Annotated in this window: 57 protein-coding genes and 1 tRNA gene (1 of these 58 cut by a window edge); 33 read left to right on the forward strand and 25 right to left on the reverse strand. The window is 72.7% G+C overall.

Annotated elements, in window-relative coordinates; genetic code table 11:
- Positions 1-39 precede the first annotated feature (39 nt).
- Positions 40-252: a dodecin gene (locus E1298_RS03955; protein WP_131889368.1), complete on the reverse strand. Its 213-nt coding sequence runs from the start codon at positions 250-252 to the stop codon at positions 40-42.
- 67 nt (positions 253-319) lie between these two features.
- Here E1298_RS03955 and E1298_RS03960 point away from each other — a divergent pair, with 67 nt between their 5' ends.
- The 3 genes from E1298_RS03960 to E1298_RS03970 all read left to right on the forward strand — a co-directional run bounded on the left by E1298_RS03960 (position 320) and on the right by E1298_RS03970 (position 3556).
- Entirely contained in the window at positions 320-652 is a 333-nt protein-coding gene (locus tag E1298_RS03960; RefSeq protein WP_131889369.1) for a DUF3099 domain-containing protein, read from the forward strand.
- 1004 nt (positions 653-1656) lie between these two features.
- Entirely contained in the window at positions 1657-2808 is a 1152-nt protein-coding gene (locus E1298_RS03965; RefSeq protein WP_131889370.1) for an acyl-CoA dehydrogenase family protein, read from the forward strand.
- 94 nt (positions 2809-2902) lie between these two features.
- The gene (locus E1298_RS03970) at positions 2903-3556 is read left to right on the forward strand and encodes a TetR/AcrR family transcriptional regulator (protein ID WP_165975287.1); all 654 of its coding nucleotides are present in this window, start codon (positions 2903-2905) and stop codon (positions 3554-3556) included.
- On the opposite strand, the gene E1298_RS03975 is transcribed toward E1298_RS03970, so the two are convergent.
- Positions 3553-4335, reverse strand: coding sequence for a helical backbone metal receptor (locus tag E1298_RS03975; RefSeq protein WP_131889372.1), 783 nt, complete (start codon positions 4333-4335; stop codon positions 3553-3555). The two genes, E1298_RS03970 and E1298_RS03975, sit on opposite strands and share 4 nt — an antisense overlap.
- An 11-nt stretch (positions 4336-4346) precedes the next feature.
- A complete protein-coding gene (gene icmF, locus E1298_RS03980; RefSeq protein ID WP_131889373.1) occupies positions 4347-7574 on the reverse strand; it encodes a fused isobutyryl-CoA mutase/GTPase IcmF in 3228 nt (1075 codons plus the stop codon).
- A gap of 99 nt (positions 7575-7673) precedes the next feature.
- Between icmF and E1298_RS03985 the strand changes: the two genes are divergently transcribed.
- The 3 genes from E1298_RS03985 (at position 7674) to E1298_RS03995 (ending at position 10606) form a co-directional block, all read left to right on the forward strand.
- Entirely contained in the window at positions 7674-8171 is a 498-nt protein-coding gene (locus E1298_RS03985) for a MarR family transcriptional regulator (protein ID WP_131889427.1), read from the forward strand.
- 319 nt (positions 8172-8490) lie between these two features.
- Positions 8491-9291, forward strand: coding sequence for a tryptophan 2,3-dioxygenase (locus E1298_RS03990; protein WP_131889374.1), 801 nt, complete (start codon positions 8491-8493; stop codon positions 9289-9291).
- On the forward strand, positions 9281-10606 hold the full coding sequence (locus E1298_RS03995; RefSeq protein ID WP_131889375.1) for an FAD-dependent oxidoreductase: 1326 nt from the start codon (positions 9281-9283) through the stop codon (positions 10604-10606). The genes E1298_RS03990 and E1298_RS03995 overlap by 11 nt, the downstream gene beginning before the upstream one ends.
- Before the next feature lie 13 nt (positions 10607-10619).
- Here the strand turns inward: E1298_RS03995 and E1298_RS04000 are convergent, their stop codons facing one another.
- The gene (locus E1298_RS04000; protein ID WP_131889376.1) at positions 10620-12032 is read right to left on the reverse strand and encodes a DHA2 family efflux MFS transporter permease subunit; all 1413 of its coding nucleotides are present in this window, start codon (positions 12030-12032) and stop codon (positions 10620-10622) included.
- 90 nt (positions 12033-12122) lie between these two features.
- On the opposite strand from E1298_RS04000, the gene E1298_RS04005 reads away from it, so the two are divergent.
- The gene (locus tag E1298_RS04005) at positions 12123-12359 is read left to right on the forward strand and encodes a hypothetical protein (RefSeq protein ID WP_131889377.1); all 237 of its coding nucleotides are present in this window, start codon (positions 12123-12125) and stop codon (positions 12357-12359) included.
- Positions 12360-12417: 58 nt separating this feature from the next.
- Here E1298_RS04005 and E1298_RS04010 read toward each other — a convergent pair whose 3' ends face one another.
- The 3 genes from E1298_RS04010 to moaA all read right to left on the reverse strand — a co-directional run bounded on the left by E1298_RS04010 (position 12418) and on the right by moaA (position 14345).
- Positions 12418-12693: a DUF6457 domain-containing protein gene (locus E1298_RS04010; RefSeq protein WP_131889378.1), complete on the reverse strand. Its 276-nt coding sequence runs from the start codon at positions 12691-12693 to the stop codon at positions 12418-12420.
- Between the two features lie 74 nt (positions 12694-12767).
- Positions 12768-13346, reverse strand: coding sequence for a molybdenum cofactor guanylyltransferase (mobA, locus tag E1298_RS04015; protein WP_243725371.1), 579 nt, complete (start codon positions 13344-13346; stop codon positions 12768-12770).
- Between the two features lie 9 nt (positions 13347-13355).
- Positions 13356-14345 (reverse strand): GTP 3',8-cyclase MoaA, encoded by a 990-nt coding sequence (gene moaA / locus E1298_RS04020; protein ID WP_243725372.1) that lies wholly within the window; start codon positions 14343-14345, stop codon positions 13356-13358.
- Between the two features lie 198 nt (positions 14346-14543).
- Between moaA and E1298_RS47710 the strand changes: the two genes are divergently transcribed.
- The 10 genes from E1298_RS47710 to E1298_RS04065 all read left to right on the forward strand — a co-directional run bounded on the left by E1298_RS47710 (position 14544) and on the right by E1298_RS04065 (position 24828).
- Positions 14544-14687 carry a hypothetical protein gene (locus E1298_RS47710; RefSeq protein WP_165975288.1) on the forward strand — a complete coding sequence of 48 codons (144 nt, stop codon included), beginning with the start codon at positions 14544-14546 and terminating at the stop codon, positions 14685-14687.
- A 26-nt stretch (positions 14688-14713) separates the two neighbouring features.
- The gene (locus tag E1298_RS04025) at positions 14714-16357 is read left to right on the forward strand and encodes a sensor histidine kinase (RefSeq protein WP_131889379.1); all 1644 of its coding nucleotides are present in this window, start codon (positions 14714-14716) and stop codon (positions 16355-16357) included.
- A gap of 176 nt (positions 16358-16533) precedes the next feature.
- Positions 16534-18696: an MMPL family transporter gene (locus E1298_RS04030; protein WP_207944425.1), complete on the forward strand. Its 2163-nt coding sequence runs from the start codon at positions 16534-16536 to the stop codon at positions 18694-18696.
- A gap of 11 nt (positions 18697-18707) precedes the next feature.
- Positions 18708-19403 (forward strand): response regulator transcription factor, encoded by a 696-nt coding sequence (locus E1298_RS04035; RefSeq protein WP_131889380.1) that lies wholly within the window; start codon positions 18708-18710, stop codon positions 19401-19403.
- Between the two features lie 423 nt (positions 19404-19826).
- Positions 19827-20108: a hypothetical protein gene (locus E1298_RS04040; RefSeq protein WP_131889381.1), complete on the forward strand. Its 282-nt coding sequence runs from the start codon at positions 19827-19829 to the stop codon at positions 20106-20108.
- Positions 20109-20298: 190 nt separating this feature from the next.
- A complete protein-coding gene (locus tag E1298_RS04045) occupies positions 20299-20664 on the forward strand; it encodes a peptidase inhibitor family I36 protein (RefSeq protein ID WP_131889382.1) in 366 nt (121 codons plus the stop codon).
- 362 nt (positions 20665-21026) lie between these two features.
- Entirely contained in the window at positions 21027-21281 is a 255-nt protein-coding gene (locus E1298_RS04050; protein WP_131889383.1) for a hypothetical protein, read from the forward strand.
- Positions 21282-21737: 456 nt separating this feature from the next.
- A complete protein-coding gene (locus E1298_RS04055; protein ID WP_131889384.1) occupies positions 21738-22322 on the forward strand; it encodes an RNA polymerase sigma factor in 585 nt (194 codons plus the stop codon).
- On the forward strand, positions 22322-23428 hold the full coding sequence (locus tag E1298_RS04060) for a CU044_5270 family protein (protein WP_131889385.1): 1107 nt from the start codon (positions 22322-22324) through the stop codon (positions 23426-23428). The genes E1298_RS04055 and E1298_RS04060 overlap by 1 nt, the downstream gene beginning before the upstream one ends.
- A 317-nt stretch (positions 23429-23745) precedes the next feature.
- On the forward strand, positions 23746-24828 hold the full coding sequence (locus E1298_RS04065) for an IS630 family transposase (RefSeq protein ID WP_131889431.1): 1083 nt from the start codon (positions 23746-23748) through the stop codon (positions 24826-24828).
- Between the two features lie 111 nt (positions 24829-24939).
- Here the strand turns inward: E1298_RS04065 and E1298_RS04070 are convergent, their stop codons facing one another.
- The 5 genes from E1298_RS04070 to E1298_RS04090 form a co-directional block, all read right to left on the reverse strand.
- Positions 24940-25383 carry a hypothetical protein gene (locus E1298_RS04070; RefSeq protein ID WP_131889386.1) on the reverse strand — a complete coding sequence of 148 codons (444 nt, stop codon included), beginning with the start codon at positions 25381-25383 and terminating at the stop codon, positions 24940-24942.
- An 81-nt stretch (positions 25384-25464) separates the two neighbouring features.
- Entirely contained in the window at positions 25465-25677 is a 213-nt protein-coding gene (locus E1298_RS04075; RefSeq protein WP_131889387.1) for a hypothetical protein, read from the reverse strand.
- Positions 25674-26096: a hypothetical protein gene (locus E1298_RS04080; protein WP_131889388.1), complete on the reverse strand. Its 423-nt coding sequence runs from the start codon at positions 26094-26096 to the stop codon at positions 25674-25676. Before E1298_RS04080 ends, E1298_RS04075 begins: the two co-directional genes overlap by 4 nt.
- Positions 26093-26350: a hypothetical protein gene (locus E1298_RS04085; protein WP_131889389.1), complete on the reverse strand. Its 258-nt coding sequence runs from the start codon at positions 26348-26350 to the stop codon at positions 26093-26095. The genes E1298_RS04080 and E1298_RS04085 overlap by 4 nt, the downstream gene beginning before the upstream one ends.
- A 156-nt stretch (positions 26351-26506) precedes the next feature.
- Positions 26507-27700, reverse strand: a complete 1194-nt coding sequence (locus E1298_RS04090) for a helix-turn-helix domain-containing protein (RefSeq protein ID WP_131889390.1) — start codon at positions 27698-27700, stop codon at positions 26507-26509.
- Between the two features lie 156 nt (positions 27701-27856).
- Here E1298_RS04090 and E1298_RS47715 point away from each other — a divergent pair, with 156 nt between their 5' ends.
- On the forward strand, positions 27857-28015 hold the full coding sequence (locus tag E1298_RS47715; RefSeq protein ID WP_165975289.1) for a hypothetical protein: 159 nt from the start codon (positions 27857-27859) through the stop codon (positions 28013-28015).
- On the opposite strand, the gene E1298_RS51695 is transcribed toward E1298_RS47715, so the two are convergent.
- A complete protein-coding gene (locus tag E1298_RS51695) occupies positions 28008-28283 on the reverse strand; it encodes a GNAT family N-acetyltransferase (protein ID WP_131889432.1) in 276 nt (91 codons plus the stop codon). The genes E1298_RS47715 and E1298_RS51695 overlap by 8 nt on opposite strands.
- 6 nt (positions 28284-28289) lie before the next feature.
- Complete coding sequence (locus E1298_RS04100) at positions 28290-28625, reverse strand: hypothetical protein (RefSeq protein ID WP_131889391.1); 336 nt, start codon at positions 28623-28625, stop codon at positions 28290-28292.
- A 58-nt stretch (positions 28626-28683) separates the two neighbouring features.
- On the opposite strand from E1298_RS04100, the gene E1298_RS04105 reads away from it, so the two are divergent.
- Positions 28684-29775 (forward strand): methyltransferase domain-containing protein, encoded by a 1092-nt coding sequence (locus E1298_RS04105; protein WP_165975291.1) that lies wholly within the window; start codon positions 28684-28686, stop codon positions 29773-29775.
- Positions 29776-30427: 652 nt separating this feature from the next.
- On the opposite strand, the gene E1298_RS04110 is transcribed toward E1298_RS04105, so the two are convergent.
- From E1298_RS04110 to E1298_RS04120, 3 genes are all read right to left on the reverse strand, one after another.
- The gene (locus E1298_RS04110; protein ID WP_131889393.1) at positions 30428-31618 is read right to left on the reverse strand and encodes an RtcB family protein; all 1191 of its coding nucleotides are present in this window, start codon (positions 31616-31618) and stop codon (positions 30428-30430) included.
- Positions 31619-31709: 91 nt separating this feature from the next.
- Entirely contained in the window at positions 31710-33392 is a 1683-nt protein-coding gene (locus E1298_RS04115; protein WP_131889394.1) for a SelB domain-containing protein, read from the reverse strand.
- A gap of 358 nt (positions 33393-33750) precedes the next feature.
- Positions 33751-34245, reverse strand: coding sequence for a MarR family winged helix-turn-helix transcriptional regulator (locus tag E1298_RS04120; protein WP_131889395.1), 495 nt, complete (start codon positions 34243-34245; stop codon positions 33751-33753).
- A gap of 108 nt (positions 34246-34353) precedes the next feature.
- Between E1298_RS04120 and E1298_RS04125 the strand changes: the two genes are divergently transcribed.
- Both E1298_RS04125 and E1298_RS04130 read left to right on the forward strand, forming a co-directional pair.
- On the forward strand, positions 34354-35793 hold the full coding sequence (locus E1298_RS04125; RefSeq protein ID WP_131889396.1) for an MFS transporter: 1440 nt from the start codon (positions 34354-34356) through the stop codon (positions 35791-35793).
- A gap of 109 nt (positions 35794-35902) precedes the next feature.
- Positions 35903-37783, forward strand: a complete 1881-nt coding sequence (locus E1298_RS04130) for a propionyl-CoA synthetase (RefSeq protein WP_131889397.1) — start codon at positions 35903-35905, stop codon at positions 37781-37783.
- An 11-nt stretch (positions 37784-37794) separates the two neighbouring features.
- Here the strand turns inward: E1298_RS04130 and E1298_RS04135 are convergent, their stop codons facing one another.
- Positions 37795-38391: a TetR/AcrR family transcriptional regulator gene (locus E1298_RS04135; protein ID WP_131889398.1), complete on the reverse strand. Its 597-nt coding sequence runs from the start codon at positions 38389-38391 to the stop codon at positions 37795-37797.
- A gap of 107 nt (positions 38392-38498) precedes the next feature.
- Here E1298_RS04135 and E1298_RS04140 point away from each other — a divergent pair, with 107 nt between their 5' ends.
- Positions 38499-39200 carry a hypothetical protein gene (locus E1298_RS04140; RefSeq protein ID WP_131889399.1) on the forward strand — a complete coding sequence of 234 codons (702 nt, stop codon included), beginning with the start codon at positions 38499-38501 and terminating at the stop codon, positions 39198-39200.
- A 27-nt stretch (positions 39201-39227) separates the two neighbouring features.
- Here E1298_RS04140 and E1298_RS04145 read toward each other — a convergent pair whose 3' ends face one another.
- Both E1298_RS04145 and selD read right to left on the reverse strand, forming a co-directional pair.
- Positions 39228-39503 (reverse strand): GlsB/YeaQ/YmgE family stress response membrane protein, encoded by a 276-nt coding sequence (locus E1298_RS04145; protein WP_131889400.1) that lies wholly within the window; start codon positions 39501-39503, stop codon positions 39228-39230.
- A 79-nt stretch (positions 39504-39582) separates the two neighbouring features.
- Positions 39583-40575: a selenide, water dikinase SelD gene (gene selD / locus E1298_RS04150; protein WP_131889401.1), complete on the reverse strand. Its 993-nt coding sequence runs from the start codon at positions 40573-40575 to the stop codon at positions 39583-39585.
- A gap of 175 nt (positions 40576-40750) precedes the next feature.
- Here selD and E1298_RS04155 point away from each other — a divergent pair, with 175 nt between their 5' ends.
- The 10 genes from E1298_RS04155 (at position 40751) to E1298_RS04195 (ending at position 50203) form a co-directional block, all read left to right on the forward strand.
- A complete protein-coding gene (locus E1298_RS04155) occupies positions 40751-42592 on the forward strand; it encodes an AMP-dependent synthetase/ligase (RefSeq protein WP_131889402.1) in 1842 nt (613 codons plus the stop codon).
- A gap of 17 nt (positions 42593-42609) precedes the next feature.
- A tRNA-Sec gene (locus E1298_RS04160) sits at positions 42610-42705 on the forward strand.
- A 418-nt stretch (positions 42706-43123) separates the two neighbouring features.
- Positions 43124-43291 (forward strand): hypothetical protein, encoded by a 168-nt coding sequence (locus E1298_RS47720; protein ID WP_165975292.1) that lies wholly within the window; start codon positions 43124-43126, stop codon positions 43289-43291.
- Complete coding sequence (locus E1298_RS04165) at positions 43291-44094, forward strand: CHAP domain-containing protein (RefSeq protein ID WP_131889403.1); 804 nt, start codon at positions 43291-43293, stop codon at positions 44092-44094. Before E1298_RS47720 ends, E1298_RS04165 begins: the two co-directional genes overlap by 1 nt.
- Positions 44095-44149: 55 nt before the next feature.
- Positions 44150-44341 (forward strand): DUF3099 domain-containing protein, encoded by a 192-nt coding sequence (locus E1298_RS04170; RefSeq protein ID WP_131889404.1) that lies wholly within the window; start codon positions 44150-44152, stop codon positions 44339-44341.
- Between the two features lie 10 nt (positions 44342-44351).
- The gene (locus E1298_RS04175; protein WP_131889405.1) at positions 44352-44978 is read left to right on the forward strand and encodes a trimeric intracellular cation channel family protein; all 627 of its coding nucleotides are present in this window, start codon (positions 44352-44354) and stop codon (positions 44976-44978) included.
- A gap of 44 nt (positions 44979-45022) precedes the next feature.
- A complete protein-coding gene (fdhD, locus tag E1298_RS04180) occupies positions 45023-45835 on the forward strand; it encodes a formate dehydrogenase accessory sulfurtransferase FdhD (protein ID WP_131889406.1) in 813 nt (270 codons plus the stop codon).
- Positions 45836-45926: 91 nt separating this feature from the next.
- A complete protein-coding gene (locus tag E1298_RS04185) occupies positions 45927-46760 on the forward strand; it encodes a M24 family metallopeptidase (RefSeq protein ID WP_131889433.1) in 834 nt (277 codons plus the stop codon).
- The gene (locus E1298_RS04190; protein WP_131889407.1) at positions 46757-48514 is read left to right on the forward strand and encodes an SDR family oxidoreductase; all 1758 of its coding nucleotides are present in this window, start codon (positions 46757-46759) and stop codon (positions 48512-48514) included. The genes E1298_RS04185 and E1298_RS04190 overlap by 4 nt, the downstream gene beginning before the upstream one ends.
- Positions 48515-48589: 75 nt before the next feature.
- Positions 48590-50203 (forward strand): phytoene desaturase family protein, encoded by a 1614-nt coding sequence (locus E1298_RS04195; RefSeq protein ID WP_131889408.1) that lies wholly within the window; start codon positions 48590-48592, stop codon positions 50201-50203.
- Positions 50204-50285: 82 nt separating this feature from the next.
- Here the strand turns inward: E1298_RS04195 and E1298_RS04200 are convergent, their stop codons facing one another.
- The 5 genes from E1298_RS04200 to E1298_RS04220 all read right to left on the reverse strand — a co-directional run bounded on the left by E1298_RS04200 (position 50286) and on the right by E1298_RS04220 (position 55844).
- Positions 50286-51467, reverse strand: coding sequence for an ABC transporter ATP-binding protein (locus E1298_RS04200; protein ID WP_131889409.1), 1182 nt, complete (start codon positions 51465-51467; stop codon positions 50286-50288).
- A gap of 69 nt (positions 51468-51536) precedes the next feature.
- Complete coding sequence (locus tag E1298_RS04205; RefSeq protein ID WP_131889410.1) at positions 51537-52370, reverse strand: carbohydrate ABC transporter permease; 834 nt, start codon at positions 52368-52370, stop codon at positions 51537-51539.
- Entirely contained in the window at positions 52370-53302 is a 933-nt protein-coding gene (locus E1298_RS04210; protein ID WP_131889411.1) for a carbohydrate ABC transporter permease, read from the reverse strand. Before E1298_RS04210 ends, E1298_RS04205 begins: the two co-directional genes overlap by 1 nt.
- Positions 53299-54546 carry an ABC transporter substrate-binding protein gene (locus tag E1298_RS04215; RefSeq protein WP_131889412.1) on the reverse strand — a complete coding sequence of 416 codons (1248 nt, stop codon included), beginning with the start codon at positions 54544-54546 and terminating at the stop codon, positions 53299-53301. The genes E1298_RS04210 and E1298_RS04215 overlap by 4 nt, the downstream gene beginning before the upstream one ends.
- Positions 54543-55844: an NAD(P)/FAD-dependent oxidoreductase gene (locus E1298_RS04220; RefSeq protein ID WP_131889413.1), complete on the reverse strand. Its 1302-nt coding sequence runs from the start codon at positions 55842-55844 to the stop codon at positions 54543-54545. Before E1298_RS04220 ends, E1298_RS04215 begins: the two co-directional genes overlap by 4 nt.
- A gap of 249 nt (positions 55845-56093) precedes the next feature.
- Here E1298_RS04220 and E1298_RS04225 point away from each other — a divergent pair, with 249 nt between their 5' ends.
- Positions 56094-56386: the 5' portion of a CBS domain-containing protein gene (locus E1298_RS04225; RefSeq protein WP_131889414.1), read on the forward strand. The gene runs 142 nt beyond the window's last position; only the first 293 of its 435 coding nucleotides appear in the window; its start codon is at positions 56094-56096; its stop codon lies off the right edge, out of view.

The following is a 56386-nucleotide window of genomic DNA, read 5'->3' on the forward strand; positions in this document are numbered from 1 at the left end:
GCTCCCCGGCGGGTCACGGTGCCGCCGGGCGGGGCCGGCTCAGTCGTCCTCCAGGCGGAAGCCGACCTTCAGGGTGACCTGGTAGTGGGCCACCTCCCCGTCCTCGATCTGCCCGCGGACCTCGGCCACCTCGAACCAGTCCAGGTGCCGGAGCGTCTGCGAGGCGCGCCTGATCCCGTTGCGGATCGCGGTGTCGACGGAGTCGGGCGAGGTCCCCACGATCTCGGTCACCCGGTACGTGCGATCGGTCATCTCGGTTCCTCCGCTATTCATGGCGCGACCTGCTGTCGCCTGCCGGACCCCTTGGGCTTACCTTGGAATGGTGAAGGTCAATCCCGGTCGCAGGCCAGAGGTCTACACGGTCACCGACGCCCCCCGGCCGATGTCGGAGGACATCGGCCACCGGCAGCGGCGCTACCTGGTGTCCATGGGCATCCGGACCGGATGCTTCGTCGCCGCGGTGCTGACGGCGATGGCGGGCGCCCCCCTGTGGCTCGTGGGGCTTCTGGTGGTCGGTGCGCTGTTCCTGCCGTACATCAGCGTCGTGTTCGCCAACGGCGGGCGGGAGCCGACCCCCAGCGCACGCTTCGAAGAGCCGGAAGGTCGCGCACAGAAGCCGATTTCCGGACAACGTCCAGAAATCGGGTCGTGACATTCTCTTGACTAACCGCGGGGGGTTTCGGTGTACGATTTGTACCGGCGCTCTGGTCCCCCGTCGGAGCGCCCGTGCCGGTGTTCCGGGCCCCCGTCGGAACACCGATGATGCGGCGCCGGGTGGATTGCCCCCGTATCCACCCGGCGCCGCTTTTCTCTGTCCGGGGCTCCCGCTTGACCCTTCCGTGGACCGCCCATGAGGCCCGTCCCGGGGACGAGCACATCCACCGCGAAGCGCAAGGCCCAATGCTGGCCTGGTCCGGCCACGACCCGAAACCCGGGCACGTCGAACTTTTCCCGCGCCGATCCGTGCGGCGTCGGCCGTGATCCCTCCCCCGCCGGACCGGCGGAGCCGGCCGAGCATCTCCGTCCGCCCAGAAGGCCGCAGACGGCCTCGCAGGGCTCAGGCGAGTACGGAGTGCCGCTCGCGCTCGCGGGATCGCTCACGGCGCCCTGAGGGCCGCAGACGCGCGTCGTGACGGCAGACGCCCGGCCCCTGACTCCGGAGCCGCGCCCCTTTGACGACGGAGCGCGAGACAGATCGGAGATTTGTCTAACACAGCCCCCTTGTGACGTTCGTCTCACGACGAACCGCAAAGGGTTCCGCCATGACGCGGCGCGCCACGGCCCCGCGCGCCTGTCCGCGAACAGGGCTCGGCGATGAGCGCGTACGACAAGGCGCCGCTTCGGGATCCCGCCGGGGGCGGCCGGCGGCGGCCGGGCCGGTGGTGCCCATGGGCCTCGCGCGCGCCGGACGTCGGGGCACCGCCGGGAGGGAACGATCTTCCTTGACTGCCCAGTCACTGTCCTGTCACGGGACACCGCGAGGTCTGCGGCCTGGACGATGCGAGCGGGCCCGGCGCATGTCAGCGGAACGCTAGGTTCCGCCCAGAGGCGACGAGGCGCATCCGGTCGCCGACGAGCTCCCCCACGCGTTGCCACTAGAACTACGTTCGAGTTAACTTAGCGTTCTGATAGTTAAGCGTCCGAGAGGGGCACACCGTGCGCCGCACCCTGTTCAACGAGGATCACGAGGCGTTCCGGGAGACGATCCGGGACTTCATCGCCGCCGAGGTCGCGCCGGTCTTCGGCGAGTGGGAGGAGGCGGGCCACCCGCCGCGCGGCTTCTACAACAAGCTCGGCGAGCTCGGCGTCTTCGGGATCCAGGTGCCCGAGGAGTACGGCGGCGCGGGCGAGACCAGCTTCAAGTACCAGGCCGTGATCTCCGAGGAGTGCGCGCGCGCCGGAGTGAGCTTCGGCGGCTACGGGGTGCACGTCAACCTCGTCCTGCCCTACCTGCTCAAGTACGGCTCCAAGGAGCAGAAGGAGCGCTGGCTGCCGCCGTTCGTCTCCGGCGAGATGATGACGGCCATCGCCATGACCGAGCCCGGCACCGGCTCCGACCTGGCCGGGATGCGGACCACCGCCGAGCGGGACGGCGACCACTACGTCCTGAACGGCGCCAAGACGTTCATCACCGGCGGCGTCCTGGCCGACCGCGTGCTCGTGGTCGCCCGCACGTCACCCGCCACGCCGGAGAACCGCCGGGCGGGCCTGTCGCTCCTGGTCGTCGACACCAGGAGCGAGGGCTACGCGGTCGGTCGCAAGCTGGAGAAGATCGGGCTGCGCAGCTCCGACACCGCCGAGCTGTCCTTCAGCGACGTGCGGGTCCCCGTGGAGGATCTGCTCGGCGAGGAGGGCCGCGGGTTCGAGTACCTGACGCACAACCTCGCCGAGGAGCGCCTCGGCATCGCCACCACCTCCTACGCGTCCGCGGCCGCCGCCGTGGAGCTCGCGCGCGGGTACGTGCAGGAGCGCACGGTGTTCGGCAAGACCGTGTCGTCCTTCCAGAACACCAAGTTCGTCCTTGCCGAGTGCGCCACCGAGGTCGAGGCGGCACGGTCCCTGGTGGACCGCGCGATCGAGGCCCTGGACGCCGGGGAGCTGAGCCCGGCCGACGCCGCCGTCACCAAGCTGTTCTGCACCGAGGTGCAGCAGCGCGTCGTCGACAAGTGCCTGCAACTGCACGGCGGCTACGGCTACATCCTGGAGTACCCGATCGCGCGCCTGTACGCCGACGCCCGGGTCTCCCGCATCTACGGCGGCACCAGCGAGGTCTTGAAGACCATCATCGCCAAGGACATCCAGGTCTGAGCCGGGGGCGGAGCCGCATCGAGCGACACCCGCGCCGCCCGCGCCGCCGCCGGGGAAGATGGAGCGGTGCCCGCACGCGATCGGGGAGGCGACGGTGACCAGCCCGGAATCGGACCGGACGGCCGGCACGGCCGAGACCACGCACACGGGAGACGCCGCCGACGCGGCCCGCAAGGACGGCCGGTCGCGCGACCGGGAGGCGACCGAGGAGGCGCTGCGCGCGGCGGCGATCGCGCTGCTGCGCAGCGGCGGCGTGCTCGCCGGGCTCAACCTGCGTGAGGTCGCCGACCGGGCCGGCGTCAACCGCGGGCTGGTCTACCAGTACTTCGGGTCGCGGCGGGCGCTGCTGCGCTCGGCGCTGTTCCACCGGTCCCGGCCGAACGCCGACGACGCGGCGGAGTCGGAGGGGCTGCCGCTGCGCAAGCGGCTGTCGAGGCTGTTCTGGACGAGCCTGCGCAACCCCGAGCCGGTCGTCCTCGCGACGCTGCTGGTCCTGGACGGCGACGACCGGCCGCGCGTCCTGCTCAACCGCGGCGAGGGCCGGACCGCGCTAGCCGCCGACGCCGCCCGCGGCGAACTGCCCATCGACGACGCGGAGGCCGTGCAGGCGGCCCTGGCGTCCACGATCTACGGCTACACGCTGCTGCGCGAGCACCTCGCGCGCGAGATCGACGTCCCCGCGGAGGAACTGGACGGCCGCATGGCCCGCTGCCTAGAAGCCATGTTCACCCGCCCGCCGGGCTCCTAGGTTCCGTCCTGGTAGCGGCGCACCGCGGACAGCCGTGGGAGCAAGGCAGTAGGAGCTTTGACGAGGGACGGGCCGTACCAGGTTAGGTGGCGGCCGTTGACGAGTGCGATGTCCATGCCGGGGAAGGACTCCGGACCGTCGGTCTCGGTGAAGCGGTACGGCTCGTCGGGCAGGACGACCAGGTCGGCTCCCGTCGCATTCAGCTCGTCCAGGGGGATCTTCGGGTAGCGCTCGGGGTGGTGCGCGTAGACGTTGGCGATGCCCAGGCGCGCCAGGGCGTCCCCGGCGAAGGTGTCGCGACCGAGGACCATCCACGGCCGTCTCCAGATCGGGACGACGGCCGTGCGGGGCGGGCCCGGCGTCACCTTCGACCAGACGTGGTCCGCCTCGTCCAGCCAGGCGGGCACCGGGACGCGGCACGCCTCGGCCAGCATGCGGCGCAGCGAGGCGAGGGCCTCGTCCACGGTGCGGATCTGGGTCATCCATACCGGGATCCCGGCCGCGCGCAGCGCCTCGACGTCGGCGGGACGGTTCTCTTCGGTGTTGCCGAGGACGACATCGGGCCGCAGCTCCGCGATCCGTTCCAGGTCGGGGTTCTTGGTGCCCCGCACGCGCGGGACGTCCAGACCGGCCGGATGGGTGCACCAGTCGGTGGCCCCGGCGAGCAGGCCCGGCGCGGTCACCGCGACCGTCTCGGTGAGGGACGGGACGAGCGACACGACCCGGCACACCTGGTCCGGGACGGGGACCGGGGTGCCGGTGTCGTCGGCGGGGCTCATCGGCGGCGGTCTCAGACGTTGCGGCGGTACTGGCCGCCGACTTCGAAGAACGCGTCGGTGATCTGCTGGAGGCTGCACACGCGCGCCGCGTCCATCAGCACCGCGAACACGTTCTCGCCGGACCGGGCCGCCTCCTTGAGCTCGGCGAGGACGGCCTCGGCCTCGTCGCGGTGCGCCGCCTGGTAGCCGCGGACCCGGTCGAGCTGCGAGCGCTTCTCGTCCTCGGTGGCGCGGGCCAGCTCGATCGTCCTCGGCGTCCCGGCGTCGGCGCCCGGGGCGCGGAAGGTGTTGACGCCGACGATCGGCAGGGAGCCGTCGTGCTTGCGCTGCTCGTACAGCATCGACTCGTCCTGGATGCGGCCGCGCTGGTAGCCGGTCTCCATCGCGCCGAGCACGCCACCGCGCTCGCTGATGTTGTCGAACTCCCGCAGGACGGCCTCCTCGACCAGGTCGGTCAGCTCGTCGATGATGAACGAGCCCTGCAGCGGGTTCTCGTTCATCGCCAGGCCCCACTCGCGGTTGATGACGAGCTGGATCGCCAGGGCCCGCCGGACGGACTCGGCCGTGGGCGTGGTGACGGCCTCGTCGTAGGCGTTGGTGTGCAGGCTGTTGCAGTTGTCGTAGATGGCGATGAGCGCCTGAAGCGTGGTGCGGATGTCGTTGAAGTCCATCTCCTGCGCGTGCAGGGAGCGGCCGGACGTCTGCACGTGGTACTTGAGCTTCTGGCTGCGCTCGTTGGCGCCGTACCGGTCCCGCATGGCGACGGCCCAGATGCGGCGGGCCACGCGCCCGAGGACGCTGTACTCGGGGTCCATGCCGTTGGAGAAGAAGAACGACAGGTTGGGCGCGAAGTCGTTCACGTCCATGCCGCGCGCCAGGTAGGACTCGACGTAGGTGAACCCGTTGGCCAGCGTGAAGGCGAGCTGGCTGATGGGGTTAGCCCCGGCCTCGGCGATGTGGTAGCCGGAGATGGACACCGAGTAGAAGTTGCGGACGCCGTTGGCGATGAACCACTCCTGGATGTCGCCCATCATCCGCAGCGAGAACTCGGTGGAGAAGATGCAGGTGTTCTGCCCCTGGTCCTCTTTCAGGATGTCGGCCTGCACGGTTCCGCGCACGGTGGACAGCACACGCGCGCGCACCGCCGCGTCCTCCTCGCCGGACGGCTCGCGCCCGTGTTCGGCGCGGAACGCCTCCAGCCCTTGGTCGATGGCGGTGTTGAGGAAGAACGCCAGGATGGTCGGGGCAGGCCCGTTGATGGTCATCGACACCGACGTGGTGGGCGAGGACAGGTCGAACCCGTCGTACAGCGCCTTCATGTCGTCCAGCGTGGCGATCGACACCCCGGACGTGCCGACCTTGCCGTAGACGTCGGGGCGCTCGTCCGGGTCGCGCCCGTACAGCGTCACCGAGTCGAACGCGGTCGACAGCCGGGTCGCGGGCTGGCCCTCCGACAGCAGTTTGAAGCGCCGGTTGGTGCGGAACGGGTCGCCCTCTCCCGCGAACATCCGCGCCGGGTCCTCGTTGTCGCGCTTGAACGGGAACACCCCGGCGGTGAACGGGAACCGTCCGGGAAGGTTCTCCGACCGGAGGAAACGCAGCAGCTCGCCGTGGTCGGTGTAGCGCGGCAGGGCGACGCGCGGGATGCGGCTGCCCGACAGCGACTCGCGGGTCAGGCTCGTCCGCAGCTCCCGGTCGCGGATCCGGACCACCTGCTCGTCGCCGGAGTAAGACTCGACGACGGCCGGCCAGCCCTCGATCAGCTCGGCGTCGCGCGGGTCGACGTCGCGGCGCGCCCGCTCCAGCAGCACCTCGACCTCGGAGGCGTCCGTCAGCTCGGCGCGTACCTCGTCCAGCCGCTGGACGCGCCGGACGGCCTCGGCCTGGCGCGCCGTCTCGGCGTGGTAGCCGCGGACGGCCTCGGCGATGTCCGACAGGTACCGGACGCGGGCGGGCGGGATGATCGTGGCGGCGCCCGTGGACACCTTCGTCCGGGCCTCGGGCAGCGTGCCGGGCTCCAGGTGCAGGCCGTGCCCGCCGAGCAGGCCGCCGAGGTGCTGGTAGAGCGCGGTGACGCCGTCGTCGTCGAACGTGGCGGCGCTCGTGCCGAACACGGGCATGTCCTCCGGCCGCGCCCCGAACGCCTCCCTGTTGCGGACGAGCTGCCGCGACACATCCCGCAGCGCGTCGGCCGCCCCGCGCCGCTCGAACTTGTTGATCGCGACCACGTCGGCGAAGTCGAGCATGTCGATCTTTTCGAGCTGGGTCGCGGCGCCGAACTCGGGCGTCATCACGTACAGGGACACATCCACCAGCGGCACGATCGCGGCGTCGCCCTGCCCGATGCCCGGCGTCTCCAGCACGACCAGGTCGTAGCCGGCGGCCTTGCAGGCGGTGACGATGTCCCCGATGCCGTCCGGCAGCTCGCGCGCGCCGCGCGTCGCCAGCGAGCGGAAGAACACGTGGTCGCCGTCCAGGACGTTCATGCGGATGCGGTCGCCGAGCAGCGCGCCGCCGCCGCGCCGCCGGGTCGGGTCGACCGCCAGCACCGCGACGCGCAGCTTGTCCTGCTGGTCGACGCGCAGGCGCCGCACCAGCTCGTCGGTGAGCGAGGACTTGCCCGACCCGCCGGTGCCGGTGATGCCGAGGACGGGGACGCGCCGCCCGCCCGCGGCCTCGGCCAGGCGGGCGCGGTGGCCGTCCGGCAGCCTCCCGGCCTGGAGGCAGGTGATGGCCCGCGCGAGGGCGCGCCGGTCCCCGGCCACCACGGCGTCCGCGTCGGCGGGCTCCCCGGCCAGGTCCACGTCGCAGTCGCGCACCAGCTCGTTGATCATGCCGGGCAGGCCGAGGCGCTGGCCGTCCTCGGGTGAGAAGATCCGCACCCCGGCCTCCGACAGCCGCGCGATCTCCTCGTGGACGATCACGCCGCCGCCCCCGCCGAACACCCGCACGTGCTCGGCGCCGGCCTCCTTCAGGCTGCGCGAGAGGTACTCGAAGTACTCGACGTGGCCGCCCTGGTAGGAGCTGATCGCCACGCCCTGCGCGTCCTCCTCCAGGACGGCGTCGACCACCTCCCGGACCGACCGGTCGTGGCCCAGGTGGACCACCTCGGCGCCCTGCGACTGAAGGATCCGCCGCATGATGTTGATGGCCGCGTCGTGCCCGTCGAACAGCGCCGCCGCCGTCACGAACCGCACCGGATGCACCGGCACGTGGAGGTCCCCGCCGGAACGCGTCACGCTCTCCCACCTCAACCCTTGGACATCCAATATTTGGAAGTTAAAATAGTTTCCGTGCGCGACTCAGTCAAGGCCGCCCCGGTGGCATACGGTGGCACGATGCCCGACATCCCCGACTTCATCGCCGAGGCTCACCGCCAGTGGAGCGCCCGCTGGCCCGAGCACGCCGACCACATGGCGGCCGTCACGTCGGTGATGCGGGCCCAGCAGCTGCTGCTGAGCCGGATCGAGGCCGTCCTCAAGCCGTACGGGCTGACGTTCGCCGCCTACGAGGCCCTGCGCCTGCTGGCCTTCGCCCGCACCGGGACGCTCCCCATGGGCAAGATGGGCACCCGGCTCATGGTCCACCCGGCCTCGGTCACCAACGTGATCGGCCGCCTGGAGCGGCGCGGCCTGGTCGGCCGCCGCTCCTCCCCCGACGACCGCCGGGTCGTCCTCGCCACCATCACCCCCGCCGGACGGGAACTGGCCGAGGAGGCCACCGCGGCCCTCAACGAGTCCGGCTTCGGCATCGCCGACCTGCCCGCCGCCCAGGCCGCCCAGATCACCACAGCCCTCCGCCCCGTCCGCGTCTCCGCCGGCGAGCTGGCGCCCTAATTTGCAATCCCGGCCCAAGGTGCTCGCCTGGCGGCTCGCACCTTGACCGTGCTTGTGCGAGCGCGAATCGCTTCGCGATCTTCCCGGTGGGGCTCGCCTCCGGCTTCGCCCCACCGGTCAGGGCGCGCGCTCGCGTGACGGTTGAGGTCGATGCGCATCTGGCACTCGCCCTCTCGCTCAGTCGGGGCCTACCCGGCGCCGTGCCTGGATGCGGGGCAGTGGATGCCGGGTATGTACGGACCACGCGGGGTCCGTGGGCGGTTGGGCGGAATGATCAAATATGCTGCGGGTCACATCCGTTGTGTCGCAAGGAGGCGTAATGGCGGATTCGCCGGCGATGACGTACGGCGGCTATCTGCGGCTCGACAGGCTCCTGTCGTGCCAGGAACCGAAGACGCAGGCCCACGACGAGCTGCTGTTCGTCATCATCCACCAGGTCTACGAGCTGTGGTTCAAGCAGATCCTGCACGAGGCCGCCCTGCTCCAGCGCAGGCTGGAGGAGGGCAACAGTGCGGGCTCGCTGCACACCGCGCGGCGGATCGCCAAGATCCTCAAGACGGTGGTCGGGCAGCTGGACGTGCTGGAGACGATGACGCCCCGGCAGTTCGCCTCGTTCCGGGACGCGCTCGGGAACTCCAGCGGGTTCCAGAGCGAGCAGTTCCGCGAGCTGGAGGCGGTGCTCGGGCGGCGCGCGTTCCCCGCCTCGGACCTGCGTGACGACGAGCGGCTCCAGGCGGCCGTGGCCCGTCCGTCGCTGTTCGACTCGCTGCTGCGCTACCTAGCCGGCCGCGGCCTGCCCGTCCCGCCGGAGGCGCTCGACCGCGACACCTCGCTGTCCTGGGAGCCCGACCCCGGTGTCCAGAAGGTGCTGCTGACCGTCTACGCCGACGAGAGCGGACCGGCGGCCGAGGTGTGCGAGGCGCTGGTGGACGTGGACGAGGGCATCCAGGAGTGGCGGTACCGGCACCTGAAGATGGTCGAGCGGACCATCGGCGCCAAGATCGGCACCGGCGGGTCGGCGGGCGCGGACTACCTGCGCTCCACGCTGTTCGCCCCCGCCTTTCCCGACCTGTGGGAGGTCCGCTCGCAGACCGAGGAGGTCCCGGTCCATGGGGCGTGACGGCGCGGACCGGCGGGTGGCCGTGGTCGGGGCGGGGCTGGCGGGCTGCCTGCTGGCCGTCCTGCTGGGCCGCCGCGGCTTGGAGGTGACGGTCTACGAGCGGCGCCCCGACCCCCGGGTCGCGGGCGCCGAGCAGGGCCGCTCGATCAACCTGGCGATCTCGGCGCGCGGCCTCGCGGCGCTGGAGCAGGTGGGGCTGCGCGAGCAGGCCCTCGGACGGGCGCTGCCCATGCACGGGCGGATGGTGCATCCCCTGGGCGCCGACCAGAACTTCCAGCCCTACAGCGCGGACGGCCGACGCGCCATCAACTCCATCAGCCGCGCCGGGCTGAACGCCTCGCTCCTGGACACCGCCGAGGCGACGCCCGGCGTCAAGCTGCGCTTCTCCCAGCGCGTCACCGGGGTGGACTCCCAGGCGGGCGCCCTCATCCTGGAGGACGGCGAGGGGCGGCAGAGCACCGAGCCCGCCGGAGTCGTCCTGGCCGGGGACGGCGCGTACAGCGCGGTCCGCGCGTCCATGGGTCTCGAAGGCGATACCGACTTCCTGGAGCACGGTTACAAGGAGCTGACCGTCCCCGCGCGGGACGGGGAGTTCGCGCTCGACCCCGACGCGCTGCACATCTGGCCGCGCGGCACGTCCATGATGATCGCCCTGCCCAACCTCGACCGGTCGTTCACCTGCACGCTGTTCTGGCCGAAGTCCGAGTTCGAGGCCCTGGACACGCCGGAGAGGGTCGCGGCGTACTTCGCCGAGCACTATCCGGACGTGGCGGGCCTGATGCCCGACCTGACCGCCGACTACGAGCTGAACCCGGTCGGGTCCCTGGTGACCGTCCGGTGCTGGCCGTGGGTGAAGTACGGCGACGGCGCGATCGTGGCCCTGCTCGGCGACGCCGCGCACGCGATCGTGCCGTTCTTCGGGCAGGGCGCCAACTGCGCGTTCGAGGACTGCATCGAGATCGACCGGTGCCTGGCGGAGACCGGCGGCCACTGGCCCCGCGCGCTGTCGCTCTACCAGGAGCGGCGCAAGGCCAACACCGACGTGATCGCCGAGATGGCGCTGGACAACTTCATCGAGATGCGCGACCGGGTGTCGTCGCCGGTCTTCCGCGCGAAGCGGGCCGCGACGCACGCGCTGGAGCGGCGCCTGGCGGGACGCTACGTCTCCCGCTACGAGCTGGTGTCGTTCTCCACGATGCCGTACGCGGAGATCCCGGCCCGGATCAGGCGGCAGAACCGTGTCCTCGCCGCGTCCGTCCTGGGCGGCGCCGCCCTCCTGGCCGTGACCGCCCGCGCCCTGCTCCGCCGCCGCTGACACGCCCCGCCGGCTAGCGGTCGGTGAGCAGGTCGTAGACGGCCGCCGCCAGGGCGGCGAGGACGAAGGCGAGGATGACGATGAGGCCGTGCCGGAACGCCGCCGCCCAGTCCCCGCGCGTCCCGGCGACGGTCGCGAAGAACACCGAGCCGACGGCGGCGATCCCGGCGGCGGTGCCGACGCGCTGGCCGGTCTGCAGCACCCCGGCGGCGCTGCCGCCCTGGGCGAAGTGCACCTCCGACAGCGTGATCGTCTGGTTGGGCGAGATCACCATCCCGCTGCCGAGCCCCGCCACCAGCAGCGGGACGGCCGTCGCCCACGCCACGCCCCGTCCCGGCTCCAGCTCGACGGCGATCCACGCGGCGACCAGCCCCGCGGCGACGACGCCGAGGCCGACCGCGACCAGCGGGCGGCCGAACCGGGAGACGACCCGTCCGGCGAGGGCCGCCGCGACGCCCGACCCGACCGCGAACGGCGTGATCGCCAGGCCCGCCTCCAGGGCGGTGTAGTGCAGCCCGTTCTGCAGGTAGAGGGTGAAGATGAAGAAGACGGCGGTGAACCCGGCGAAGTACAGCAGCGCGATCGCCGCGCCCAGCGCGTAGGAGCGCAGCCGGAACAGGCCGAGGTCGACCATCGGCGTCCGGGCCCGCCGCTCCCACGCGACGAACGCGGCGATCAGCGCCGCGCCCGCGGGCACCAGCAGCCACTTCAGGGCGCCGTGCCACTGCTGCTCCTGGACGAACGGCAGCAGCACGCACAGGACGCCCGCGCCCAGCAGCACCACCCCCGGCGGGTCGAGACCCCGCCGCTCCCCGTAGACCGGCGCGGGCAGCAGCCGCCACGCCAGGACGAGCGCGACCACGCCGACCGGGACGTTGACGTAGAACACCCAGCGCCAGCCCTCCTCGGGGCCCGCCAGGGCGATCAGCGCGCCGCCGAGCAGCGGCCCGACGGCGGTCGCGACCCCGATGACGGCGCCGAGCGCCCCGAACGCCCGGCCCCGGTCGGCGCCCTGGAACAGCTGCTGGATGAGCCCGGCCACCTGCGGATTGAGGATGCCGCCCGCGACGCCCTGGACCAGCCGCGCGACGACCAGCCACAGGATGCCCGGCGCAACCCCGGCCAGCGCGCTGGCGGCGGTGAACAGCGCCAGGCCGCTCATGAACACCGCCCGCCGGCTGCGGGCGTCCCCGAGCCGGCCCGCCGGGACGAGCACCAGCCCGAACGTCAGCGCGTACCCCGACAGGATCCATTGCAGCCCGGCCTCGGAGGCGTGCAGCCCCTCGCGGATCGACGGCAGCGCTACGTTGACGATGCTGACGTCCAGCAGGGTCATGAACGCCGCGACCAGGCACACCGACAGCGCCTGCCAGCGGCGGCGCCCGGCTGCCTCCGCCTCGGACCCGCTGGTCGTGTCGGTGCGCACGAGCCGGGTCCTTTCCAGAGATCACCACGTCAAACGCGGCGCGGACGCTCCGGACGCCGCCGCCGCGACCGGCTGTGCCACGATTGCCGCGTGACCGAATCCGCGCCCGGGACCGACGAACTCCAGTGCTCCGCCAAGGGCTGCCGCGCCGACGCCGTGTGGGCGCTCCGCTGGAACAACCCCAAGATCCACACCCCGGACCGGCGGAAGATCTGGCTCGCGTGCGACGAGCACCGCCAGAACCTGTCGGCCTTCCTGGACCGCCGTGACTTCCTGCGCGACGTCGTCCCGGTCGACGACCGCAACCTCCCGGAGGGCCGGGTCTAGGGCCGCTTCTCTTGGGCCTGCGTTCTGTTGCGCGACGCCCAGACCCGTAAGACGCGCCCTACGCGTCGGTGCGGGCGCGCTCGTCCGGCGGCGCGTCCACGTCGCCGCCCGTCCAGCCCTCGGCCATCTCGGTCAGGCGCGCGGCGGCGTCGCGGGCGGGGGCGCCGCGGCCGACCGCGAGGCCCAGCAGGTAGGCCGTGAGCGGCGCGCCCGGACGCGCGACGCCGTGGGCGACGTCGCGGGCCAGGTCGAGCACCAGGTCCCGGTCGATGTCGCCGCGCTCCAGCCCGAGTTCGAGGCAGGCCGCGTTCATCCATTCCTCCAGTACCGACATGCTCCCCCTTCACGCGTCGCCGCAGCCCCATGGACGTCGCCGCAGCCCCATGGACACTGCCCACTCTCGCATGCTCAAAGCGGGTCGGGACCGGCCAGGTGCTCGGCGCGGGCCAGTTCCTCCGGCGTGTCGCAGTCGTACCAGGGCGGACCCTCCCCTGCGGGCAGGGCGACCCTGGCGGGCTCCAGAGGGCCGAGCACGCCGCGCAGGGACGCGCCCGTGTAGGAGTCGAGGGCGGCGCGCAGGGTGGCGGTCCGCCAGCATCCGGCGAGCCACTGCTCGCGGCCCCGCTCGTCCACCAGGACCGCCCCGGCCGCCGCGGGTCCGCGCGCCGCGTCCAGCAGCCGGACGAGGTGGACGGGGCGCAGGAACGGCAGGTCGGCGGCCAGCAGCGCCAGCCATGGCGCCCGCACCTCGGCCAGCCCGGCGCGCAGGGCGGGGACCGGGCCCGCGCCGGGCGGGTCCTCGCGGACGACGACGGCGCCCGGCAGCACGTCCCGCGGCGGCCCCACCACGACCAGCCGGGACGCGTCCGCCGCCGCGGCGGCGACCCAGGCGATGAGGGGACGGCCCCCGACCGGCGCGGCGGGCTTGTCGGCGCCGCCGAGCCGGCGGGCGCGGCCGCCCGCCAGCAGCACCGCGTCGAAGATCACGGGCGCGCCTCAGCCGCCGATCGCCGACATGGGACGGGCCGGCTGCAGGAACGACGGATCGTCGATGCCGTGACCGGCGCGCTTGGCCCACACCGACTTCCGCCAGCGGTCGGCGATCTCGGGATCGGTGGCACCCCCGCGCAGGGCGTCGCGCAGGTTGGACTCCTCGGTCGCGAACAGGCAGTTGCGGATCTGCCCGTCGGCGGTGAGGCGCACCCGGTCGCAGGCGCCGCAGAACGGGCGGGTCACCGACCCGATCACGCCGACCGTCTCCGGGCCGCCGTCGACCAGGAACGTCTCGGCGGGGGCGCTGCCGCGCGCGTGCGCCTCGTCCGGTGCGAGGTCGAACCCGGCGGACAGCCGGTCGAGGATCTCATCGGCGCCGATCATGTTCTCGCGGGTCCAGCCGTGCTGGGCGTCCAGCGGCATCTGCTCGATGAACCGCAGCCGGTAGCCGTGCTCCAGGCAGAAGCGCAGCAGCGGGACGGCCTCGTGGTCGTTGATCCCGCGCATCAGCACCGCGTTGATCTTGACCGGCTCCAGGCCCGCCTCGCGCGCCGCCGCGAGACCGGACAGGACGTCGGGCAGCCGGTCGCGGTTCGCCAGCCGCCGGAAGGTCGCGGGGTCGAGGGTGTCGAGCGAGACGTTCACCCGGTCGAGGCCCGCGTCCGCGAGCGGGGCGGCGGTCCGGGCGAGGCCGATCCCGTTGGTGGTCAGGGAGATCTGGGGACGCGGCGCCAGCTCCGCCGTGCTGCGCACGATCCCGGCCAGGCCGCGCCGCAGCAGCGGCTCGCCGCCGGTGTAGCGGACCTCGGTGATCCCCAGCTCGCGGACGCCCAGCCCGACCAGCCGCACCACCTCGTCGTCGGTGAGCAGTTCGGGCTTGGGCAGCCAGTCCAGCCCCTCGGGCGGCATGCAGTACGAGCACCGCAGGTTGCACCGGTCGGTGAGGGAGACCCGCAGGTCCGTCGCGGTACGGCCGAAGGTGTCGACCAGCACGGGCGCCCCTTCCTGCTGCGCGGCGGCACGGCTCGCGGGCCGCCGGGTGGTTTTGCGGTCAATCACTCCAGCCTATTCCGGCGGTTGACGATTCGGCGCATCGCGGGAGACGGTATCGACCCGATCTCCAGGGCGTCCGGATGGAGAATCGTCCAAGACGATCCGTCCGGCGACCGCCGGGCACGCGGGGAGGCATGGGTGGGCACGTCACGGGAGTGGGAGTTCGCAGGGGTGCGGGGAGCCGTCACCGCCCGGATCCGGGCGGCGGCCGGGGAGCCCCGCCACGTCGCGGTGTCCGTGCGCGGCGACATCGTCGCTCTCATCGACCGGGTGCCCGCCTGACCGGCGGCGGGACGGGGACCGCCGACATGGATGCTCCAGAGGGATCCCGGCCGCGCCGGGCGCTGCGCGCGGCCGGCCGCCGGGCGCGGCGCCCGATCCGGCGGCTCGCCCGGACGTCGCTGCGCGCCCGGCTGCTGGCGATCACGACCGCGCTGGTCGCGGCCGGGCTCGCCATCGGCTCCGGCGTGGTGATCAGCGCGCTGGGCCGCTACCAGACCGACCGGGTGGACGACCGGCTCGGCGCGACGGTCAAGGCGATGTCGATGCGCCCCATCGCCCCGGACGGCGAGCCGGACCGCGCGCCCGACCCGCAGCAGCTCGGGCCGGTCTTCGACGTCCTCGGGTTCTCCTACATGGTGTTCCTGCGCTCCGACGGCTCCGTCGCCCGCGTGATCTACAGTCCGGGCGTCGACGGGCGGTCGGAGCCGCGGCTGCCGAGGCTCGACTCGTCGGCCGTCGCCCGGCGCGCCGGGCGGCCGTTCGACACGCCCGGGCAGGGCGGCTCGGGACGGTGGCGGGCCATCGCCGTGGGCCTTCCGGCGGCGGCGCAGTCCTCCCAGCTGCTGACGGGCCTGCGGGGCGGCAGCCTGGTCGTGGCGGCCCCGCGCGGCGACATCGACGCCACGCTCGCCCGGATGCGCGCCACGAGCCTGGTCACGGGCGGCGCCGTCCTGGCCGGGCTGGCCGTGCTCGGCTGGTTCGCGATCGGCGCGGGGCTGCGCCCGCTGCGCCGGATCGAGGGGACCGCCGCGGCCATCGCGGGCGGCGACCTCACCGACCGCGTCCCGGATCTGGCCCCGCCGGGCTCGGAGATCGGACGGCTCTCGGCCGCGCTGAACGGCATGCTCGGCCAGCTGGAGGAGGCGTTCGCCGCGCGCGCCGCGTCCGAGACCCGGATGCGGCGCTTCGTCGCCGACGTCAGCCACGAGCTGCGGACGCCGCTGTCGGGCATCAAGGGGTTCACCGAGCTGTACCGGATGGGCGGCCTGGCCGGGCCCGGCGAAACCGGCCGGACGATGGGCCGCATCGAGCGGGAGGCGGCCCGGCTCGCGAACCTGACCGAGGACCTGCTGCTCCTGGCCCGGCTGGACGAGCACTCGTCCGCGGGCGGGACGCCGCCACTGGACCTCAGCCCGATGGACCTGCGGACGCTCGCCGCCGACGCCCAGCACGACGTCCGCGCGCTGGACCCGTCCCGTCCGATCGAGCTGACCGGCCCCGGCGGCGGCCCGCCGGCGGCGGCGCCCGTCCTCGGGGACGAGGAGCGGCTGCGGCAGGTCGTCAGCAACCTGGTGGGCAACGCCGTCGCCCACACCCCGGCGGGCGGCCGGGTCCGGATCGGCGTCGGCACCCGCGGCGGCCGGGCCGTCCTGGAGATCGAGGACGAGGGGCCCGGCCTGGCCCCGGAGCAGGCCGAGCGGATCTTCGACCGCTTCTACCGCGCGGACCGGTCGCGCGCGCGGGGCGGGACCGGGGGCGCGGGCCTCGGGCTGGCGATCGCCCGGTCGCTGGTGACCGCGCACGACGGGCGCATCGAGCTGGACACCGAGCCGGGACGCGGCGCGACGTTCCGCGTCTCCCTGCCCGTCCTGGAACCGACGACCGCGCACCCGCCCGAACCGGAAGGCGCGCACCGGCCCGAGCGGGAAGGGCCGCCTCCGCGAGGGTGAACGGCGGCCGTGAGTTCCCTGGGAGTCTCCTGGGAACCCCGCCGGCCGTTCCGCCGCGCTCAGCACGCCCACCTGCGACGATCACGTTCCGTGCGTCCGCGGGCGGCGTCCTTCTCCCAGCCGCCGCACGGCCGGCTCCCAGGGGCCGGACGGGCGGCCGCGCGAGCCTGACCGGCGTGAAGACGAACATCTCCGCAGAGGACAACCGCATATTCGCCCGGCTCGGCCGCATGGTGGTCGGCCATCCGTGGCGCGTCATCGCCGTGTGGGCCGTGGCCGCCATCGGGGTGATCGTCCTGTCCCCCGGCCTGCCGACCAGCAACGACGAGAGCGACTTCCTGCCCGGCAAGTACGAGTCGGTGAAGGCCGAGAAGGTGCGGGACAAGGCGTTCCCCGACACGTTCGCGCCCGGCGCGGTGATCGTCGTCCGCCGGGCGGACGGGCGGCCGCTGACCACCGCCGACTCCGAACGCGCCGCCGGGCTCGCCGCGTCCGTCCAGGCCGCGCGCATCCCCGACATCGCCGGGCTGGTGGCCGGGCCGCCGTCGCCGAACCGGCTCGTCCAGACGATCAGCGTCCGGATGCCGAAGGACGTCGCGACCGACAGCCCCGAGGCCGGCGACGCGGTGAAGGTGCTGCGCGGCGAGCTGGACCGGCGCACCTCCGGCACCGGCCTGCTGGCGCGCACCACCGGGGCCGCCGCGGCGACGCTGGACGACAAGGAGGCCAGCGGCGACGCCGACGCCCTGATCATGATCGCGACGCTGGCGCTGATCCTGATCCTGCTGCTGGCGATCTTCCGCAGCCCGGTGACCGCGCTGCTGCCGATCGCGGTGCTGGCCGTGCTGTCCCAGGTCGCCAACGGCCTGATCGCCTCCGCCGTCAAGGCCCTGGGGCTGAAGGCCGACAGCTCGGCGTCCCAGCTGCTCATCGTGGTGCTGTTCGGCGTCGGGACCGACTACATCCTGTTCCTGCTGTTCCGCTATCGGGAGCGGCTGCGGGCGGGCGACGACCCGAAGACCGCGATGGTCGGCGCCCTGGCCCGCGTCGGCGAGGCGATCACCTCGGCGGCCGGAGTGGTCATCATCGCGTTCATGGCGATGACGCTGTCGTCGCTGTCGCTGTTCCGCTCGTGGGGCCCGTCCCTCGCGATCGCCGTCACCGTGACGCTGCTGGGCGGGCTGACGCTGGTCCCCGCCGTCGTGTCGCTGATCGGGACGAAGGTGTTCTGGCCGTCGAAGTCCTGGCGGCACGAGCCGGAGGCGGCCAGGTTCGCCCGGGTCGGCGCCGCGACGGCGCGCCGCCCGGCCCTCTACGTCGCCGTGACCAGCGGGATCCTGGCCGTCCTGGCGTTCGGCGCCCTGGGCTTCAAGCCCGACTTCGACCTGGCCACCGGAGCGCTGCCCGCCTCGGCGGAGTCCCGGGTCGCCCTTGAGGACCTGAAGAAGGGCCTGCCCGCCGGGTCCACCGACCCGACCCACGTGTACGTGCGCGGCGAGAGGCTCGACCGGGCGGAGCTGGCCCGGTTCGGCACCCGCCTCAAGGCCGTCGAGGGCGTCGGCCAGGTCGCCGAGCCCGAGGTCAGCAAGGACGGCACGACGGCCGGGTTCACGGTCGTGCTGTCGGCCGCCCCCGAGTCGGCCAAGGCGCTGGACACCGTCCGCGGCCCGCTGCGCCGCGCCGCCCACGAGGCCGCGCCCCAGGGGACGGACACGCTGATCGGCGGCAGCACGGCGGTGTTCGTCGACATCCGCTCGGCGATGAACCGCGACTACTCGGTCGTGTTCCCCGTCGCCGCCGCGCTGATCTTCCTCGTCCTGGCGCTGCTGCTGCGCAGCCTCGTGGCGCCCTGGTACCTGCTCCTCACGGTCGGCCTCGGCTTCGGCGCGACCCTCGGCACCGCGACGCTGCTGTTCCAGGGCATCGGGAGCGCGCCGGGCCTGCTGTTCCACCTGCCGCTGATCATGTACATGTTCGTCGTCGCGCTCGGCACCGACTACAATATCCTGATCATGGCGCGGCTGCGCGAGGAGGCCCGGGAGGGCCTGGCGCCGCGCCCGGCGCTGGCCGCCGCGATCCGCCACACCGGGCCCACGATCGCCGCCGCGGGGCTGATCCTCGCCGGCTCGTTCGCCGCGCTGACGCTCGCGGGCAACCGGGTCCTTGTCCAGGTCGGCTTCGCGATCTCGTTCGGCATCGCCTGCACCGCGTTCGTCATGGCGCTGTTCCTCACCCCCGGCCTCACCGCGCTCATCGGCCACCGCGCCTGGTGGCCGGGCCACGGGGACGCGCCGCCCGCCCGTCCGGCCCCGGCCCGGGTGGAGCAGCGCACACCGTAGTCTCACAGATCATGGACGAGCGCACGCGGCTGCTGGTGGTGGACGACGAGCCGACCATCCGCGAGCTGCTGTCGGCCAGCCTGAGGTTCGCCGGCTTCGCGGTCACGTCCGCGGCCACCGGGCAGGAGGCGGTGGCCGCGGCGGCCCGCGACCGGCCGGACCTCGTCCTGCTGGATGTGATGCTGCCCGACCTGGACGGCTTCGCCGTGATCGCGCGGCTGCGCGAGCGGGCGGGCCCGACCCCCGTGCTGTTCCTCACCGCGCGGGACGCCCCGTCCGACAAGATCAGGGGGCTGAGCGCGGGAGGCGACGACTACGTCACCAAGCCGTTCGACCTGGAGGAGCTGATCGCCCGCATCCGCGCCATCCTGCGCCGCACCGGCGGCGTCCCGGACGGGCTGCTCGCGGTCGCCGACCTCAGCCTGGACCCCGGCTCCCACCAGGTGCTGCGGGCGGGCGCGCCGGTCGGCCTGTCCCCCACCGAGTTCCGGCTGCTGCGGTACCTGATGGAGAACGCCGACCAGGTCCTGTCCAAGCCGCAGATCCTCGCCCGGGTCTGGGACTACGACTTCGGCGGGGACGCCAGCATCGTCGAGTCCTACATCGGCTACCTGCGCCGCAAGGTGGACACGTCCGAGCCGAAACTCATCCACACCGTCCGCGGCGTCGGCTACGTCCTCCGCCGCCCGCCTCGTCCCTCGCCCTAGCGGCGTCCCGCCTGGCGGGGGCCCGCAAGATGCGGTAGGCGATGCGTCCGCCATCGGACGGGCCCGTCCGGCGCACCCCGCAGTGGGAGGCTCCGCGCCAGTTCGCGCGCTGTCCGCCAGCCCCCACAGCAGCCGCCCCAAGACCCGCGCCCCATGCTGGTCGGACAGCACGTGCCACGTCCCGTGGAACAGGTTGCTGCTGAACCGTACGGTCGTCCCGGGCCGCACCCCCGTCATGACCGCCGTTCCTCCGCAAAGGAGTGAGCCCGCAAAAACCGTAGCGACAGATCGCAACAGCTTTTCCGGTACAGAGGGGTGACCGGATCCGGCCAGGCCACCGGCGTGCGGCCCTCGTCCAACCCGAGCAGGACGAGAAGGATCTCAACGCCGCGTTCCGCGCGTGCCGGACTAAGGAGCGAACAAATGAGGATCGAGCGCACCATGCTGGCCGCGACCTTCCTGATCGGCGCGATTCTGCTCGGCACCGCCGGCTGCTCGAAGTACATGGAACCCTTCAAGGACGCGCCGCGCAGTGGAGTCGACAACGGCGCGCCCGCCGACCTGATCCGAATGCCGGACGGATTCAGCAACGCCGCGACCAAGTGCGATCACGGCAACCGGGTCTACGTCGCCTACCACGGCGACAGCGCCTACGCGGCAATAGCCGTCGTCCCAGCCGACCCCACCTGCGGTGGCCGACGATAAGGCAACCTGACCGGTACCTGGCCGCACGCGGGATGCGCCGGACGACCCTCAACTCCAAGCCGAGTAGCAAAGAGGCAACCGAGGGCCCGCCGAGCCGCCACACTCCTCTCGGCGAGAGGACACCACGCGTGGCCCCGGACATCCGACCACCGGCGAAAAGCCGGTCAACCCGCCACAGGAGGCTCCCCCCATGCGCATCACCCGCCCCGCCTCGGCCATGCCCGCCGTGGCCGCCGCCCTGACCACACTGATCGCCGCCGGATCGCTCGTGCTGGGCCCGGCGGCCCCGGCCGGAGCCGCGGCCGTCCCCAGCCACCGCTGCCCGCAGGGCTACGTCTGCTTCTGGACCGAGCCCAACTTCCAAGGCAAAATGACGGTCTACCAGAACCCGGTCAGCCACTCCTGCGGCAAGACCGAGGCGCAACCGGCCAGGACGATCTTCAACAACGACGACGAGGCGTGGTCGTTCTACCGCGACCTGGACTGCACCACCCTCGCCGTCACGCTCCCCCCAGGCAGGTTCGCACCCGACACCGAGGCTTACAGCTGGAAGTGACCGCACCGCCCCAGCCGCGCCGGGAACGCCACCAAGCGCTGCCTCGGTGACGCGTGGGTGCGGGATCGGCGTCACCCGCACCCACTGGCCCTTCCTGCCGAATTCCTATTCCCGCTCCACCGTATTCAATCCCGCTCCCAGTAACGGTCGAGCCCGCCGTCTTCGGCTGTCAGCCCAAGCCGCTTCCTCATGCGCTCGTCGTCCCTGCGCTCTTGATCAGCCGCTTTCCGTTCCCGCTCTCTCCGCCTTCGCGCCGCTCCTCGATCCATTTGGAGCTGCCGCTGATTTCGCTTGAACAGCCACCTCCGCACTCTCCCCTCCGGCATGTACGTGGGCCGGTAGAAGCCTGGGACCGGCGGCTTATGATCCGAAGCCAACAACGCTTCCATCTTGGCCCGCAGGTCAGGGAGCTGGTCCAGCACGTCATCGGGCGGGAGCGGCGGCTCTGGGAGCTGCACCGGCACGTCATCGATCACTGGTTGCAGCGGCTTACCGTCCGGAATCAGCAGCTCCAGGAACTGCCCCCTCTACACGGCACAACCCTCAGGGAACCGAACCGGATCACTGGAGGTCAACGCCGCCCGCGCCAGAAGGCCGCGAAACTCCTCCTGACGTGAAGCACGTTCAGGGCGCACTGAGAGTCCGCTCAAGGCTTGCACGAAACGCGACAAGTTGCTCATGCAGATCGTACCGAGTGTAGAACCGGGACCCCCCACCAGCCGCCGCGGCGGCGACGGCCAGTGCGTCCACGCTCAGCGCCTTCGCCAGACGCGGGCCGTGCCGCGACGGGACGATCGCCCACCACATCGATAAAGGCCGCACTGCGTCTCCGGCCCGCTCACCCCCAGCCCCGCCTCAGCCTCGGCGACCGCACGCGACTCGTCCGCCGTATCCGCGTCCCCGCTCGGTCTGGACCCGCGAGCTGAGAGGACGGCCATCCAACCGAGCACGTCGGGCGGCCCGCATCGCCCACCAGCGCCCGCCCCGGGACATCATCAGGGAACAGCATCGGCGCAGGGCCGTGAAGACGTTCGGGCGGATGCGTCAAGAACACAATGAACGAAGGGACACCGATGACCGCTCCGCCCGACACTCCGGCCGTGCTCGACGACGCGGGCCTGCTCAGAGAGTCGCTGCACGATCCCGAACGCTTCGCGGTGCTGTACGACCGCCATCTCCCCGCCGTCCACCGCTATCTCGCCGGCCGGCTCGGGCGCGAGGGCTCGGAGGACCTGGCCGCCGAGACGTTCCTGATCGCCTTCCGCCGCCGCCGCGATTTCGACCCCGGCCGTGGCGCCGTGCGGCCGTGGCTGTTCGGTATCGCGACCCATCTGGTGGCCCAGCACCGTCGTACCGAGGCCCGGCGCTTGAAGTTGCTCGGCCGGATCGCCACCGAGGACTCGGTGGCGGGCCACGAGGAGCGGGTTACCGCACAGGTGACGGCTTGGGCGGCCCGGCCCGATTTGGTGCGCGCGATGAGCGCGCTGTCGCGCGGCGACCGCGACGTGGTGTTCCTGGCCGCGCTCGGCGGGCTCGGGTACGAGGAGATCGGCCAAGCTCTCGGCATCCCGAGCGGCACGGTCGGCTCCCGGCTCACCCGGGCCCGCCGAAAGCTGCGGCAGGCGCTCGGCGGCATCGATCCCCTGGAGGAGAACTGATGGACGAGATCACCCTGGTCGAACGTGCCTTCGCCGAGCCCGAGGCCGCCCCGGCCGCCGTCGCCGCAGGCCGTGAGCGGCTCGTCCTGCTGGCCCGCGCCGAGTCCGCCGACCCGCCGCGGCCGCTGGTGCGCCGGGTGCGGCAACGGCCTGTGATCGCCGGCCTGGCCACCCTCATCGCAGCCACCGCGGCCGCCGCGGTAGTGGTCGTCAACGCGGACCCCGCCCCGTCCCGGGCGCCGGGCTCACCGGCCGGCGGCATACTCCTGGTCGCTGCGTCCAAGAGCGAGGCCGCCCCTGCCGTCCAAGGCCGCTACTGGCGGATGAAGGTGGAGACCGGGGAGGAGCACGACGTTGGAACCGGGAAGAAGCACTACAACATGCTCTTGCGCCGAGTCGACGACCGCTGGCACCCCCTCTCGCCGAAGGGCGACGGCTGGTACGCCTGGCAGGTGTTCGCCCCCCGTCCCGCGACCCCGGCCGACGGCCTCGCCTGGCGAGCCGACGGTTCGCCTCAGCGCTGGAAGTGGCGCGCCTGCTCCCGGCCCTCGCCTGACGGGGGTCGCGTGAGCGTGCAGAGCGTGCCGCTCCCCAACGGCGAACGCTGCGGCGAGCTCGACAGCAGCCCCACCCCCGTGCGGGCCCAACGGATGCGCGGCGGGATGAAGGAGTTCCTCAAGGGGATCGGAGCGGACGTGACCAAGCTGTCCGAAGACCCGGCCGTCCTCCGGGGACAGCTGCTCAAGTGGGCGCGCGACGGCGGGACGGGGGGGCCGGTCGAGGGCGAGGCCGCGCAGCTGTGGCTAGGGGTCTCCTACCTGCTGTTCCAGCCGGAGGCATCGGTCAGCGGACGGCTGCGCGCCGCCGGATACCGCATCCTCGCCGAACTACCGGAGGTCAAGCCGCTCGGCCCGGCCACCGACGCGGCGGGGCGGCACGGCCAGGCCCTGGCGCTCGCGATCGGGCACGGCGGCACCGACCGGATCATCATCGACCCGGCCACCGGCGCGCCGCTGGCTCAGGAGTCGTTCGAGAAGGGCCGGCGCGTCCGCTACGAGTTGGTTCTGAAGGCCGAACTCACTGACCGGGGCCCGGCAGCCGACTGACCCGCCTCGGTCGCCCCTGTCAGGTGCTTCCACCTGACAGGGGCGATCGGGGAGCGCGAGGTGACGCGAACGGTGCGGATTGTGCGGCTCTGCCCGTCCACCGCTGCCGCCTCCAGGCGGTCAAGCCACGACGCCACGGGCAACAGTCATGGCGGTTGGGTGATCTGCCGCGCAGCGAAGAGGTGGGGGATCGGCCGGCGCTGTACCGGGGCGGGTTGACATGGGTGGACGGGCGAGATCCGCGCATCGACGCGGTCGTGCTAGTGCCCCGCGCCTGAAATGCGTTGAAGAAGTGTAGTTTGTGTTGGGTGGCTCGTATGGGACGGCCGGTGGCCGAGGTGACGTTGACGGACGAGGAGCGCGAGACGCTCCAGCGGTGGGCTCGGCGGGCCAAGTCGTCGCAGGCGCTGGCGTTGCGGTGCCGGATCGTGCTGGGCTGCGCGGCCGGTAAGGCGAACACCGAAGTGGCGGCCGAGTTGGGGATCTGGCCGCAGACGGTGGGCAAGTGGCGGCGCCGCTTCATTGAGCGGCGGCTGGAGGGTCTGGCCGACGAGCCGCGTCCGGGTGCTCCGCGGGAGATCACCGATGAGCGGATCGAGCAGGTCGTGGTGGCGACGCTGGAGCGAACACCCGAGGGCGCCACGCACTGGTCGCGGGCGTCGATGGCGGCCGAGTCCGGGCTGAGCAAGTCGACCGTCGGGCGGATCTGGAAGGCGTTCCGGCTCAAGCCGCACCAGGTCGACACCTTCAAGCTGTCCAACGATCCGCAGTTCATCGACAAGGTCCGTGACGTGGTCGGGCTGTACCTGGACCCGCCCGAGAAGGCCCTGGTGCTGGCGGTGGATGAGAAGAGCCGGATCCAGGCGCTGGACCGGTCGGCGCCGGTACTGCCGATGATGCCCGGCCTGCCCGAACGCCGTACCCACGACTATCTGCGCAACGGCATCACCACCCTGTTCGCCGCCCTGGACGTGGCCAGCGGCCAGATCATCGGATCGATCCACCGCCGCCACCGGGCCGCGGAGTTCCGCAAGTTCCTGAACAAGATCGACAAGCAAGTCCCCGCCGACCTCGATGTCCACCTGATCTGCGACGACTACGGCACCCACAAGCATCCGACCATCATCAAGTGGCTGGCCGCCCATCCGCGTTTCCACATGCACTTCACCCCGACCTACTCCTCCTGGTTGAACCAGGTGGAGCGGTGGTTCGGCCTGCTCACCGAGCAGAGACTGCGCCGCGGCGTGCACAAGACCCTGCGCGCACTGGAGAACGATATCCGCGACTGGATCAGAACCTGGAACGCCGACCCCAGGCCGTTCACCTGGACCAAGACCGCCGACGAGATCCTCGAACGCCTCACCTCATATCTTGATCGAATTCCCGGCGCGGGACACTAGACGGACGACGCGTGAGCTCGGCACGCAGGTCATGCAGCGGCCAAGGTGGAACATGGAGCTTCTCACCCGACTGCGGCATCGATCCTCCTCACCACGTCTCGGATCCGGTCGTCAGACGCTGCGGCCACCCTCTTCCGCCCCGGTGCGCGCAGCCGCGGCGAACGGTCCCAGTCGGGCCGCGATCGTCGCGCACGCCCCAGTGAGATCGTGGCAGGGCGCCAGCGGATCGCCGGTCGAGGAGATGAACCACGGCACCCCGCCCACGCCCGCCTTGACGCGGACGCTCTCTCCGACGCCCGGCAGTTCGGGCGCGACCACCCGCAGCAGCGCGGGGTGCTGGTCGTAGCGCGGGGACGCCGACCAGCCGACGGCCGTGAGTGCATGGGCGAGGGCGTCCAGATGATCGGTCGCGGTCACCGGCAGTGCGGCGCGGCGGCCGTGGACTCCCGCCCCTTCCCCGACCGCCGCGCCAGGACGCAGGACCGCCCGCCAGGACATGGAATGGCGGACGGCTAGCCCCGCCAGAAACAGGCGGGCGCGGGAGGCCGCCCGCACGGAACCTCCCGCGCCCGCTGGGGACGGCGCGACGCGGGGGCGTGATGCGTCGCGCCGTCCCGGCCTGAGGTGGCGGAACACCTAGATCGCCGACCTACGCAGATACCAATCGACCGTGACGGCCAAGGCGTCCGCGCTCGGCGCCTCGACCAAACGCGGCCCAAGCTGCGACGGGACAATGGCCCACCACATCCCCGTAGCCTCTCCCCACCACGTGGTGATCCCGGCGGGAATCGCCGGTGGAGCGTCCCGGACGGGCGGCAGGTCGACCACCGTGTCGCCCAGCCGATTCATGACCGCTCCTCGAACGACGCCAGGACAGCGTCGACGGTGACCAACAGGTCCCCGACCGGGCCGATCACCCGGTCACCATCCAGCCAGCGGAACATCCCCCGCCGACAGGTCACCAGCCGGGTGCGCCCACCCGGGCCCGTCGCGGTCAGCGTCGTGTCGTAGGCGGTGGCGGTGATCCCGCACTCGCGCAGCTCGACCGCCAGGCCCCGCAACGCGAGCCGGGAGTCGGCCCCGCCCGCCTCCTCCAGCAGCTCGCGCAGCAGCCCGAGCTCATCGGCCTGGGCACCGAAGAACCCGCCTCGCCCGGGCGGGCCCGGCCGCCAAGCGTGCCACCCGGTGCCGCCCGGCACGTCCTTGACCTCCACCAGCCAACCGGGGAACTCCTTCATGAGGCCGCACTGCGTCTCCGGCCCGCTCACCGCAGACCCGCCTCGGCCTCGACGACCGCACGCAACTTCGCGCGCAACTCGTCCGCGGTGTCGGCGTCCGGCTCGGTCTGCACCCGCGAACTGAGAGGGCGACCGTCCAGCCGAGCGCGTCTGGGGGTCCGGATCGCCCACCAGCGGCTCGTATCGGAGGTGTAGACGATCGACCACCGCGGGAACTCCGCGCGGAGCGCGGCCTTCTCCTTCTCAGTGGCGGTTGCTCCGGGCGGCTGCTGTACCTTGCCCATAGCCGGACCTCACTTCCGGTCAGGCCCCGGAACCCCCACTGGGCTAACAGTGGGCCGGGGCCGCCTTATGTGTCACACAACACACTCCCTGTGACCAGTCCCGGCAGTGTTCCCAGATTGGAACTTTGCCGCCCTTGCCCTCTCGGACGTTCCTCGTTAGATGCTCATGCGGTCGTGGAGCCGCCGAAGCGGCTCGGGCACTGTGCGCCGGGCGTCCATCAGGTGGGCCACCACGCCGCGTGCCGAGGGGTGGTAGCGCGTCATCTGAGGTGCGGTCCGGTCGGCCGCCAGTAGCTGCGCGAGTGCCCGATCGTAGTCACTGAGTTCCGCCCTAACGCGCGCCATGTCGATCTGATGGTGCGCGCGGCGCTCGGCCGCGAGCCCGAGCAGCACCGGTTCGGTGATCTCTTCGTCCCGTCGTGCTGCCTCGTCGAGGTCGCCGAGTTCCAGTGCTATAGCGGCACCGTGGATCGCAAGGTTTCCGGGGTTGTAGTCGGTGCCGTGCTCGTCGAGAGCGGGCTCGCCAGCCGCGCGGCTGACTTCGGTGGCCTGCCCGTAGTAGTGCCATGCGTCGGCCTCCTTTTGACCGCGGGCCGCCACGACGGCGGCGCGCAGGCTCAGGGCACCGAGTACCTCAGTGGCATCCGGACGGGACCGGTCGACACTACGGATCGATTTGTCGAGCAGGCGCAAGGCTGGACCGTAGGCGGCGACGCCCATCATCAGCAGCGACCGCCGGTGTGTGATCATGAGCGGCAGATGAGGGTCTTGCGACTGCGCGGCGGCGACGGTCGCACGCTCCATGATCTGCCCCGACAAGTCGTTGTACCCCAGGCGGCGCGTGAGCGAAGCAGCAAGGTTGTGTGCCCGGTGGAGCGCCGTCCATGCACGCGGGCCGCCGACCTCATAGACGTGCCAGGTGAGTTCCTCGATGATTCCCGGCAGGCGGGCGGCAAGCTGGATATGGCGCGCCTGGTGGCGTAGCTCCAGGGCGTCGTCGATCGCGGCGGAGAGCTGGGCGAGTGTGCGCGGCGGGGCGTCGAGCTCCGGGCCTACTTCCACGTAGGCCATGGCGCGTCGCAGGTCAGATATCGAGCCGTGCACCCGGTCGTCGGCGCGAGTGTGACCCCGGTAAGGCTGCCCGTAGATTTCGGCTGGATCCACGGCTAGGGCAGCGGCGACCGCTGCGACGAATGCGGGGGTCGCGACCTTGTGCCCCGCCTCCACTTGCGCGATGTGGGATCGGGAGTAGCGAGCGCGCTGGGCAAGACCGTGCTGTGTGAGCCCGCGCCGCTTGCGTGTGCGCGCCACCCGGACGCCGATGGCATCGGGGGTACCATCATCGGACATAGGCCCTGCCTCTCCTGATCGGTCGCACTTTCAGGCTACGAGGCAGGGCCTATTCACGTCATGGGGTCTGTGCACCCGCCGCAGGGGCTGCGGCGGTCCGCCCAGGGCGATGCCCCAAGAGTTCCCGAAGCCTTCCCTGTCTGGCACGCTCACGCCGTGTACGCAGCCCAGCCCCCCGAACAGCGCACCACCATGGTCACCAGCCTGGCACGCCGGGTGGCCGACGCCGTCCCGGGGCGCGGCTGCGACGCCGCGGTTTTCGCCGCCTACCGGGAGTTGCTGGAGTCTCGGCCGGAGCCCAGAGCGGTCACATAGAGGTCGAACCAGGGCTCGGTCTCACCCGGGTCACCTGGCACGCGGCCGACATGGCGCCACCCCACCGCTGGTACATCGCCTGGACCTCCCCCTCATCCGGCGCGGTGGCGAGCGCTGCTCGCTCCTCGGGCCGTCCGGCGAGCAACTCGTCCAGGAGCCGGCGCCCCAGCCCCCTGCCACGGTGGGTGGGTCGGACGGCCAGGTCAATCACGGCGAACGTCCGCCGTCCGGTCTCAGCGGTGAACCTCGCGGGCTGGACGGGCTCCAGGTCGTCTCACCAAGACGCCCGGGCCGTCAACGGCGCACCGTAGACGAAGCCGACCAGCCCGCCTTCATCCTGTGCGGTGACGGCCTCGAATCCGGGCGAGGCGAGCAGGACCCGCATACGCGCCCGGTAGTCGCCGAGATCGGATCTCGGGAACGACTCGGCGTACACGGCCTCGATCTCGCCGAGTTGATCGCGGGCAGCGTCGCCGTCGAGACGCTCGATGTCCATCGGGTCCATGACACCACACCCCTCGATCACCCGACGGCGCGCATCGAGACTGCGCGGGCAATCTCGGCCAGTCCAGTCGAGAAGTTCGTATTTCTCACCGTCCGGCCACACCATCACGGGATAGCGTCACCGTATGACATTGGGTGAGGACCAAGGGGGAGTGACGCCCCCTATGACCAAGGCCCACTGGCAGGGACTGCTGGAGGAAATGCCGCGTCACCTGTTCGTTCCCGACATCGCCGTGGTGGGGCCAATCATGGACGATCCACGATCGTGGATCGACCGGACGGCCGATCCGGCCCGCTGGTGGGAGGTCGTGCACAGCGACACCGCGATCGGCGTCCAGCTCGACGACGGCGCGATCGACCTAGCGGCGAAGACCGGCGTCGATCCCTGCGCGGTAGCCACCAGTTCGACCTCGGCGCCGCATCTGGTCGCCACGATGCTGGACCTCCTCGACGCCGGGCAGGGAGACCGAGTCCTGGAGGTGGGGACTGGGACCGGGTGGACGGCGGCTCTGCTGGCGCGGCGGGTCGGTGAGGCCAATCTCGTCAGCGTGGAGATCGACGGCCCCGTCGCGGCGCGGGCGTCCAAGAACCTGCGCTCCGCTGGAGTCACCGTTCAGGTGGTCACCGCGGATGGGACGAAGGGCTGGCCCGCTCAGGCACCCTACGACCGAGTACATGTCACGGTCGGTGTCGCTGATATCCCGTACGCGTGGGTGGAGCAGACCCGGCCTGGCGGGGTGATCGTGCTGCCGTGGATGCCCGGCTGGAGAACGGGCCATCTGGTCGCGCTCACCGTCGCTGACGATGGGACGGCGGAAGGGCGGATTGGTGAGCCGTGCGGGTTCATGATGCTGCGCGATCAGCGCAGGTCACCGAGCTTGATCGACGGGGTCGCCCGCCGCTCGCAGACCATGGTGACGCCACGCGAGGTCGCCGAGGCAGGAGAGGGCTTCGAGGTCGCCTTGGCCGGATGCATGCCCGGCGTAGAGGGCGGCGGGTTCGACAACGACGACGGGTCGTACCGGCTGGTGGCAAACACTGACGATTCCCGCATTCTGGTCGTCCATCGCCCCGGGGAACCGGCAGCGGAGGTCAAGCAGGTCGGACCGCGTAACCTTTGGGACGAGATCGTGGACGCTTACCGGCGCTGGTGCTCATGGGGTCGGCCGGGCAGGGACCAATTCGGCCTGTCGGTGACCCGCCAGGGAACACGAGTGTGGCTTGTCGACCCCTCGCAACCGATGGACGCTCCCTGACATGGGCAAGCACGCGAAAGACACGGACTGCTCAATGTGCAAAGGCAGCGGGAAGCAGGAGTACAACGTCGACAACAAGACCGAGACACGGCCCTGCTCGGGATGCCGGGGCACCGGAAAGGTCTGACCCGAGCCGCTGGCCGACCCGCCGCCCCGCTACGACGCCCGCGGCTACATGATCCCCGAGGACGGGGAGGAGTACGACGAGGCCGGGACCTGTTGGGTGCAGGCGCGGAGGGGGTTGCCGAAGTAGATCGCGTTGGCGCAGGCGACGTAGCTTCTGCCGGGCTGGGCTGGAATGGTGGGGCCGCTTCCCGGAACCGGGACCTCTGTGCAGACCTGGTTCGCGCATTCGAACAAGGAGAGCCATATCCTGGTCATGTTCGAGGCGTCGAGAATGTACATAGATCCCTGCGCCTGTCCATTCTGAACGTTCATGCAGGTGAGCACGGCGGGGTGGCCGTGCGGAGCCGTGAACTCAGGACCAAAGCCTGCGCCCGCCTAATGTCCATGTAAAGGCCGGTGACTCGAAGCGGCCAGCGAAGGCCGACGTGATCGTCTGTCGCGGGGTTCTTCCGCGAAGACGACCACGTCCGCCTTGCCGGGCTTTCGAAATGCGCGAGGGAAGCGTGTTCCCGTCCGGTCGGCGGTCTCAGCCCTTGACGCAGATGAGCTGGCGGAGGTGGGATACGACCTCGACCAGGTCGGACTGGGCCTCGATCACCGTCTCCAGGTCCTTGTAGGCGCCGGGGATCTCGTCGATGACGCCGCTGTCCTTGCGGCACTCCACGCCCCGGGTCTGCTCGACCAGGTCGTCCACGGTGAAGTTCTTGCGGGCCTTGTTGCGGCTCATCCGGCGGCCCGCGCCGTGCGAGGCCGAGTTGAACGCGGTCCGGTTGCCGAGGCCGCGGACGATGTAGGTGCCGGTCGCCATCGAGCCCGGGATGATGCCGAGGTCGCCGCTGCCCGCGCGGATCGCGCCCTTGCGGGTCACGAGCAGCTCGACGCCGTCGTACTCCTCCTCCGCCACGTAGTTGTGGTGGCAGGAGATGACCTCGCCCCACGTGCAGCGCCCCTCGAACCGCCTGGTCACGACGTCCTGCGCGAGGGCCATCATGACGGCGCGGTTGCGGCGCGCGTACTCCTGCGCCCAGAACAGGTCGTGGCGGTAGGCGTCCATCTTCGCGGTGCCGGTGAGGAACACCGCGAGGTCGTTGTCCGGGAGGTCCTGGTTGTGGGGGAGCTTGCGGGCGGCCTCGATGTGCTGCTCGGCGAGCTCATTGCCGATGTTGCGCGACCCCGAGTGCAGGACGAGCCAGATCGCGCCCTCGTCGTCGGCGCACAGCTCCAGGAAGTGGTTGCCGCCTCCGAGCGTGCCCATCTGCGAGCGGGCGCGGCCGAGGCGGGCGCGCACCGCCGGGTGCAGCTCGTCGAACGCCTTCCAGAAGTCGTACCAGCCGCGCTCCTTCAGGCCCGGCAGCGCGGACGGGTCGACGGCCTGGCGGTGCGAGCCGCGGCCGACCGGGATCGCCTTCTCCAGCTTGTGCCGGAGCGGTGCCAGGTCGTCCGGCATGTCCTCGACGGTCAGGGACGACCGGGCGGCGGTCATCCCGCAGCCGATGTCGACGCCGACCGCGGCCGGGGACACCGCGTCGCGCATCGCGATCACGGAGCCGACCGTGGCGCCCTTGCCGTAGTGGACGTCGGGCATCACCGCGAGGCCCTCCACCCACGGCAGGGCGGAGACGTTGCGGAGCTGGTCGAGGGCCAGGTCCTCGACGGTGTCGGGGTCGGTCCACATCCGGATGGGAACGCGGCCGCCCTTGAGCGTCTGGTACGGCATGCCTTCTCCTTCGGTGGCGGGATCCGAACCGTGATCTATGACGCCAGAAGTGCCCGGTGTGTTTCAAAGGGTTTTCCCGCCACGACGCGGCTCATGACCGCCGGCGCTCGGTGAGGCCGAGGTGGTCCAGATGGTGCAGGAGGGCGACGGCGACGCGGCGGCTGGTCGCCAAGGCGTCCCCGGCCTGGCCGGGGGTGAACGGCTGCGGCAGCGCGGACAGGATGCGCAGGGCCTCGCGCTCGGCGCCCGGCAGCAGGACGACGCCGTCCCGCAGGCGCAGCAGGGCGCCCGCCCGTTCCGCCGCGGCGAGGGCGCCGCCGGTGAGGCCGAGTTCGGCGAGCCGCCGGCCGTCCGGCGCGTCGAAGGGCGCCCGCGCGAGGTCGGCGCGGAGCCGCTCCACGGCCGCGGCGAGGCCCGGCGGCAGGGCGGGCGGCGGTCCGTGGACGCGGCCCGCCACCACCCGCAGCGGCGGGCGGACCAGGGCGGCGACCAGCTGCTGGGACGGGAGCCCGAGCCGCAGCCGGACGGTCTCCAGGGGGATGCCGGGGGCGAACGGCCGTTCGGCGGCGTGCCTGGCGGCCTCCTCGGCGAGGCGCTCGCGGAGCGACTCCCAGTGCGCCGGGTCGGCGAGCCAGCCGCCGGCCGGCGTCACCGCGCCGGGCGGCGGCGCGCAGCCCATCAGGGCCAGCTCGGACCGGCGGAGCACGCCGTGGCGGCGCAGGACGATCGCCCCGTCCGGACGGTCGGGCCACGACGCCAGCTCCCGGGCGCGGGCGGCGCCCGCGTCGCGGCGCACGAGGGTCGGCGGGCGGACGTCCAGGACGCTCACCCCGGCGACGGCGCGGCGGACGGGATCGCGCAGCAGGCCGGTGTCGCCGACGTGCAGCGCCAGGCGGGCGTTGAGGGTGAGCCGCGCGGTGTCGGGGCCGAGGGGCCGGAGCCGCACCGGGACGGCCGCCGCGCCGATGTGCAGGGTCATCTGCCGCGCGAGCCTGCCGGACGCCTCGCCGAACCGGGTCCGGACGTCGACGCAGGTGGTGTGGGTCCAGCGCCCGGGGCTGACGAGCGCCATGGCCCGTCCGCCGCCCTGGAGGGTGAGGGTGACCCGGGAGACGCCCTGGACGGAGCGGCGGGGCTCGCCGGCGCATTCGATCGCCTGGACGCGGGCGCGCTCGCCCGCCGGCATGACGAGCAGCTCGTCGCCGGTGCGGATCGTCCCGGCGCCGAGCGTGCCGGTGACGACGGCGAGGCCGTCGGCGGCGGCCACGTGGTCGGCCCACAGCCGCACCGGCGCCGCCGGGTCGGGGATCGGGAGCCGGGCGGCGAGGCGGTCGAGGGCGGCGGCCAGCCCGGCCATCCCCTCGCCGGTGACGGTGCTGACGGCGACGGTCTCGACGCCGCGCAGCGCGGTGCGGGCGAGCCGCTCGCGGGCCTGGCGCAGCGCGATCCTGGGGTCGGCGACGTCGGACCGGGTGACGGCGAGGACGCCGTGGCGGACGCCGAGCGCGTCGAGGGCGGCCAGGTGCTCCTGCGACTGCGGCCGCCAGCCCTCGTCGGCGGCGACGGCCAGCAGGCAGGCCGGCGCGGGCCCGGCCCCGGCGAGCATGGCCGGGACGAACCGCTCGTGCCCGGGGACGTCCACCAGGGCCAGGAGCCGCCCGGACGGCAGCTCGGTCCAGGCGTGGCCGGGCTCGGCGGTGTCCATGCCGGTCAGGGCGTGCACGAGGGCGGTCTTTCCATGCCCGGCGTGACCCGCTGTGACGACGACCTGCATCAGCGCCCTTCCCGGACGGCGGGACGGCGCGCCGGGCGGCCCGCGCGAGCGGGGCGGCCGGTGCCCGCGCCGGGACCGGGGCCGGGATCAGGGCGAGAGACCAGAGGAAACGGGACGTTGCCGGATACAGCGGTGCGGGGGTGATGCAGACGAAGGTCCACGGAAGGTAACCCTAAGGACGTCGGACCCGTGGCGGAACCCGATCGGGCCCACACTCCGAGATCGTAAATCTCACTAACCGCGCGTAAACCCTGAACGGCTATGAATCGTCTATGCGCCCAACGGGGTCGCGGGGTGAGGGTCAAGGCCAGATGGCGGCGCCTGGTAAGGGCCGGGTCAAGGCCCGGGCGGTGCCGGGTCATATCCCGGACCGGGCCTCTGCGGCGTCCATTCGGTCACGGTGCGTCTCGAAGTCGTCCAGCATCCGGTGGACGAGCGCCGCGAGCCGCTCCCGCTCCCCCGGCGGCCAGCCGGCGAGCGCGTCGGCCATCCACTGCCGCCCGACCGCGCGGATGCACTCGACCGCCTCCGCGCCGGTGTCGCTGAGCCGGATCCGCTGGGCCCGCCGGTCGTCGGGGTCGGGCACGCGCTGGACGTAGCCGGCCCTCTCCAGCCGCTGGACCTGGCGGGTGACGTGTGGCGCCTCGACGGCCAGCCGGACGGCCAGCTCCCCGGGGCGCATGGGCCCGCCGTTCTCGGCCAGGGCCCGCAGCAGCGGCACGGCCGCCCGGTCGACCGGGACGCCCGCGGCGGCGGCCACGCGGTCGTGCAGCCTGGCCCGGGTGAGCATGTGCGCGACGCGGGTGAGCGCGCCCTCGATCTCGATGATGTCCCGCGGCACCGGTGGCGACATGTACCTCACCCTACCGTGTGATTACTTAACTTAAGTAAGTATAGTGTCCGGTGCGCCGCCGCCCGGCGCGCCCCGTTCCGCCCCGGATCCGCTCCCCCTGGAGGTTCCATGACCGGCGCCCCGGCCACGGCCGCCGCGCAGTCCGAACGGCCCGTCCGGCCCGCCCGCACCGGCCTCACGCTGCCGGCCCTGGCCGTCGCCGGGATGATCGTCTCGGTCCAGCAGACCCTGGTGATCCCGCTCCTGCCCCAGCTCATGGGCCGCTTCGACGCCTCCTTCACCGCCGTGACCTGGGTGTTCACCGCCTCGCTGCTGGCCGGGGCCGTCGCCACCCCGCTGCTGACCCGCTTCGGCGACATGTACGGCAAGAAGCGGATGATCCTGCTGGCGCTGGTCCTGCTGGTGATCGGGTCGCTGGTGTGCGCGGTCTCCGGATCGCTGCCCGTCCTGGTCGCTGGCCGGGCGTTGCAGGGCGTCTCGTCCGCGATGATCCCGCTGGCCATCGGCATGATCAGGGACACCTTCCCCCGCGAGCGGGTCACCACCGCGATCGGCATCGTCAGCGCCACGATGGGCGTCGGCGGCAGCATCGGCATGATCGTCACCGGGCTCATCGCCGACCGCACCTCCAGCCACCACCCGGTGTTCTGGATCGCCGCCGCCCTCGCCGCCGGCGGGCTGGTGCTGGTCGCGGCCACCGCGCGCGACGTCGGCGCCCGCGCCGGCGGCCGCCCCGACATCGCGGGCGCGCTGCTGCTCGCCGCGTGGCTGGTCTGCCTGCTGCTGGCCATCAGCCAGGGCAACCAGTGGGGCTGGACGTCCGGCGGCGTCCTCGGCCTGTTCGGCGCCGCCGCCGCGCTGTGCGTGGTGTGGACGGCGGTGGAGCTGCGAGTGCGCGAGCCGCTCGTCCGGCTGGCCCTGCTCGCCGGCCCGCGCTCCCTGTCGGCCAACGTCGCCTCGGCGCTGCTCGGGTTCTCGATGTTCGCCGCGTTCACGCTGATCTCGGGGTTCGTGCAGTCCCCGTCCGCCAAGGTCGGGTACGGGCTGGACGGCTCGGTGCTGGACGTCGGCCTCTACATGCTGCCGAGCACCGCGACGATGCTGGTCTTCTCCGCCCTCGCCGGACGGTTCGCCGCGCGGATCGGCCCGGCCTACACGCTCGCCACCGGTTCGGTCTTCGCCGCAGTGAGCTACACCTGGCTCGCGGTGTCGAACTCCCACGGTCACGACATGCTCGCCTTCAGCGCCATCCAGGGCATCGGCTTCGGGATCGCGTACGCGGCGCTCGGCACCCTCGCCGTCCAGCACGTCCCGATGGACCAGAGCGGGATCGCCAGCGGGATCAACTCGCTCGTCCGCACCACCGGCGGCAGCGTCGCGGGCGCGGTGACGGCGTCGATCCTGGCCGGACGGGTGATCGCCGGCACCGATGTCCCCACGCTCGGCGCGTACGAGCTGTGCTTCTGGATCGTGGCCGCGGGCGCCCTGCTGGCCGCGCTCGTCGCCGTCGTCCACGGCCTGCGCCACCCCCGCGAAACGGGCGCCTAGTGTCGCCGTGACGGCACGGGGCCTTGACGAACGGCACCCGCGCCATGCCCTATAGGGGTGCGCCCCGAATTGCGGATCGGGGGCCAGGGGACCCGCATCGGGAGGAAGAATGGGCGCCTACGCGGCCGCGTTCGAACGCAGTATCGCCGATCCGACCCGATTCTGGGGGCTCGCGGCGCGGGACGTCCGCTGGCTCGTCCCGCCCGACCGCGTCCTGGACGACGGGGCGCCGCCCTTCTACCGCTGGTTCACCGGCGGCGAGCTGAACACCTGCGACAACGCCCTGGACCGGCACGTGGAGGAGGGCCGCGGCGACCAGCCCGCGCTCATCTACGACAGCCCCGTCACCGGGACGGCCCGCACCTACACCTACCGGGAGCTGACCGGGCTCGTCTCGCGGTTCGCCGGGGCCCTGCGCGCGCAGGGCGTCGACCGCGGCGACCGCGTGATCATCTACCTGCCGATGGTGCCCGAGGCGGTCGTGGCGATGCTCGCCTGCGCCCGCCTCGGCGCCGTCCACTCGGTGGTGTTCGGCGGGTTCGCGGCCCCCGAGCTGGCGGTCCGCATCGACGACGCCCGTCCCAAGGCGGTCGTGTCGGCGTCCTGCGGCATCGAGGGCGGCCGGGTCGTGCCCTACAAGCCGCTGCTGGACCAGGCGCTGGAGCTGGCCCGGCACAAGGTGGAGCGGTGCGTGATCCGCCAGCGCGAGCAGCTGCACGCCGACCTCGTCCGGCCGCGGGACGTGGAGTGGGACGAGGCCGTCGCGGCCGCCGAGCCCGCCGAATGCGTGCCCGTCGCCGCCACCGACCCGCTCTACATCCTCTACACCTCCGGGACGACCGGCCGCCCGAAGGGCGTCGTCCGCGACAACGGCGGGCACGCGGTGGCGCTGCGCTGGTCCATGGAGAACGTCTACGGCGTCGGGCCGGGCGATGTGTTCTGGGCCGCGTCCGACGTGGGCTGGGTCGTCGGGCACTCCTACATCGTGTACGCGCCGCTCCTCACCGGCTGCACCACCGTCCTGTACGAGGGCAAGCCCGTCGGGACGCCGGACGCGGGCGCGTTCTGGCGTGTCGCGGCCGAGCACCGCGTCAAGGTGCTGTTCGCCGCGCCGACCGCGATCCGCGCCATCAAGAAGGAGGACCCGGAGGGCGCCCTGCTCGCCGGGCACGACCTGTCCGCCCTCGACGCGCTGTTCCTCGCCGGGGAGCGGCTCGACCCCGAGACCTACCGCTGGGCGTCCCGCGTCCTGGGCCGGCCCGTCATCGACCACTGGTGGCAGACCGAGACCGGCTGGCCGATCGTGTCGAACCTGCGCGGCCTGGAGCCGATGCCGCTCAAGGCGGGCTCCCCCTCGGTGCCCGTCCCCGGCTACGACGTCCGCGTCCTCGGCCCGGACGGCGCGCCCGTCCCGCCCGGCGCCGACGGCGACATCGCGATCCGGCTGCCGCTGCCGCCCGGCACGCTGCCCACGCTGTGGCAGGACGACGAGCGGTTCGTCGAGTCCTATCTGACCCGGCATCCCGGGCACTACCTCACCGGGGACGGCGGGCACGTCGACGAGGACGGCTACGTGTGGGTGATGGGCCGCACCGACGACGTGATCAACGTGGCCGGGCACCGGCTGTCCACCGGCACGATGGAGGAGGTCATCGCCGCGCACCCGGCGGTCGCCGAATGCGCGGTCATCGGCGTCCGCGACGCGCTGAAGGGACAGGTCCCGCGCGGCCTGGTGGTGCTGAAGAGCGGGGTGCTCGCCGAGCCGGAGGAGCTGTCGGCCGAGCTGGTGCGGATGGTGCGCGAGCAGGTCGGGCCGGTCGCCGCGCTGAAAGAGATCGCGGTCGTCCCGGCGCTGCCGAAGACGCGGTCGGGCAAGATCCTGCGGGGCGTCATGCGCGGCATCGCCGACGGGCAGGAGGTGCCCGTCCCGTCCACGATCGAGGACCCGGTCGTGCTGGACGAGCTCCGCCCCGTCCTGCGCCCGTCCTAGAGTCGCTCCGCTCAGGTGACCAGCGGCATGAAGAGGGTGTCGACGACCTCCCGGACGGCCGCCGGCGACATCGGTTTCATGTTCATGAGCACCTCGTGCCTGAGCAGGTCGTAGGGCAGGCTCACGACCCGCGGGGTCAGCTTCGAGCCGTCCGCCTCTCCTCGTTCGACGGCGCGGTGGACCACCGACTCGATGAGCGCCCATCGGGCGCCCACCACGTATTCGCGCAGTTCGGCGGGACTCGTCCCGGTCTCGTCGAAGAAGGCGGCCAGCTGCGCGGTCATCACCGCGGCGAACGCCACGAACGCCCCGTTGAGCTGCTCCATCAGCGCGATGGTGTCCTCGCGCAGGGACCCGGTCTCAGGATCGGCGAGTGAGAACCGGTCACTGGCCCGCGCGACCGCGTCACGAACGAGCGCGTCCTTGGCGGCCCAGCGGCGGTTGACGACCGGGCGGCTGGTGCCCGCGCGCCGGGCGACCGCGTCGAAGGTGAGCGCGGCATACCCGCGTTCGACGAGTTCGTCCCATGCGGCGTCGAGCAGCGCGGCCTCCAGCTCCGCACCGCGTCGGCGACCGGTTCGCGCAGGTTGTGCGCTTGCAGGATGCATTATTGCATCTTAATCTGAGATCCAGGCCCGCGCCAAGCGGGCCGACACCCCCGCACCGGTCATCCCGACGGACCGGTGCGGCCACTCGCAGCACGAAAGGGGATGCCATGGGCACCACTGCCGGTGCACAGCCGCCCACCTCGCCGACGATCGACTTCCACACGCTGGGCCGCACGCTCGATGACGCGACGGTGGACCGGTGGGAGCTGAAGGCCGCGCGGCGGGCCCTGATGAACCTCAAGACGCTGGCCGGCGGGCAGAGGATGATGGAGCTGCTCGCCGAGCAGATCGATGCCGGCGACCGGTTCCACAGAGAGCTCGTCGCGGCGTCGGGCGGTACCTACCGCGAGTCGCGGGCCGACCTCACCGTCCGCGGACTCAGCGGTACGGACCTGGCCGCCTGGTTCAGGTCGCAGCTCACCGCCAACGGCTTCGAGGACAGGGTGTTCTTCGCCGCCCATCCCGAGCACTACGTCCAGCCGCCGAACTACACCGGCCTGGTGGAGACCATCGGTGGTCACACCACCCGGTTCAAGGTGGCGCTCGGCCGCGAACTGCCCCCGCCGGTCCGCGCGTACGCCGACCCGTCCTACCCGCTGACGCTGGGGACGGCCTCATTCACCCTCGACGACGGCACACCCGTCGCGTACGCCCTGCACCAGGCGCGCGACACCGACACCGGCGCGGACGTGGCGCTGCGCATCATCTACCCCTCCGCCGCCCCGGACTCGATGATCGAGGGGCACTGCGAGCACCTGGCGATCGAGTTCCGCAACTGGATCCGGAACGCGGCGGCCGCGGCCCGGTGACCGGCCGTCCGCAACGTGAGAAGCGGCCTAGCGGCGGGTGCCGCCGCCTTCGGGCCAGATCGCCGCGGCCAGGGACGCGCCGACCGCCGCGAACCCGATCTGGAAGGCCGTCTCCCAGTAGTCCCAGCCGTCGCGCTCCAGCCCGACCATGTGGGACAGGCCCGTCCCGGCGAAGGCCGCGGCGACGCCGGCGGCGATCGGGAGCCAGACCGGCATCCCCCGCCGGCCCGGCACGATCAGCCGCCCGAGCACGCCGATGACCACGCCCAGCACGATGGCGGCGAGGCCCCCCTCGATGGTCATGTCGGCTCCCCCCGATCGCGGACGCGGGCCGGTCACCCCGGACCTACCCCGCCCGCCGATCAGTGACACGGCCCCGGGATCAGCGCACGACCAGCGTGTGCCGCCCCCGGGCGACCAGCTCGCCGATCACCGGCGCGCCCGGGATCTCCCCCGCGACCAGCAGCCCGCCGGACGTCTGCGCGTCGGCCAGCAGCAGCCGCTCCTCCTCGGCGATCCGGCGGAACGCGGTGTGCGGCGACACCCACGCCAGGTTCCGCCGCGTCCCGCCGGGGACGAACCCGTCCCGGACGGCGGCGCGCGCCCCGTCCAGGTACGCGAGGGCCTTGGCGTCCACGACCGCCGTGACGCCGCTGGCCCGCGCCAGCTTGTACAGGTGGCCGAGGAGCCCGAACCCGGTGACGTCGGTGGCGCAGGTGATGCCGCGTTCCAAAGCCGCCAGCCCGGCCTCCGCGTTCAGCGCCGTCATCGTCTCGACCGCGTGCGCGAACACCTCGCCCGTCGCCTTGTGACGGGCGTTCAGCACGCCCAGGCCGAGCGGCTTGGTCAGCGACAGCGGCAGGCCGGGGCGGCCCGCGTCCAGCCGCAGCAGGCGGTCGGGGTCGGCGATGCCCGTCACGGCCAGCCCGTACTTCGGCTCCGGGTCGTCGATGCTGTGCCCGCCGGCGATGGGGCAGCCCGCGAGCGCCGCCACGTCCCGTCCGCCGCGCAGGACCTCGCGCGCCAGCTCCGCCGGGAGCGCGTCGCGGGGCCAGCCCAGCAGGTTGAGGGCCATGAGCGGCTCGCCGCCGACCGCGTAGACGTCCGAGAGGGCGTTGGCCGCGGCGATGCGGCCCCAGTCGTAGGCGTCGTCGACCACCGGCGTGAAGAAGTCGGCGGTGGACACCACCGCCCGTCCCCCGGCGATCCGCAGCACCGCCGCGTCGTCGCCGTCCTCGCCGCCGACGATCAGGGACTCGCCGCCGCCGGTGAGACCGGCCACGACGCGTTCGAGCTCCCCCGGGGGGATCTTGCAGGCGCAGCCCCCGCCGTGGGCGTACTGCGTGAGGCGGGCGGCACGGGCGAGGCGGGTCACCCGGAAATTTAACGCACAACCACCTCAAATGATCAACAAACGGACGGTACGGACGCCGTCACCCAGGGGCCACATCGCCGGTGCCGCCGGGCCGATCGGAGGGAGACCCTTGTCCGAACCCGGTTCGGCATGATGCGATTCCGTCTGCAAGTCATCACTTACTCCGAGGGGCGACATGGGCATCCAGGAACAGCGGGCCGAACTCGACCGGGCCGTCGAGGGCCGGACGATCTGCACCACCCTGGCGGCCACCGCCGAGCGGCACGGCGGCAGGCCCGCCTACTCCGACCGGATCGACGGCGAATGGAGGACCCTGACCTGGGCCGACACCCGGACCCGGGCGCTGGAGACCGCCGCCGGCTTCGCCGCGCTCGGCCTCGAACCGGGCGACGTCGTCGCGCTGATGATGCCCAACCGCTCCGAGCACGTCCTGGCCGACCTCGGCGCCGTCCACGCGGGCGGCACCCCCACCACCGTGTACGCGACGCTCCCGCCCGACCAGGTCGCCTACATCGCGGGCCACTGCTCCGCCAGGTACGCCGTCCTGGACGGCCGGGACCAGCTGGACCGCTGGCTGCCCGTCCTCGACCGCCTCCCCGCCCTCCGCAAGATCATCGTCGTGGACGCCGCCGCCTGCCCGCCCGGCGACCGCTTCCTCACCTGGGACGCCTTCACCGGCCTCGGCCGCGCGCGCCTGGCCGCCGACCCCGCCGGAATCGACCGCCGCTGGCGCTCCGTCCGCCCCGGCGACACCGTCACCCTGCTCTACACCTCGGGCACGACCGGCGACCCCAAGGGCGTCCTGATCACGCACTCGATGGTCCTGCACGAGGCCGCCTTGGTGAAGCGCACCTCGATCCTGCCCGACCACCCGTCCGGCATCTCCTACCTGCCGTTCGCCCACATCGCCGACCGCGTCCTCAGCTACTACCTGCCCGTCGGCCTGGCCGCCCACGTCCACTTCTGCCCCGACCCCACCCAGCTGACCAGCATCCTGCCGGACGTGCGCCCGCACTCCTTCTTCGGCGTCCCCCGCGTCTGGGAGAAGATCATGGCCGGGATCCAGGCCGTCCTGTCCGCCGAGCAGGACCCGTCCAGGAAGGCCGCGATCGCGGGCGCCCTGGAGGCGGGCCGCGCCCACGTCCGCGCCCAGGAGCACGGCGGCACCCCGGACCCCGGGGCCACCGCCGCGTTCGAGGCCGCCGACAAGGCCGTCCTCGCCCCCATGCGCGCCCTCCTCGGCCTCGACCGCGTCCTCCAGGCCTCCAGCGCCGCCGCACCGCTGCCCGTCGAGGTCGCCCGCTTCTTCGCGGGCCTCGGCCTGAAGATCTTCGACGCCTACGGCATGACCGAGACGACCGGCGCCGTCACCGCCAACCTCTCCGACTCCTTCAAGCTGGGCACCGTCGGCCGCCCCCTCCCCGGCGTCGAGCTGACCCTCGCGGCCGACGGCGAGATCCTCGTCCGCGGCGCCACCTGCACCCCCGGCTACCTCGGCCGCCCCGACGCCACCGCCGCCCTCATCGACGCGGACGGCTGGGTCCGCACCGGCGACGTCGGCCGCCTGGACGCCGACGGCTTCCTCACCGTCGTCGACCGCAAGAAGGAACTGATCATCACCGCGGGCGGGGAGAACATCGCCCCGTCCCCCATCGAGAACCACCTCAAGGAGCACCCCCTCGTCGGCCAGGCCCTCGCCTACGGCGACCGCCGCCCCTACGTCGTCGCCCTCATCACCCTCGACGGCGAGGTCGCCCCCGTCTGGGCCGCCGCCCACGGCATCGACTCCACCGGCCTCGCCGCCCTCGCCGAGCACCCCCTCGTCCTGGACGAGATCGCCAGGGCCGTCGACGACGCCAACGCCCGCCTCGCCCGCGTCCAGCAGGTCAAGAGGTGGCGCCTGCTCCCCGCCGAGTGGACCGCCGAGAGCGAGGAGCTCACCCCCACCCTCAAGCTCAAGCGCCGCGTCGTCCACGGCAAGTACGCGAGCGCCATCGACGCCCTCTACACCCCGTAACCGTCTAAGATCGCCACGGAGGCGTGCGAGCGCCTGGTGGCCTCCACGGTCTTCAAAACCGATGGTCCCGAGCACCTCGGGACGGCGGGTTCGATCCCCGCACGCCTCCGCCACCCGCTCTCTCCTTTCTCGGTCGCCCCTGTAGAGAACCGCATATCGGACGGGCCGCCGCTACCGCCCGGCGCGAGAGCGGCCCGGCGGTCTGAGCGACTCGGGCCACGGCTTGCTGAACAGCTTGGCAACGGTCTGCGGCGCGCGGGCGTCGTAGGGGTCGGCGTTCCTGGTGGTGAGGGTCGCCCATCGGTCACCTTTTTCAACCTTGGTGCCGCCGCCGGTCCGCCCCCGTAAGATCTCGGGGGTGCGGCCAAAGCGGGCGGAAAGCCGCAGCGCCCCCCGTACTGAGCCGCTGTGGGAGCACGACGGCCATCGCGGGCGCGATCCGGGGGAGGTCATTCCGGCGCGCCGCTAGACGCCCCCGGAGCAGGCCGCGAGCGGGGTGACGGCGAGCATCTGCACTAAGGAGAAGGAGCCGTGACGGATACCGAACGCAGCGACGCCCTGGAGGCCAGGCTGCTCGACGGGACGGACCAGCATCCGGACGTCCACCTGCCGGGCGCGCCGGACGAGGAGGTCCTGCTGGCCGAGAAGTACGGCGATCAGGACCCGGACGGCGTCTTCCGTGGGGAGGGACGAGGCTGATGGGCACGGCTGCGGCCATGCTGGCCCAGGCCCGCAAGTCCATCGGGATGTCGGGCCGGCCGAACACCATCACACGCGAGTACGCGGGCAGGCACGGGGACGAGTTCCTGCGCGCCTCCTGGTGCGACATGGCCGTCACCTACTGGGCACGCCACAGCGGCAACGCCGGCGCCGTCCTGCTCGCAGGTGACCGGGCCTACACCGTCTGGCACGCGGAGGACTTCCAGAAGGCCGGACGCTGGCACAGCGGGACGACCGCCGAGGTCAACCGCGCCAAGCCGGGGGACATCGTGTTCTTCGACTGGGGCACGTCCGACTCGCTGGGCGCCATCGACCACGTGGGCGTGGTCGAGAAGGCCCTCGGCGGCGGGCGCGTGCAGACGATCGAGGGGAACACCTCGGACAAGTGCCTGCGCAGGGTGCGGGGCGCCGGCACGATCGCCGGGTACGGACGACCGGCGTACAGCGATGAGGAGGACGACATGCCGCTTTCCAGCGACGACCTGAAGAAGATCCGCGACATCGTCTGGAACACCGATACCGCCCCCGCCCCGGCGGGAGCGGCGAAGGACAACCCGACGTGGCGGCACGTCAATCTGATGCGGGACACCTACAGTGCGGTCCGGGAGGTCCAGGCGGCGGTGGCCAAGCTCGCGCAGCAGTCCCCGGACGTGGACGCGGCCGAGGTCGCCCGGCTCGTCCTGGCGGGCCTCACCCCCGAGTCGATCGCCGCCGCGATCCCCGACGAGCACGCCGAGCACGTCGCCACCGCGCTCGGCAAACGCCTCACCTCCGGCGGATAGCCGACACCCCCACCCGCGTCCGGGACGGGGATCGGGCTGGACGTACGGTGAGGGGATGAGGCGGCGCAAGGTGGCGTACGGGATCATGATGGGGACGTGCCTCACGCTGTTCGTCCTGGCCTGGGCGGTCGTCCGGCGGTTCTCGCCGCCGGCGGCGGTCGCGATGTCGGTCGTGGCCATGGTGATCCCGCCGTTCGCGGCCGTGGTGGCGAACTGGAACGTCGACCGGGAGGACGAGCGCGACTGAGGGGGGAGCGGTGACGGGTCCGGGCGTCGCGTGGCTCCTGGACCTGGCCGGGATCTTCGTATTCGCGGTGTCGGGGGCGCTGGCGGCGGTGCGGCAGCGGCTGGACGTCGTGGGCATGGTGGTGCTGGCCGAGATCACCGCGCTCGGCGGAGGGATCCTGCGGGACCTGCTGATCGGGTCCGTGCCGCCGACGGCGTTCACGAGCCTCGGGTACGTGCTGGTGCCGCTGTCGGCGTCTGGGCTGGTGTTCTTCTGGCATCCGCAGGTCACGCGGCTGCTGCCGGCGGTGCTGCTGTTCGACGCGGCGGGGCTCGGGCTGTTCTGCGCGACCGGGACGCTGAAGGCCCTGGACCACGGGCTGTCGCCGCTGCATTCGGTGCTGCTCGGCGTGGTGACCGCGGTGGGCGGGGGCATTCTGCGGGACATGCTGAGCGGGCAGATCCCGTCGGTGCTGTACGACCGGCAGCTCTATGCGCTCCCGGCGATGCTGGGCGCGGCCGTGACCGCGGCCGCGTGGGCGGCGGATCTGCACGGCGGCACCGTCACCGCGGGCGCCGCCTTGCTGGCGTTCGCGCTGCGGGTGCTGGCGCTGCGCTACGGCTGGCGGACCCCGCGTCCCCGCGGGGTCCCTGACTAGGGGCTCGTTCGCTACCAGCGGGTTCGGCGGGTACGGTTCCGGATATGGGGCGGATCACCGTGCGCAAGCCCGTTCTGAGGCTGAGCACCAGCGGGACGGGCGGACGGCGTCCCGACACGCTCGCGGTGGAGGAGCCGCTGGAGATCCGCGTGGCGGGCAAGCCGCTCACGATCACGATGCGGACGCCCGGGCACGACTTCGACCTGGTGGCGGGGTTCCTGGCGGCCGAGGGGATCATCGGGGCGGCCGGGGACCTCACGGCGATGCGCTACTGCGCCGACACCGCGCAGCAGAACACCCTGGACGTGGCGCTGGCGCCCGGGGTGCCGCCGCCGGACGAGTCGATGACGCGGGCGTTCACGACGACGAGCGCGTGCGGGGTGTGCGGGAAGTCGAGTATCGAGGCCCTGCGCGCGGACCGGCCGTACGAGGTGGCGGACGATCCCGTCCGGCTCACGCCCGGGGTCCTCGCGGCGCTGCCGGAGCGGCTGCGGGAGGCGCAGCGGGTCTTCGACCGGACGGGCGGGCTGCACGCGGCCGGACTGTTCGACGCCGAGGGCGGGCTGATGGCGGTGCGGGAGGACGTGGGCCGGCACAACGCGGTCGACAAGGTGGTGGGCTGGGCGCTGCGGGAGGGCCTGCTGCCCCTGTCCGGGCGGGTCCTGATGGTGAGCGGGCGGGCCTCGTTCGAGCTGACCCAGAAGGCGATGGCGGCGGGGATCCCGGTGCTGGCGGCCGTCTCGGCGCCGTCGTCGCTGGCGGTGGAGCTCGCCGAGGACGCCGGGATGACGCTCGTCGGGTTCCTGCGCGGCGAGACGATGAACGTCTACGCCGGTGCCGAGCGGATCATCCGCTGACCCGCACCAGGGCCTTGGTGGCGAGGGTCACGCGCGCCGGGGCTTGACCGGGGTCCGGGACGCGCGGTTAATTAACATTGTGTCCAATAATGTGGCGCTCGCCCGCATCGACAGCCCGGCGGAGCTTGAGCGATTCCGTGAGATGCAGCGCCTGTGCTACGCGTGCGCCGACGAGGTCGCGGCCACCCTCGAACCGGGCGTGACCGAGCGCGAGGCGTGCCGGCGCATGCGCCGCTGGCTGCGCGCGCACGGCGTGGACGACTGGCTGCACACCCCGTTCGCCTGGTTCGGCGACCGGTCGGCGTTCAGCGGCTTCAAGGTGCCCACGCAGTTCCTCCCCAGCGGGACGCGGCTGGAGGAGGGGATGCCCTACATCCTCGACATGGCGCCGGTGAAGCGCGGCTACTGCGCCGACATCGGGTACGGCGGCGTCCTCGGCGAGAACCGGATCTGGGAGCAGGTCGACGCCGACCTCGCCGCGTACCGGACGCTGATCCTGGACCTGGTGCGCGAGCGGCGGACGTTCGCCGACGTCTACGCCGAGGTCGACGCCCTCATCGAGCGGCAGGGGTACGAGAGCGAGCACCGCAAGTACCCGGGGCGCGTCATCGGCCACCAGGTCGGCGTCATCGGCGGGATACTGCCGAAGCGCGTCGGTTTCCCGTTCGGTGTACGGTTCCTGCAGACCATCGGCCGCGAGCTGGTCAAGGAGCGCCTGGAAGGGCGCTCCCCGCTCTGGAACGGGGCGTCGCGGTCGCAGCATCCGCCGACGCCGGGCCTGTGGGCGGTGGAGCCGCACATCGGCTTCCGCGGCGTCGGCGTCAAGTTCGAGGAGATCCTCGTGGTCACCGAGGACGACGCGTACTGGCTCGACGACGACCTGCCCCACGTGCACCGGTGGGCGCGACGGAAGGCTTCCGCATGACGGCGACGACCAGGCGGCGCGTCCGGGGCGACGGTGTGGACCTGGCCGTCTACGAGCAGGGCGACCGGTCGCGTCCGACCGTCCTGCTCATGCACGGGTACCCCGACACCCATGCCGTCTGGGACGAGGTGGCCGGACGGCTCGCCTCGCGGTACCACGTCGTCCGCTACGACGTGCGCGGCGCCGGGGCCTCGTCCCGGCCGTTCGGGCGCAAGCGCTACACCTTCGACTACCTGATGGCCGACATGCGGGCGGTGCTGGACGCCACCGCTCCCGACCGAAAGGTTCACCTGGTGGGGCACGACTGGGGCTCGATCCAGTCGTGGGAGGCGGCCTGCACGATGCCGGACCGCTTCGCCTCGTTCACCTCGATCTCGGGACCGTGCCTGGACCACGTCGCGCACTGGACGCGGCACAAGATGGCCCGTCCCACGCCGGGGAACCTCAGGCTGGCGGCCGGGCAGGGCCTGCGGTCCTGGTACATCTACCTCTTCCAGACGCCGGTGCTGCCGGAGCTGCTGTGGCTGGCCGGGCTGTCCAGGCCGTTCGCGCGCGCTCTGGAGATCGGCGAGGGCGTCCGCCCCCGTGACGGGCATCCGGCCCGGACGATGGCGCGCGACGGAGCGTCCGGCGTCGGCCTGTACCGGGCCAACATGGTGCAGCGGCTGCGCAAGCCCCGCGACCGGCGCACGGACGTGCCGACGCAGGTCATCGTCCCGACCAAGGACCTGTTCGTCTCGCCGCACCTGGTGGGCGGGCTGGCCGGGCGCGTGCCGAACCTGTCGCTGCGGCCCATCGCCGCCGGGCACTGGGTGCCGCGCAGCCATCCGGACGTGATCGCCCGCTGGATCACCGAGCACATCACGGGCGTCCAGGGCGGGCCGCTCACCGCCGCCGAGTCCCGCGCGCTGCGGCGCGCCCGGGTCGGGCCGGAGCGGCGCCCGTCCGAGGGATCCCTGGTCGTCGTCACGGGCGCGGGCAGCGGCATCGGGCGCGCCACCGCGCTGGCCTTCGCCGAGCGCGGCGCCGAGGTCGTCGCCGCCGACCTCGACCTCGCCACCGCCCAGCGGACGGCCGAGCTGGCGGGCCTCCTCGGCCCGGCGGGCCACCCCTATCAGGTGGACGTGTCGGACATAGACGCCATGGAGGACTTCGCCAAGTCGGTCCTGCACGGGCACGGGGTCCCGGACGTCGTGGTCAACAACGCCGGGATCGGCATGGCCGGCCCCTTCCTCGACCACTCGGCGGACGACTGGCGCAGGGTCCTGGACGTCAACCTGTGGGGCGTCGTCCACGGCTCGCGGCTGTTCGCGGCGCAGATGGTGGAGCGCGGGCAGGGCGGCCACATCGTCAACACCTCCTCGGCCGCGGCGTTCACCCCGTCCCGGACGCTGCCCGCCTACGCCACCAGCAAGGCGGCGGTGCTGATGCTGTCGGAGTGCCTGCGCGCCGAGCTGAGGGGCAAGGGCATCGGGGTCAGCGCGATCTGCCCCGGCATCGTCGACACGGGCATCACCAGGGCGTCCCGGTTCGTCGGGGTGGACGGCGACCAGGAGGCGCGGAGCCGGGAGCGCGCCTCCCGCGCCTACGCCCGCCGCGGCTTCGGCCCGGAGGGCGTCGCGAAGCAGATCGTCGCCGCCGTCCGCGACGACCGGGCCCTGGTGCCGGTGACGCCCGAGGCGCGGCTGGGCTACCTCGCCTCGCGCCTGTCCCCCGCCGCGATGCGCCTGCTCGCCCGCCTCGACGTCGGCTGACCGGACGTCGACTCGCCGCGAGCGGACGTGGTCCGGGCCCGGGACGGCGCCTAGGGTGATCTTCCGGAGGTGCTCATGGCGGACGCGGTGGTCGTCGGCGCCGGGCCCAACGGGCTCGTCGCGGCCAACATGCTGGCCGACGCGGGCTGGGACGTGGAGGTCCTCGAAGCGCAGCCGGAGCCGGGCGGGGCCGTCCGCAGCGACCGGGGCGTGCATCCCGACTACGTCAGCGACCTGTGCAGCGCGTTCTACCCGCTCGGGGTGGCGTCGCCGGTCATGCGGGCCCTCGACCTCGAACGACACGGGCTGCGCTGGCGGCACGCGCCCGCCGTCCTCGCCCACCCGCTCCCGGACGGCCGCTGCGCCGTCCTGGAGCGCGACGCGCACGCCACCGCCGCCGGCCTGGACGCGTTCGGCGAGGGCGACGGCGAGGCGTGGCTGCGGCTGTACGGGCTGTGGGAGGAGATGGGCGAGGAGGTGCTGCGCGCCCTGTTCAGCCCGTTCCCGCCCGTCCGGGCCGCGGTGCCGCTGGCCGCCGCCGCGCGCCGCGCGGGCGGGCTGCGCGTCCTGCGGTCCCTGCTGATGCCGGTGCGCCGGCTGGGCGAGCAGGAGTTCGCCGGGCCGGGCGGGCCGATGCTGCTCGCCGGGTCCGCGCTGCACACCGACGTGTTCCCCGAGACGACGGCCGGGGCGGGGTTCGGCTGGCTGCTGGCGATGGTCGGGCAGCGGTACGGCTGGCCGGTGCCCGAGGGCGGGGCGGGTGAGCTGACCGCGGCGCTCGTCCGGCGGCTGGAGGCCAGGGGCGGGCGGGTCCGCTGCGGCACGCCCGTCGCCTCGGTGATCGTGCGGGGCGGGCGCGCGCTGGGCGTGCGCACCGCGTCCGGGGAGGCGGTGCGGGGCGCGAGGGCGGTGCTGGCGGACGTGTCGGCGCCCGCGCTCTACGGCGGCCTGGTCGGCTGGGACGACCTGCCCGGCTCCCTCCGCGCGGACATGCGGCGCTTCGACTGGGACCACGCGACGTTCAAGGTCGACTGGGCCCTGTCCGGCCCGATCCCCTGGTCGTCCCCGGAGGCGGCGCGGGCCGGGACGGTGCACCTGTCGCCCGGCATGGACGCGCTCACCGACTACAGCGCCCAGCTCGCCACCGGACGCGTCCCGTCCGAGCCGTTCGCGCTCCTCGGCCAGATGACGACCGCCGACCCCGCGCGGTCGCCCGCCGGGACCGAGTCGGTCTGGGCCTACACGCACGTCCCGCACCGCGTCGCCGCCGACGCCGGGCCCGACGGGATCACCGGCGTCTGGGACGAGCGGGAGCGGGCGGCCATGGCGGGACGGCTGGAGGCCGTCCTGGAGCGCCTGGCGCCCGGCTTCCGCGACCGCGTCGTCGAGCGGCGGGTCATCGCGCCCCCCGCGTTCCAGGAGCACAACGCCAACCTGCTGAACGGGGCGCTCAACGGCGGCACCGCGATGGCGCACCAGCAGCTCGTCTTCCGTCCCACGCCCGGTCTCGGGCGGGCGGAGACCCCCGTCGCCGGGCTGTACCTGGCCTCGGCGTCGGCGCATCCGGGCGGCGGCGTGCACGGCGGCTGCGGCGCCAACGCCGCTCGCGCCGCCCTGGCCCACGATGGCCCCGCCGGGCGCCGCCTGCTGACCCCGGGCCTGGCGGCCCTCCGTCGCCTGCTCACCTGACACCGATGTGCGGCGAAGCCGCTGGGGGTCTGGGGGTCCGCCCCCAGGAGTTGGACACCGATGTGCGGCGCGGGCCGGGCGGTCAGACGTTCTCGGTCAGGTTCAGGCCCGTCTCGGGCTCGAAGAGGTGGATGGCGTCCGGGTCGTACTGGAGGTCCAGCGGACGGCCCTCCCGGGCGCCCGACCTCGGGTCCAGGCGGGCGACGAGCTGGACGTGGCGGCGCGCGGTGTCGTGGCCCTGGAACGCGTCGGCGAGGTGCTCGGAGTCGATGGCGCCCTCGGCCTCCAGGTCGATGTAGGCGAACTTCTCGGCGCCGAGCGACTCCAGGATCTCCACGCGGCCGGTGAAGGCGAGGCCCGGGCCCGCCTCCGGCTCGCGCTGGTGCGCCAGGCCGGCGTCCTCGAACGCCTCCGGGCGGATGCCCAGGATCACGCGGGACGGGGCGCGGTGCGCCTCCAGGGCCCGCCGCATGCGGTCCGACAGCGGGATCGTGCCGAGGACGGTGTGCAGGCCGTCGCCCGCGATGTCGGCGGGCAGGAAGTTCATCGACGGCGACCCGATGAACCCCGCGACGAACAGGTTGTGCGGGTGGTCGTACAGCTCCTCCGGCGTCCCGACCTGCTGGACGACGCCGCGCAGCATCAGCACGATCCGGTCGCCGAGCGTCATCGCCTCCGTCTGGTCGTGGGTGACGTAGACGGTGGTGGTGCCGAGCTGGTTCTGCAGCCGCGAGATCATCGTGCGCATCTGGACGCGGAGCTTGGCGTCGAGGTTGGACAGCGGCTCGTCCATCAGGAACGCCTTCGGGCTGCGGACGATCGCGCGGCCCATCGCCACGCGCTGCCGCTGCCCGCCCGACAGGTGCGCGGGCCTGCGGTCCAGGAACTGCTCGATGCCCAGGATGTGCGCCACCTCCTCGATCTTGGAGGCGGCCTCGGCCCGGTCCACCCTGGCGAGCCTGAGCGGGAACCCGATGTTCTCCCTGACCGTCATGTGCGGGTACAGCGCGTACGACTGGAACACCATCGCGATGTCGCGCTCGCGCGGCGCCCTGTCGTTCACGCGCTCGCCGTCGATGAGCAGGTCGCCGTCGCTGATGTCCTCCAGCCCGGCGATCATGTTGAGGGTGGTGGACTTCCCGCACCCCGACGGCCCGACCAGGATGATGAACTCCCGGTCGGCGATCGTCAGGTCCAGGTCGCGGACGGCGGTGGTGCCGTCGGGGAACCGCTTGGTCACCCCGTCGAGGACGATCTCAGCCATCCCTGCCTTCTTTCACCCTGCCTTCTTTCACCCTGCCTTCTTTCACGGGGCCTTCTCTCGTGGGTCGCATCAGCCCTTCACGGCTCCGGAGGTCAGGCCGGCCACGATCCGGCGCTGGAAGAACAGGACGAACACCACGATCGGGATCGTGATGACGATGGCCGCCGCCGCGATCGATCCGGTCGGGTCCTCGAACTGCGAGCTGCCGGTGAAGAACGAGATGGTCGCCGGGGCCGTGCGGGCCCGGCTGGTGGACGTCAGCGAGATCGAGAACAGGAAGTCGTTCCAGCAGACGATGAACGCCAGGATCGCCGTGGTGACCACGCCGGGCATGGCGAGCGGCGCGATGACGAGGCGGAACGCCTGGAACGGCGTCGCGCCGTCCATCTTGGCGGCCTTCTCCAGATCCCATGGGATCTCCTTGAAGAACGTCGAGAGGGTGTAGATGGTCAGGGGCAGCGCGAAGGTGATGTACGGCAGGATCAGGCCGGGCCAGGTGTTGAACAGCCCGAGCCGCCGCTCGATCTGGAACAGCGGCGTGACCAGCGAGATCTGCGGGAACATCGCGATCAGCAGCGACAGGCCGAGCACCGCCGAGCGGCCGGGGAAGCTCAGCCGCGCCACCGCGTAGGCGGCCATCGTGCCGATCAGGATGGCGATGAGCGTGGAGATCACGCCGATGCCGATCGAGTTGACGAGCCCGCGCACGAAGTCGTCGTTGTCGAAGATGCCGCGGTAGTTCGACAGCGTCCACCGCGCGGGCCAGAACCGCCCGTCGGTGATCGTCCGCGGCGTCTTGAACGACAGCGCGGCGATCCACACGACCGGGACCAGCGCGTACAGCAGCACCAGGAGGTTGACGACGCTCCACCGGGCGATCCCGGCCGCGGCCCTGCCGGCCATCAGCGCCGCCCCGTCCCGTCCTCGCCGGGCGCGGACGTGCCGAGCACCTTGACGAAGACGAACGCGATGACGGCGACGGCCAGGAAGATCAGCACCGACATCGTCGAGCCGATCCCGAGGTTCAGCCCGCCGATCAGGTTGTGGTAGGCGATCACCGACACCGAGCCGGTGTTCTGCGCGCCCGCCGTCAGGACGTAGATGTCGTCGAAGATGCGGAACGCGTCCAGCATCCGGAACAGCAGCGCCGCGAGGATCGCGGGCTTCATCAGCGGCAGCGTCACGCGGGTGAAGCGCTGCCAGGCGGTGGCGCCGTCCATCGCGGCGGCCTTCAGCGCGTCCTCGGGGACGAGGGCGAGGCCCGCCATCAGCAGCAGCGCCATGAACGGGGTCGTCTTCCAGATCTCGGCGAGCACGATGATCCCGAGGGCCGGCCAGTGCTCGGTGAGCGGCGCCTCGCCCGCGGGGAGCAGCCGCGCGAGCCAGCCCGTCCCGGGCGTCCAGGCGTACTTCCAGCCGTAGGCGGCGGCGACCGTGACGATCCCGTACGGGATGAGCACCACGGTCCGGACGACCCCGCGGCCGACGATCGTCCGGTACATCACGATCGCGATCGCCATCCCGAGGACCAGCTCGGCCGCGACGCTGACGGCGGTGACCAGCAGCGTCACCCAGAACGCGTTCCACCAGAAGTCGCTGGTCAGGACGGTCCTGTAGTTCTCGAAGCCGATCCACGCCTTGCGGCCGGGGAAGCGCAGGTCATAGCGCTGGAGCGACAGCAGCACCGAGTACAGGATCGGCCAGCCCGTCACCGCCAGCATGACCAACCCGGCGGGCGCGCACAGCCACCAGCCGAGCCGGCGCTCGGAGCGCCGGTTCTCGCTCGGCCCCGCGTCCTTCGCGTCCGCCCTCGTGAGGCCTGCTCCCGCGCTCATGGCAGCACCCCCTTGCTCTCCAGCGCGTCGCCGATCAGGTCCCGCAGCGTCGCGAGGGTGCGCGGCGGGTCGATCGAGCCGGGCGGCGACAGCGTCACCGCGGTGATGGTGGAGACGTTCTGGTACGTCGGCGTCATCGGGCGCGGCACGGCCGTCTTCAGGGCGTCGAGGATGGTCTGCCGCATCGGGTACGCCTTCGCCATCCCGGCGGCGCCGTAGACCGACCCGATGGCGGGCGGCAGCCCGTCCTTGACGGCCGCGATCCGCTGGCTCTCCGGGTCGCGCAGGCACAGCGCGGCGTGGAACGAGGCGTCCGGCTTGGTGGAGTAGCGGCTGACCGCGTAGTTGCCGCCGCCGAGCGGCGCCCGGCCGGGACCGTCGATGCCGGGGTAGGGCGCCCACCGGAAGTGCGGGAGCATGCGGGGCCTGTTCTCGGCCATCGAGGCGTACACGAACGGCCAGTTGATCTCGTAGGCGCCGCGTCCGGACTCCACGGCCAGGCGGGCGTCGTCCTCGCGGGTGTTGGTCATGGACGGGTCGGCGGCCTTGGACCGGGCGAACCGCCGCATGGTCCGCAGGGCGTTCAGCGCGGGCGGCCCGAGGTCGACCCGCTCGCCGCCGGACGTGAGGATCCGGCCGCCGCCGGACGCGACGAGGCTGTTGAACCACACCACGATGCCCTCGTACTGGGCGCCGGTGACCTCGCCGTAGTGCGGCTTGCGGGCGGCGGCGAGCCGCGCCGAGGCGTCCATCAGCCCGGCCCAGGTGGCGGGCGGCTCGGGGATCAGGTCCGAGCGGTACCAGAGGAGCTGGACGTTGGCGTTGGAGGGCGCCGCGTACAGCCTGCCGTGCCACACGGCGGTGCCGAGCGGCCCGGGGAGCACGCCCTTGCGGGCCTCCCGCGCGTTCGCGCCGGTCCACTCCCGGATCCAGCCCGCCTCGGCCAGCTCGGCCGTCCAGGTGACGTCCAGGCCGAGGACGTCCAGCCCGGAGTCGGAGGCGGCGAGCCGGCGGACGAGCTGCTCGCGCTGGTCGTCGGCGGGGCGCGGCAGGATGTTCAGCACGATCCGGTACCGTCCCGCCGCCTTCCTGTTGCAGCGCGCGACGATCTCGGCGAGGTTCTGCTGCGGCGCGTTGTAGAGGTTGACGACCCGGGGCCCCGTGTCGCCGGAGCCGCACCCCGCCGCGAGGCCCCCGGCGAGCGCCGCCGCCCCCAGCGCGGCCGTCCAGCGGCGCGCCGTCACAGGCTGTGCTCCAGGTCGGCGAGGCTGCCCGTGCGGGTGTCGAACAGGCCGAGCCTGATGAGGTCGTCCCCGGCCACCGCGTGCAGGAGCCAGTCGCCCGCCACCCGCGCCCTCGCCTGGACCGACGGCGTGGTCAGCAGGTGGTAGCCGCGGGTGACGAGCTGCGCGGGCACCCCGGTCAGCTCGACGCCGAAGGGCCGCGCGACCGCCTGGACGCCGCCGAGGTCCACCACCATGCCGAGGTCGCGGTGCCGGTACGGGCGGGCGTCGCGGCCGTGCAGCGAGGCCGCGACGTTGTGGGCGGCGACCTTGGCCTGCCGGATGGCGTGCTGCGCGGTCGGCGGGCAGACCGCGCCGTCGCCCTTCGCGAGGTCCGGGACGGCGGCGGCGTCGCCCAGCGCGTACACCTCGGGGTGGCCGGCGAGCCGCAGGTCGGCGCCGACCACGAGCCGCCCGCGGTCGGCCGGCAGGTCGAGCGCCGCCACCACCGGGGACGGGGTGACGCCCGCCGTCCAGATCGCGGTGCGGCACGGCAGCGTCGACCCGTCGGTGAGCCGGACCCGGTCGGCGTCGAGCCGCTCGATGCTCGTCTTGAGGCGGATGTCGACGCCCCGGTGCGACAGCCGCCGCTGGGCGACCGCCCCCAGCCGCTCCCCCAGCTCGGGCAGCAGCTTCGGCGCGACGTCGATGAGCGTCCAGGACAGCAGGGCGGGGTCCAGGCGCGGGAACCGGCGCAACGCCTTGGTGGTGAGCAACTGGAGGTTCGCGCACGTCTCCACGCCCGAGTAGCCGCCGCCCACGACGAGGAACCCCAGCCGGGCCGCGCGCTCGGACGCGTCCATGCTGGCGCTGGCCAGCTCCAACTGCGCGATGACGTGGTCGCGCAGGTAGACGGCCTCGGCCAGGTTCTTCATGCCGTGGGCGTGCTCGCGCAGCCCGGGGATGTCCAGGCTGCGGGTGACGCTCCCGGCCGCCAGCACGAGCCGGTCGTAGCGGAGCGCGACCGTCCGGCCGTCGATCTTGGTGACCTCGACGGTGCGCTCCCCCAGGTCGGCGCCGGTCGCCTTGCCGGGGATGAGCTGCGTGCGGCGCAGCAGCCGGTGCAGCGGCCCCGCGATGGAGCGCGGGTCGAGCACGCCCCCCGCCACCTGGGGCAGCAGGGGCTGGTAGAGCGTATAGCCGAAGGGCGAGATCAGCACGATCTCGGCCTTGGCCGGCCGGAGCAGCCGCTCCAGCACGCGGGCGGTGTTGTAGCCGGCGAAACCGGCGCCCACGATCACGATGCGCGGTACGGGCACTGCGGGCTCCCTGGACACCCCTGGACGTCATGAAGTGATCAATTGACCACCCTACGTGACCAATGATCAAGAGGGAGGGACCAGGGGTGCCCGAAGCGCCGTTTCGTGCGGAGGGACGCCGGTGGACGGTTTACCGCCACGGGGTTTTCTGCGGCGCCATAACGTGCGACCTTGGCAGGACAGGCCCGGCGAACGGCCCCCTGCAGCCGTACGCCCCACGGGTCCGGAACCGGCACCGGAGCGTGAAGTATGCGGATTCGCGACATCCTGCGGCGGAAGGGAGACGCGGTGGCCACGGTGCGGCCCGAGGCCACCGTACGGCAGCTGCTCGCCGTCCTGGCCGAGCACAACATCGGGGCGGCGGTGGTGTCCCCCGACGGCACGTCCATCGCCGGCATCGTGTCCGAGCGCGACGTCGTGCGGCGGCTCCACGAGCACGGCGCGGCGCTGCTCGACCGGCCCGTCTCGGAGATCATGACGGTGGAGGTCCGCACCTGCGGGCCCGGCGAGGCCGTCGACGACCTGCGCCGCACCATGACCGA

The sequence above is a fragment of the Actinomadura rubrisoli genome, from assembly GCF_004349215.1.
Taxonomy (GTDB): Bacteria; Actinomycetota; Actinomycetes; order Streptosporangiales; family Streptosporangiaceae; genus Spirillospora; species Spirillospora rubrisoli.

Coding starts and splice junctions, on each gene's coding strand:
- E1298_RS04055 (WP_131889384.1), top strand. CDS start 21,738: ATGACCGCTCCGCCCGACACTCCGGCCGTGCTCGACGACGCGGGCCTG.
- E1298_RS04105 (WP_165975291.1), top strand. CDS start 28,684: ATGACCAAGGCCCACTGGCAGGGACTGCTGGAGGAAATGCCGCGTCAC.
- E1298_RS04040 (WP_131889381.1), top strand. CDS start 19,827: ATGAGGATCGAGCGCACCATGCTGGCCGCGACCTTCCTGATCGGCGCG.
- E1298_RS04130 (WP_131889397.1), top strand. CDS start 35,903: ATGGGCGCCTACGCGGCCGCGTTCGAACGCAGTATCGCCGATCCGACC.
- E1298_RS04210 (WP_131889411.1), bottom strand. CDS start 53,302: ATGAGCGCGGGAGCAGGCCTCACGAGGGCGGACGCGAAGGACGCGGGG.
- E1298_RS04035 (WP_131889380.1), top strand. CDS start 18,708: ATGGACGAGCGCACGCGGCTGCTGGTGGTGGACGACGAGCCGACCATC.
- E1298_RS04165 (WP_131889403.1), top strand. CDS start 43,291: ATGGGCACGGCTGCGGCCATGCTGGCCCAGGCCCGCAAGTCCATCGGG.
- E1298_RS04045 (WP_131889382.1), top strand. CDS start 20,299: ATGCGCATCACCCGCCCCGCCTCGGCCATGCCCGCCGTGGCCGCCGCC.
- E1298_RS04110 (WP_131889393.1), bottom strand. CDS start 31,618: ATGCCGTACCAGACGCTCAAGGGCGGCCGCGTTCCCATCCGGATGTGG.
- E1298_RS04135 (WP_131889398.1), bottom strand. CDS start 38,391: ATGCATCCTGCAAGCGCACAACCTGCGCGAACCGGTCGCCGACGCGGT.
- E1298_RS04075 (WP_131889387.1), bottom strand. CDS start 25,677: ATGAATCGGCTGGGCGACACGGTGGTCGACCTGCCGCCCGTCCGGGAC.
- E1298_RS03960 (WP_131889369.1), top strand. CDS start 320: ATGGTGAAGGTCAATCCCGGTCGCAGGCCAGAGGTCTACACGGTCACC.
- E1298_RS03985 (WP_131889427.1), top strand. CDS start 7,674: ATGCCCGACATCCCCGACTTCATCGCCGAGGCTCACCGCCAGTGGAGC.
- E1298_RS04120 (WP_131889395.1), bottom strand. CDS start 34,245: ATGTCGCCACCGGTGCCGCGGGACATCATCGAGATCGAGGGCGCGCTC.
- E1298_RS04125 (WP_131889396.1), top strand. CDS start 34,354: ATGACCGGCGCCCCGGCCACGGCCGCCGCGCAGTCCGAACGGCCCGTC.
- E1298_RS03990 (WP_131889374.1), top strand. CDS start 8,491: ATGGCGGATTCGCCGGCGATGACGTACGGCGGCTATCTGCGGCTCGAC.
- E1298_RS04200 (WP_131889409.1), bottom strand. CDS start 51,467: ATGGCTGAGATCGTCCTCGACGGGGTGACCAAGCGGTTCCCCGACGGC.
- E1298_RS04060 (WP_131889385.1), top strand. CDS start 22,322: ATGGACGAGATCACCCTGGTCGAACGTGCCTTCGCCGAGCCCGAGGCC.
- fdhD (WP_131889406.1), top strand. CDS start 45,023: ATGGGGCGGATCACCGTGCGCAAGCCCGTTCTGAGGCTGAGCACCAGC.
- E1298_RS04115 (WP_131889394.1), bottom strand. CDS start 33,392: ATGCAGGTCGTCGTCACAGCGGGTCACGCCGGGCATGGAAAGACCGCC.
- E1298_RS04205 (WP_131889410.1), bottom strand. CDS start 52,370: ATGGCCGGCAGGGCCGCGGCCGGGATCGCCCGGTGGAGCGTCGTCAAC.
- E1298_RS04145 (WP_131889400.1), bottom strand. CDS start 39,503: ATGACCATCGAGGGGGGCCTCGCCGCCATCGTGCTGGGCGTGGTCATC.
- E1298_RS04100 (WP_131889391.1), bottom strand. CDS start 28,625: ATGGTGTGGCCGGACGGTGAGAAATACGAACTTCTCGACTGGACTGGC.
- E1298_RS04155 (WP_131889402.1), top strand. CDS start 40,751: ATGGGCATCCAGGAACAGCGGGCCGAACTCGACCGGGCCGTCGAGGGC.
- E1298_RS04010 (WP_131889378.1), bottom strand. CDS start 12,693: ATGTCGGTACTGGAGGAATGGATGAACGCGGCCTGCCTCGAACTCGGG.
- E1298_RS04050 (WP_131889383.1), top strand. CDS start 21,027: ATGATCCGAAGCCAACAACGCTTCCATCTTGGCCCGCAGGTCAGGGAG.
- E1298_RS04140 (WP_131889399.1), top strand. CDS start 38,499: ATGGGCACCACTGCCGGTGCACAGCCGCCCACCTCGCCGACGATCGAC.
- E1298_RS04170 (WP_131889404.1), top strand. CDS start 44,150: ATGAGGCGGCGCAAGGTGGCGTACGGGATCATGATGGGGACGTGCCTC.
- E1298_RS03975 (WP_131889372.1), bottom strand. CDS start 4,335: ATGAGCCCCGCCGACGACACCGGCACCCCGGTCCCCGTCCCGGACCAG.
- E1298_RS03955 (WP_131889368.1), bottom strand. CDS start 252: ATGACCGATCGCACGTACCGGGTGACCGAGATCGTGGGGACCTCGCCC.
- E1298_RS04085 (WP_131889389.1), bottom strand. CDS start 26,350: ATGGGCAAGGTACAGCAGCCGCCCGGAGCAACCGCCACTGAGAAGGAG.
- E1298_RS04190 (WP_131889407.1), top strand. CDS start 46,757: ATGACGGCGACGACCAGGCGGCGCGTCCGGGGCGACGGTGTGGACCTG.
- E1298_RS04025 (WP_131889379.1), top strand. CDS start 14,714: ATGGATGCTCCAGAGGGATCCCGGCCGCGCCGGGCGCTGCGCGCGGCC.
- E1298_RS04195 (WP_131889408.1), top strand. CDS start 48,590: ATGGCGGACGCGGTGGTCGTCGGCGCCGGGCCCAACGGGCTCGTCGCG.
- E1298_RS03995 (WP_131889375.1), top strand. CDS start 9,281: ATGGGGCGTGACGGCGCGGACCGGCGGGTGGCCGTGGTCGGGGCGGGG.
- E1298_RS04090 (WP_131889390.1), bottom strand. CDS start 27,700: ATGTCCGATGATGGTACCCCCGATGCCATCGGCGTCCGGGTGGCGCGC.
- E1298_RS04065 (WP_131889431.1), top strand. CDS start 23,746: ATGGGACGGCCGGTGGCCGAGGTGACGTTGACGGACGAGGAGCGCGAG.